This is a genomic window from Pseudomonas sp. 14A, assembly GCF_018132745.1.
In the GTDB taxonomy this organism is placed as follows: Bacteria; Pseudomonadota; Gammaproteobacteria; order Pseudomonadales; family Pseudomonadaceae; genus Aquipseudomonas; species Aquipseudomonas mercuritolerans.
In genome coordinates, this window is sequence record NZ_JAGRQJ010000017.1 from 1 (window position 1) to 57,019 (window position 57,019).

At 60.3% G+C, this 57,019-nt stretch carries 52 protein-coding genes and 4 tRNA genes (1 of these 56 cut by a window edge); 29 read left to right on the top strand and 27 right to left on the bottom strand.

The window, feature by feature from the left end; translation table 11 throughout:
• Positions 1–78: 78 nt before the first annotated feature.
• The 6 genes from msrQ to PS14A_RS21040 form a co-directional block, all read right to left on the bottom strand.
• The gene (gene msrQ / locus PS14A_RS21015) at positions 79–702 is read right to left on the bottom strand and encodes a protein-methionine-sulfoxide reductase heme-binding subunit MsrQ (protein ID WP_137215579.1); all 624 of its coding nucleotides are present in this window, start codon (positions 700–702) and stop codon (positions 79–81) included.
• Positions 702–1,715 carry a protein-methionine-sulfoxide reductase catalytic subunit MsrP gene (gene msrP, locus PS14A_RS21020; RefSeq protein ID WP_212617143.1) on the bottom strand — a complete coding sequence of 338 codons (1,014 nt, stop codon included), beginning with the start codon at positions 1,713–1,715 and terminating at the stop codon, positions 702–704. The genes msrQ and msrP overlap by 1 nt, the downstream gene beginning before the upstream one ends.
• A gap of 63 nt (positions 1,716–1,778) precedes the next feature.
• Positions 1,779–2,636: a CDP-diacylglycerol--serine O-phosphatidyltransferase gene (gene pssA / locus PS14A_RS21025; RefSeq protein WP_016773182.1), complete on the bottom strand. Its 858-nt coding sequence runs from the start codon at positions 2,634–2,636 to the stop codon at positions 1,779–1,781.
• A gap of 148 nt (positions 2,637–2,784) precedes the next feature.
• Positions 2,785–3,801, bottom strand: coding sequence for a ketol-acid reductoisomerase (ilvC, locus tag PS14A_RS21030; RefSeq protein WP_003228216.1), 1,017 nt, complete (start codon positions 3,799–3,801; stop codon positions 2,785–2,787).
• Between the two features lie 46 nt (positions 3,802–3,847).
• Complete coding sequence (gene ilvN, locus PS14A_RS21035; RefSeq protein WP_003176102.1) at positions 3,848–4,339, bottom strand: acetolactate synthase small subunit; 492 nt, start codon at positions 4,337–4,339, stop codon at positions 3,848–3,850.
• 2 nt (positions 4,340–4,341) lie between these two features.
• Positions 4,342–6,066, bottom strand: a complete 1,725-nt coding sequence (locus PS14A_RS21040; protein ID WP_065616944.1) for an acetolactate synthase 3 large subunit — start codon at positions 6,064–6,066, stop codon at positions 4,342–4,344.
• Between the two features lie 399 nt (positions 6,067–6,465).
• On the opposite strand from PS14A_RS21040, the gene PS14A_RS21045 reads away from it, so the two are divergent.
• Positions 6,466–6,882 carry a DUF4124 domain-containing protein gene (locus PS14A_RS21045; protein ID WP_212617144.1) on the top strand — a complete coding sequence of 139 codons (417 nt, stop codon included), beginning with the start codon at positions 6,466–6,468 and terminating at the stop codon, positions 6,880–6,882.
• A gap of 129 nt (positions 6,883–7,011) precedes the next feature.
• Here the strand turns inward: PS14A_RS21045 and PS14A_RS21050 are convergent, their stop codons facing one another.
• From PS14A_RS21050 to mrcB, 3 genes are read right to left on the bottom strand one after another with little or no spacing between them, the layout of a single operon-like run.
• Positions 7,012–7,347, bottom strand: a complete 336-nt coding sequence (locus tag PS14A_RS21050) for a YqcC family protein (RefSeq protein WP_016773180.1) — start codon at positions 7,345–7,347, stop codon at positions 7,012–7,014.
• On the bottom strand, positions 7,347–8,096 hold the full coding sequence (locus tag PS14A_RS21055) for a hypothetical protein (RefSeq protein WP_212617145.1): 750 nt from the start codon (positions 8,094–8,096) through the stop codon (positions 7,347–7,349). The genes PS14A_RS21050 and PS14A_RS21055 overlap by 1 nt, the downstream gene beginning before the upstream one ends.
• Positions 8,097–8,112: 16 nt before the next feature.
• Positions 8,113–10,437 (bottom strand): penicillin-binding protein 1B, encoded by a 2,325-nt coding sequence (gene mrcB / locus PS14A_RS21060; protein ID WP_130900979.1) that lies wholly within the window; start codon positions 10,435–10,437, stop codon positions 8,113–8,115.
• A gap of 116 nt (positions 10,438–10,553) precedes the next feature.
• Between mrcB and PS14A_RS21065 the strand changes: the two genes are divergently transcribed.
• The 4 genes from PS14A_RS21065 (at position 10,554) to PS14A_RS21080 (ending at position 13,917) form a co-directional block, all read left to right on the top strand.
• Complete coding sequence (locus PS14A_RS21065; RefSeq protein ID WP_212617146.1) at positions 10,554–12,110, top strand: bifunctional aminoglycoside phosphotransferase/ATP-binding protein; 1,557 nt, start codon at positions 10,554–10,556, stop codon at positions 12,108–12,110.
• A 91-nt stretch (positions 12,111–12,201) separates the two neighbouring features.
• Entirely contained in the window at positions 12,202–12,546 is a 345-nt protein-coding gene (locus PS14A_RS21070) for a pentapeptide repeat-containing protein (RefSeq protein WP_137215585.1), read from the top strand.
• A gap of 288 nt (positions 12,547–12,834) precedes the next feature.
• A complete protein-coding gene (locus PS14A_RS21075) occupies positions 12,835–13,107 on the top strand; it encodes a TfoX/Sxy family protein (protein WP_016773175.1) in 273 nt (90 codons plus the stop codon).
• A 15-nt stretch (positions 13,108–13,122) separates the two neighbouring features.
• Positions 13,123–13,917, top strand: coding sequence for a Crp/Fnr family transcriptional regulator (locus PS14A_RS21080; RefSeq protein ID WP_212617147.1), 795 nt, complete (start codon positions 13,123–13,125; stop codon positions 13,915–13,917).
• Between the two features lie 233 nt (positions 13,918–14,150).
• Here PS14A_RS21080 and PS14A_RS21085 read toward each other — a convergent pair whose 3' ends face one another.
• Genes PS14A_RS21085 through PS14A_RS21100 form a run of 4 tightly spaced genes read right to left on the bottom strand, consistent with a single transcriptional unit; the run spans position 14,151 to position 17,692 of the window.
• Positions 14,151–14,999 (bottom strand): ChaN family lipoprotein, encoded by an 849-nt coding sequence (locus PS14A_RS21085; RefSeq protein ID WP_212617148.1) that lies wholly within the window; start codon positions 14,997–14,999, stop codon positions 14,151–14,153.
• Positions 15,000–15,018: 19 nt separating this feature from the next.
• Positions 15,019–15,786, bottom strand: coding sequence for a heme ABC transporter ATP-binding protein (locus PS14A_RS21090; RefSeq protein ID WP_130909924.1), 768 nt, complete (start codon positions 15,784–15,786; stop codon positions 15,019–15,021).
• Positions 15,786–16,769, bottom strand: coding sequence for an iron ABC transporter permease (locus tag PS14A_RS21095; RefSeq protein ID WP_212617258.1), 984 nt, complete (start codon positions 16,767–16,769; stop codon positions 15,786–15,788). Before PS14A_RS21095 ends, PS14A_RS21090 begins: the two co-directional genes overlap by 1 nt.
• 50 nt (positions 16,770–16,819) lie before the next feature.
• Positions 16,820–17,692 carry an ABC transporter substrate-binding protein gene (locus PS14A_RS21100; protein WP_212617149.1) on the bottom strand — a complete coding sequence of 291 codons (873 nt, stop codon included), beginning with the start codon at positions 17,690–17,692 and terminating at the stop codon, positions 16,820–16,822.
• 163 nt (positions 17,693–17,855) lie between these two features.
• Between PS14A_RS21100 and PS14A_RS21105 the strand changes: the two genes are divergently transcribed.
• Complete coding sequence (locus PS14A_RS21105; RefSeq protein WP_122506697.1) at positions 17,856–18,173, top strand: Rieske (2Fe-2S) protein; 318 nt, start codon at positions 17,856–17,858, stop codon at positions 18,171–18,173.
• Here the strand turns inward: PS14A_RS21105 and sfsA are convergent.
• Together sfsA and PS14A_RS21115 are read right to left on the bottom strand one after the other, a co-directional pair.
• The gene (sfsA, locus tag PS14A_RS21110; protein ID WP_212617150.1) at positions 18,170–18,883 is read right to left on the bottom strand and encodes a DNA/RNA nuclease SfsA; all 714 of its coding nucleotides are present in this window, start codon (positions 18,881–18,883) and stop codon (positions 18,170–18,172) included. The two genes, PS14A_RS21105 and sfsA, sit on opposite strands and share 4 nt — an antisense overlap.
• The gene (locus PS14A_RS21115; protein WP_212617151.1) at positions 18,883–20,052 is read right to left on the bottom strand and encodes a pyridoxal phosphate-dependent aminotransferase; all 1,170 of its coding nucleotides are present in this window, start codon (positions 20,050–20,052) and stop codon (positions 18,883–18,885) included. Before PS14A_RS21115 ends, sfsA begins: the two co-directional genes overlap by 1 nt.
• Before the next feature lie 332 nt (positions 20,053–20,384).
• Here PS14A_RS21115 and dksA point away from each other — a divergent pair, with 332 nt between their 5' ends.
• The 14 genes from dksA to PS14A_RS21185 all read left to right on the top strand — a co-directional run bounded on the left by dksA (position 20,385) and on the right by PS14A_RS21185 (position 40,050).
• Complete coding sequence (gene dksA, locus PS14A_RS21120) at positions 20,385–20,828, top strand: RNA polymerase-binding protein DksA (protein WP_101157646.1); 444 nt, start codon at positions 20,385–20,387, stop codon at positions 20,826–20,828.
• Between the two features lie 211 nt (positions 20,829–21,039).
• Positions 21,040–21,933: a tRNA glutamyl-Q(34) synthetase GluQRS gene (gene gluQRS, locus PS14A_RS21125; protein WP_212617152.1), complete on the top strand. Its 894-nt coding sequence runs from the start codon at positions 21,040–21,042 to the stop codon at positions 21,931–21,933.
• Positions 21,934–22,010: 77 nt separating this feature from the next.
• Entirely contained in the window at positions 22,011–22,187 is a 177-nt protein-coding gene (locus PS14A_RS21130) for a hypothetical protein (RefSeq protein WP_003176118.1), read from the top strand.
• Complete coding sequence (locus tag PS14A_RS21135) at positions 22,171–25,125, top strand: sensor histidine kinase (RefSeq protein WP_161984088.1); 2,955 nt, start codon at positions 22,171–22,173, stop codon at positions 25,123–25,125. The genes PS14A_RS21130 and PS14A_RS21135 overlap by 17 nt, the downstream gene beginning before the upstream one ends.
• A 22-nt stretch (positions 25,126–25,147) precedes the next feature.
• Entirely contained in the window at positions 25,148–26,584 is a 1,437-nt protein-coding gene (locus tag PS14A_RS21140) for a sigma-54 dependent transcriptional regulator (RefSeq protein WP_039761623.1), read from the top strand.
• Positions 26,585–27,320: 736 nt separating this feature from the next.
• Positions 27,321–28,721: a polynucleotide adenylyltransferase PcnB gene (locus tag PS14A_RS21145; protein ID WP_178083632.1), complete on the top strand. Its 1,401-nt coding sequence runs from the start codon at positions 27,321–27,323 to the stop codon at positions 28,719–28,721.
• A gap of 3 nt (positions 28,722–28,724) precedes the next feature.
• On the top strand, positions 28,725–29,210 hold the full coding sequence (gene folK, locus PS14A_RS21150; RefSeq protein ID WP_130909973.1) for a 2-amino-4-hydroxy-6-hydroxymethyldihydropteridine diphosphokinase: 486 nt from the start codon (positions 28,725–28,727) through the stop codon (positions 29,208–29,210).
• Between the two features lie 399 nt (positions 29,211–29,609).
• Positions 29,610–30,410, top strand: a complete 801-nt coding sequence (gene panB / locus PS14A_RS21155; protein WP_122750964.1) for a 3-methyl-2-oxobutanoate hydroxymethyltransferase — start codon at positions 29,610–29,612, stop codon at positions 30,408–30,410.
• Positions 30,407–31,267 (top strand): pantoate--beta-alanine ligase, encoded by an 861-nt coding sequence (gene panC / locus PS14A_RS21160; protein WP_212617153.1) that lies wholly within the window; start codon positions 30,407–30,409, stop codon positions 31,265–31,267. The genes panB and panC overlap by 4 nt, the downstream gene beginning before the upstream one ends.
• Positions 31,268–31,625: 358 nt before the next feature.
• Positions 31,626–33,290: a glucose-6-phosphate isomerase gene (gene pgi / locus PS14A_RS21165; protein ID WP_130909975.1), complete on the top strand. Its 1,665-nt coding sequence runs from the start codon at positions 31,626–31,628 to the stop codon at positions 33,288–33,290.
• Positions 33,291–33,490: 200 nt separating this feature from the next.
• Positions 33,491–35,428, top strand: coding sequence for an acetate--CoA ligase (gene acs / locus PS14A_RS21170; protein WP_212617154.1), 1,938 nt, complete (start codon positions 33,491–33,493; stop codon positions 35,426–35,428).
• A gap of 135 nt (positions 35,429–35,563) precedes the next feature.
• Positions 35,564–36,580, top strand: coding sequence for a class I SAM-dependent methyltransferase (locus PS14A_RS21175; RefSeq protein ID WP_212617155.1), 1,017 nt, complete (start codon positions 35,564–35,566; stop codon positions 36,578–36,580).
• 222 nt (positions 36,581–36,802) lie between these two features.
• Positions 36,803–39,754, top strand: coding sequence for a DUF748 domain-containing protein (locus PS14A_RS21180; protein ID WP_212617156.1), 2,952 nt, complete (start codon positions 36,803–36,805; stop codon positions 39,752–39,754).
• Positions 39,751–40,050, top strand: a complete 300-nt coding sequence (locus tag PS14A_RS21185; protein ID WP_039761633.1) for a DUF2845 domain-containing protein — start codon at positions 39,751–39,753, stop codon at positions 40,048–40,050. Before PS14A_RS21180 ends, PS14A_RS21185 begins: the two co-directional genes overlap by 4 nt.
• A 271-nt stretch (positions 40,051–40,321) precedes the next feature.
• On the opposite strand, the gene PS14A_RS21190 is transcribed toward PS14A_RS21185, so the two are convergent.
• Positions 40,322–40,675, bottom strand: coding sequence for a BON domain-containing protein (locus PS14A_RS21190; RefSeq protein WP_016773155.1), 354 nt, complete (start codon positions 40,673–40,675; stop codon positions 40,322–40,324).
• Positions 40,676–40,970: 295 nt separating this feature from the next.
• The gene (locus tag PS14A_RS21195; protein ID WP_137215598.1) at positions 40,971–41,393 is read right to left on the bottom strand and encodes a pilin; all 423 of its coding nucleotides are present in this window, start codon (positions 41,391–41,393) and stop codon (positions 40,971–40,973) included.
• Positions 41,394–41,619: 226 nt separating this feature from the next.
• Between PS14A_RS21195 and pilB the strand changes: the two genes are divergently transcribed.
• Genes pilB through yacG form a run of 5 tightly spaced genes read left to right on the top strand, consistent with a single transcriptional unit; the run spans position 41,620 to position 46,231 of the window.
• The gene (pilB, locus tag PS14A_RS21200) at positions 41,620–43,320 is read left to right on the top strand and encodes a type IV-A pilus assembly ATPase PilB (RefSeq protein WP_212617157.1); all 1,701 of its coding nucleotides are present in this window, start codon (positions 41,620–41,622) and stop codon (positions 43,318–43,320) included.
• 2 nt (positions 43,321–43,322) lie between these two features.
• Positions 43,323–44,540 carry a type II secretion system F family protein gene (locus PS14A_RS21205; protein ID WP_212617158.1) on the top strand — a complete coding sequence of 406 codons (1,218 nt, stop codon included), beginning with the start codon at positions 43,323–43,325 and terminating at the stop codon, positions 44,538–44,540.
• Position 44,541: 1 nt separating this feature from the next.
• Positions 44,542–45,414, top strand: coding sequence for an A24 family peptidase (locus PS14A_RS21210; RefSeq protein WP_212617159.1), 873 nt, complete (start codon positions 44,542–44,544; stop codon positions 45,412–45,414).
• Positions 45,411–46,034, top strand: a complete 624-nt coding sequence (gene coaE, locus PS14A_RS21215; protein WP_212617160.1) for a dephospho-CoA kinase — start codon at positions 45,411–45,413, stop codon at positions 46,032–46,034. Before PS14A_RS21210 ends, coaE begins: the two co-directional genes overlap by 4 nt.
• Positions 46,031–46,231 (top strand): DNA gyrase inhibitor YacG, encoded by a 201-nt coding sequence (gene yacG / locus PS14A_RS21220; protein ID WP_016773149.1) that lies wholly within the window; start codon positions 46,031–46,033, stop codon positions 46,229–46,231. The genes coaE and yacG overlap by 4 nt, the downstream gene beginning before the upstream one ends.
• Positions 46,232–46,238: 7 nt before the next feature.
• Here the strand turns inward: yacG and PS14A_RS21225 are convergent, their stop codons facing one another.
• Together PS14A_RS21225 and PS14A_RS21230 are read right to left on the bottom strand one after the other, a co-directional pair.
• Positions 46,239–46,454, bottom strand: a complete 216-nt coding sequence (locus PS14A_RS21225) for a hypothetical protein (protein WP_016773148.1) — start codon at positions 46,452–46,454, stop codon at positions 46,239–46,241.
• A gap of 65 nt (positions 46,455–46,519) precedes the next feature.
• On the bottom strand, positions 46,520–47,209 hold the full coding sequence (locus PS14A_RS21230; RefSeq protein ID WP_130911375.1) for an energy-coupling factor ABC transporter permease: 690 nt from the start codon (positions 47,207–47,209) through the stop codon (positions 46,520–46,522).
• A 190-nt stretch (positions 47,210–47,399) separates the two neighbouring features.
• Between PS14A_RS21230 and PS14A_RS21235 the strand changes: the two genes are divergently transcribed.
• The 4 genes from PS14A_RS21235 to PS14A_RS21250 all read left to right on the top strand — a co-directional run bounded on the left by PS14A_RS21235 (position 47,400) and on the right by PS14A_RS21250 (position 50,137).
• Positions 47,400–48,026 (top strand): DUF1780 domain-containing protein, encoded by a 627-nt coding sequence (locus PS14A_RS21235; RefSeq protein ID WP_007909887.1) that lies wholly within the window; start codon positions 47,400–47,402, stop codon positions 48,024–48,026.
• Positions 48,023–48,550, top strand: coding sequence for an MOSC domain-containing protein (locus PS14A_RS21240; RefSeq protein WP_160768590.1), 528 nt, complete (start codon positions 48,023–48,025; stop codon positions 48,548–48,550). The genes PS14A_RS21235 and PS14A_RS21240 overlap by 4 nt, the downstream gene beginning before the upstream one ends.
• Before the next feature lie 51 nt (positions 48,551–48,601).
• Entirely contained in the window at positions 48,602–48,775 is a 174-nt protein-coding gene (locus PS14A_RS21245) for a DUF3094 domain-containing protein (RefSeq protein ID WP_007909875.1), read from the top strand.
• A gap of 63 nt (positions 48,776–48,838) precedes the next feature.
• Positions 48,839–50,137: an NAD(P)/FAD-dependent oxidoreductase gene (locus tag PS14A_RS21250; protein ID WP_016773144.1), complete on the top strand. Its 1,299-nt coding sequence runs from the start codon at positions 48,839–48,841 to the stop codon at positions 50,135–50,137.
• Positions 50,138–50,293: 156 nt separating this feature from the next.
• Here the strand turns inward: PS14A_RS21250 and PS14A_RS21255 are convergent, their stop codons facing one another.
• The 8 genes from PS14A_RS21255 to rluD all read right to left on the bottom strand — a co-directional run.
• Positions 50,294–51,919, bottom strand: coding sequence for a methyl-accepting chemotaxis protein (locus PS14A_RS21255; protein ID WP_137215604.1), 1,626 nt, complete (start codon positions 51,917–51,919; stop codon positions 50,294–50,296).
• 161 nt (positions 51,920–52,080) lie between these two features.
• Positions 52,081–52,157, bottom strand: a tRNA-Pro gene (locus PS14A_RS21260).
• Positions 52,158–52,254: 97 nt separating this feature from the next.
• Positions 52,255–52,330 (bottom strand) — tRNA-Lys (locus PS14A_RS21265).
• Between the two features lie 5 nt (positions 52,331–52,335).
• A tRNA-Pro gene (locus PS14A_RS21270) sits at positions 52,336–52,412 on the bottom strand.
• A 9-nt stretch (positions 52,413–52,421) separates the two neighbouring features.
• A tRNA-Asn gene (locus tag PS14A_RS21275) sits at positions 52,422–52,497 on the bottom strand.
• Positions 52,498–52,794: 297 nt separating this feature from the next.
• The gene (gene clpB / locus PS14A_RS21280; RefSeq protein ID WP_212617161.1) at positions 52,795–55,359 is read right to left on the bottom strand and encodes an ATP-dependent chaperone ClpB; all 2,565 of its coding nucleotides are present in this window, start codon (positions 55,357–55,359) and stop codon (positions 52,795–52,797) included.
• Between the two features lie 131 nt (positions 55,360–55,490).
• Entirely contained in the window at positions 55,491–56,213 is a 723-nt protein-coding gene (gene pgeF / locus PS14A_RS21285; protein WP_212617162.1) for a peptidoglycan editing factor PgeF, read from the bottom strand.
• Positions 56,210–57,019 carry the 3' portion of a 23S rRNA pseudouridine(1911/1915/1917) synthase RluD gene (gene rluD, locus PS14A_RS21290; RefSeq protein WP_042610487.1) on the bottom strand. The gene runs 153 nt beyond the window's last position, so the window shows 810 of its 963 coding nt (coding positions 154–963); the start codon falls outside the window, past its right edge — the gene reads right to left on this strand; its stop codon occupies positions 56,210–56,212. Before rluD ends, pgeF begins: the two co-directional genes overlap by 4 nt.

A 57,019-nucleotide genomic window follows, 5' to 3' on the forward strand; every position in this document is an offset into this window, starting at 1 on the left:
TGAATCTCAAGGAGTTTTCCGTTTCGACTGCGCCGGAAGTGGGGCGAATTATAGACCTCTGGAATCTGCCGTCAACCGTTAATTTCGCTTTTCTTGCAGATTCTGCTTTTTACCCAGCAAACGCGGGATTCGCCTCGTCACCGGCGGTAGACGAAGCAACAAAAGCACGCCACCTATAAAGGCATAAATCGTCCACTCCTCCAGATCGGCTCGCACAATCCACAGCATATGCAGCAACCCCAGTCCCAGGATCACGTACACCAGCCGATGCAGCTTCTTCCAGCGAGTACCCAAACGACGCTGACTATAACGATTGGACGTTAACGCCAATATCAGCAATCCGAGGAAGCCCAGCGCACCGACAATAATGTACGGCCGCTTGCGCAGCTCAACGCCCAACTGTGACCAGTCGAACCCGAGGATAAACGCCATATAGCTGAACAGATGCAGCGTCACATAAGCAAAACACCAAAGCCCTAACTGCCGGCGCACTGCAATCCATCCCGCCCAGCCGCTCAGCTTTTGCAACGGCGTCATGCTCAGCGTAATCAAGAGCAACACCAGCGTGCCAAGCCCGAGACGATCAACCAGCACCTTGCCAGGATCAGGCCCGAGCAGATCGGCGAACGCTTGATAGAACCACAGCAATGGCCAGACCGCCGCAGCAATGAAAACGCCCACTCGCCAGAACGGATAACGCATCAGTAGTTCTTCCGCAGATCGAGCCCTGTATATAAAGAAGCGACTTCATCCGAGTAGCCGTTGAACATCTGCGTATCGCGCACATTCGGTTTGAACAGGCTGTTCGGCAAGCGCCGCTCGCGGGCCTGGGTCCAGCGCGGATGATCAACCGTCGGATTCACATTCGCATAGAAGCCATACTCATCGGCAGCAATGCTTTGCCAGGTGGTCTTCGGCTGCTCGCTGACCAGACTGATGCGCACAATGGATTTCACGCTTTTAAAGCCGTACTTCCACGGCACCACCAGACGCAGAGGCGCGCCGTTCTGGTTCGGCAGTTCGCGGCCATACATGCCCACCGCGAGGATCGCCAAAGGATTCATCGCCTCATCGAGACGCAGGCCTTCGACATACGGCCAGTCGATCAAGGCAAAACCGGAACGCTGGCCGGGCATGCTCTTGGGATCCTGCAGGGTTTCGAAGCGGATGTACTTGGCCTTGGAAGTCGGCTCGACCTGTTTGAGCAAGGCCGAGATGGGAAAGCCGATCCAGGGAATGACCATCGACCACGCCTCGACGCAGCGCAGTCGATAGATACGTTCCTCCAGTTGATACGGTTTCATGAAGTCTTCCAGCGCATAACGCCCCGGTTTACCCACCTCCCCGTCTATCACCACGCTCCAGGGTTCGGTTTTCAGGTCGCCAGCATTCGAAGCCGGATCGCCCTTGCCGGTACCGAACTCATAGAAGTTGTTGTAGTGCGTGGCGTCTTTATAAGGCGTGATTGCCTCGTCCTTGACGTTGACCGCACCCCATTGAGTAGAAGGAAGCTTTTCGGCAAACCAGGCCGGAGCCTTGCCGGATTCGACATCAGAGTAGCGAGGGGCATCAGTTGCACTGGCCCAGCGCGGCAGGCTGCTCACGGCAATACCGGCAGCAGTGGCGCCGAGCAACTGGCGGCGGGAGAGATAAATGGCTTCAGGCGTGACATCCGACTCATGGCAGTCGGATGCTTTGGGGATCTTGATCAACATGACAACTCCGCAGCTTTGGAGGACAGGTGCACCCATAGACTGCGGAGTATGCGGGAAATTACATCACTCGGCGTTTTTGTGACGACGAAGACGCAACAGATACTGCACCGGACCGGACGCCGCGTAAGCGAGGAATACCAGCAGCAGAATGCGCGGCGGATCACTGAACACGACAGCGAATACCAACACTACCGCGAGGATCGCCACGAACGGCACGCGACCTTTCAGATCCAACTCCTTGAAGCTGTTGTACTTGATATTGCTGACCATCAGCATGCCGGCCGCCGCCACCATCAGCGCCACGAGGAACGACATCTTCGAACCCTGGATGCCGTAATCGCTGAACGCCCAGACGATACCGGCCACCACACCTGCCGCCGCCGGGCTGGCCAGACCGATGAAGTAACGTTTGTCCGCCGTGCCGACCTGGGTGTTGAAACGCGCCAGACGCAACGCCGCACCCGCGACATAAATGAAGGCGACCATCCAGCCGACCTTGCCCATGTCGCCCAATGCCCAACCGAAGGCCAACAACGCCGGCGCGACACCGAACGCGACCATGTCCGACAGCGAGTCGTACTCGGCGCCGAAGGCACTTTGCGTATTGGTCATGCGCGCCACGCGACCATCGAGGCCGTCGAGCACCATCGCGACGAAGATCGCGATCGCGGCGAAGGCGAAGTACTTGCTCGCATTCACCGAGTCGCCGGCGCTCAATGCGGCCTGGGCGCTCATCGAGTTGATGATGGAATAAAAGCCTGCGAACAGGTTGGCAGTGGTGAACAGGTTCGGCAGCAGATAGATACCACGATGCCGGACTTTACGACCTTCAGCGTCGTGCCCTTCTTCGATATGTTCATCGATGGGCAGCAGGCTTTCGGCGTCGGAAGCCTTGTTCGGCTCTTCGGGACGTTCGCTCATGGACATTACCTTGCAACGGTTTGGAAAAAATTCGACAGAGGCTTGAGGACGACAGTTCGGCCACAAACGATGCAGCTTTATACCAGAAGCACCGGCCCAAACGAAAAAACGCGGCCGAGGCCGCGTTTTTCGTTCAAGGGACGACGACTCAGTTCTTGGCTTTGTCGACGATCTTGTTGGCACCGATCCACGGCATCATGGAGCGCAGTTGCTCGCCGATGATTTCGATACCGTGAGCGGCGTTGTTACGACGCTTGGCGGTCATCGAAGGGTAGCCGGTTGCGCCTTCGCTGATGAACATTTTGGCGTATTCGCCGTCCTGAATACGTTTCAGGGCGTTGCGCATGGCCTGACGGGATTCGGCGTTGATCACTTCCGGGCCAGTCACGTACTCGCCGTACTCGGCGTTGTTGGAGATCGAGTAGTTCATGTTGGCGATACCGCCTTCGTACATGAGGTCAACGATCAGCTTCAGTTCGTGCAGGCACTCGAAGTAGGCCATTTCCGGCGCGTAGCCAGCTTCAACCAGAGTTTCGAAACCGGCTTTTACCAGTTCAACGGTACCGCCGCACAGAACGGCTTGTTCGCCGAACAGGTCGGTTTCGGTCTCGTCCTTGAAGGTGGTTTCGATGATGCCGGTACGACCGCCACCGACGCCAGCAGCGTAGGACAGTGCAACGTTCTTGGCGTTGCCCGAAGCGTCCTGGTAGATCGCGATCAGGTCAGGGATACCGCCGCCTTTGACGAACTCGGAACGTACGGTGTGGCCCGGGGCTTTCGGCGCGATCATGATCACGTCGAGGTCGGCACGCGGAACAACCTGGTTGTAGTGAATCGCGAAGCCGTGGGAGAAGGCCAGAGTGGCGCCTTTCTTGATGTTCGGCTCGATTTCGTTCTTGTACAGCGAGGACTGGAACTCGTCCGGGGTCAGGATCATGACCAGGTCGGCAGCGGCAACAGCGGAAGCAACGTCGGTCACTTTCAGGCCGTGAGCTTCGGCTTTGGCAACGGTGGCCGAACCTTTACGCAGACCGACGGTAACGTCGACACCGGAGTCTTTCAGGTTGCACGCTTGAGCGTGGCCCTGGGAGCCGTAACCGATGATGGCAACTTTCTTGCCCTGGATGATCGACAGGTCGCAGTCTTTATCGTAGAAAACTTTCATGAATTTCCCCTTATATCCGGCCGTTCAGGCCATGCGCTAATTTGGTTTAGATGCTGAGTACTTTGTCGCCGCGAGCAATACCGGTCACGCCGCTGCGGACGGTTTCCAGAATCGATGCGGTGCCGATGGACTGAATGAAGCTGTCGAGCTTGTCGCTGGTACCGGTCAACTGAACGGTATACACGCTGGCGCTGACGTCGACGATCTGCCCACGGTAGATATCGGTGGTGCGTTTGATCTCGGCGCGCTGGGCGCCAGTGGCCTTGACCTTGACCAGCATCAGTTCACGCTCGATGTGAGCGCTTTCCGACAGGTCCACCAGCTTGACCACTTCGATCAGCTTGTTCAGGTTTTTGGTGATCTGCTCGATCACTTCGTCGTGGCCCACGGTGGTCAGCGTCAGACGCGACAGGGTCGGGTCTTCGGTCGGGGCCACGGTCAGGCTTTCGATGTTGTAGTTGCGCTGCGAGAACAGGCCGACTACGCGAGACAGAGCGCCGGGTTCGTTTTCCAGAAGCAGGGAAATAATGTGCCGCATGATTAAGTACGCTCCGTCTTGCTCAGCCACATATCGCGCATGGAGCCGTCTTTGATCTGCATCGGGTAGACGTGCTCGCTGGTGTCGACCGCAACATCGATGATCACCAGGCGATCCTTCATGGCAAACGCTTCGGCCATCTTCGACTTCAAATCTTTCGATTCGGTGATGCGTACGCCAACGTGGCCGTAGGCTTCAGCCAGCTTGATGAAGTCGGGCAGCGATTCCATGTAGGAGTGCGAGTGACGGCTGCCGTAGCTCATGTCCTGCCACTGGCGAACCATGCCCAGCACACCGTTGTTGAGGATGACGATCTTCACCGGCAAGCCGTATTGCAGGCAGGTCGACAGCTCCTGGATGTTCATCTGGATACTGCCTTCGCCGGTGACGCAGGCAACGTCGTCGTCCGGGAAGCTCAGTTTGATGCCCATCGCGGCTGGCAGACCGAAGCCCATCGTGCCCAGGCCACCGGAGTTGATCCAGCGGTTCGGCTTGTTGAACGTATAGTACTGCGCGGCAAACATCTGGTGCTGACCCACGTCGGAGGTCACAAAGGCGTCGCCCTTGGTCACTTCGCAGAGGGTTTCGATCACGGTCTGCGGCTTGATCTGGCTGCCGTCGCCCTTTTCATAAGGGAACAGGCCGCGATCACCGCGCCATTCATCCACCTGCTTCCACCAGCTGGCTACGGACTCCTTGTTCGGGGTCTCGCCGATTTCCTTGAGAATCGCGACCATTTCGGTCAGGACGCTCTCGACCGGACCCACGATCGGCACGTCGGCCTTGATGGTCTTGGAAATCGACGCCGGGTCGATGTCGATATGGATGATCTTGGCGTTCGGGCAGAATTTCGCCGGGCCGTTGATCACGCGATCGTCGAAGCGTGCGCCCACTGCGAGGATCACGTCGGCATGGTGCATCGCCAGGTTGGCGGTGTAGCTGCCGTGCATACCCAGCATGCCGATGAACTGACGGTCAGTGCCAGGGAATGCGCCCAGACCCATCAAGGTGTTGGTCACCGGCAGGTTGAGCATTTTTGCCAGTTCGGTCAGTTGCGCGGAGCCATTGCCGAGAATCACGCCGCCGCCGGAGTACAGCACCGGGCGCTTGGCCGCCAACAACATTTCGGCTGCTTTGCGGATCTGCCCGGAGTGACCGCGAACGGCCGGACTGTAGGAGCGCAGCTTGGCTTTTTTCGGAAAAACGTATTCGAACTTTTCGGCCGGGTTGGTCATGTCTTTCGGGATGTCGACCACGACCGGGCCCGGACGACCGGATTGCGCCAGGTAGAAGGCCTTCTTCATGACTTCCGGGATTTCCGAAGCGTGCTTGATCATGAAGCTGTGCTTCACGATCGGCCGGGAGATACCGATCATGTCGGTTTCCTGGAACGCGTCGGTGCCGACCATGGTGCTTGGCACCTGACCGGAAATGATCACCATCGGAATCGAGTCCATATAGGCGGTGGCGATACCGGTGATGGCGTTTGTGGCGCCTGGACCGGAAGTCACCAATACCACGCCGGCTTTACCGGTGGCACGGGCGTAGCCGTCAGCCATATGGGTCGCCGCTTGCTCGTGACGAACCAGGATGTGGGTCACTTCCGGTTCTTTGAACAGGGCATCGTAAACATGCAGGAGAGCACCACCCGGGTACCCGTAGATATATTTGACGCCTTCGTCACGCAAAAAGCGGACGAGCATCTCACCGCCAGATAAAAGCTCCACGTTGTTCACCTCTAAAACGCCAGAATACCGTCCACAAAAAAGGGGCGGGTCTTAATAGGTTTACTTCTCGGCAGAGCATGAGCGACGGTGGTCGCCGACTACGTCAGCACTGACTGAGCAAGTATTGGGATCGTCCCAAGTGTTGCGGGCCTTTCCCACCCAGCGCGAGGTAACGCGTTGCGGGTGTAACAGGTCGGCGCGGATGTGCGCCTCATGATCTACCGAGTGGGTCTGCTTCTGGCAGTCCCTCTACAGCGGACTTTGGATTCTTCTGTTTCGCCCTCTGCAAGTCAAGTCGTCTGTGGGGTTAATTGTGGGTAAGCACATGAGAACGCAAGAAAAAACCTGAAAAGCGCTACTCTGTTAGCGTCAATTGCGCATTTTTGCCAAGGAATCAGCATGCGAACGCTCCTCCTCACTCTACTGATCGGCCTCAGCCCATGGTGCTCGGCCGCTCAAATCTACAAATGGGTCGATGCCCAAGGTGTCACGCATTTCGATGCACAGCCGCCGCAGGGCCAACCGTCCACGACCCTGCAGACGCCCTCCTCGCCCACTCCGAAAGCGGCGCCGATGCCGGGCGGCGGCGTACTTGGCGATCAGAAAGCCATTGATGCCAAGGTGAAGAAACAGGTCGTCGAGCAGCAGGCGCAGCTCAAGGCGTTTTGCGAGCAGGCGCGCACAAACCTGGCGCAACTGCAGAACAATCCGCGTTTGCGTGAGGAGGTCGAGGGGGATGTGCGCAGGCTCGACGATACACAGCGTCAGGAACGCATCGTCGAAGCGCAGAAGCAGATTGCCGAGAACTGCTCGTAGGCACGCTGCCGGATCTGTGTGAGAGCTGTTTAGGAGCTGACGAGTGCAACGAGGCTGCGACTTTTGATCTTGCTCTTCAACAGCAAAATCAAAAGATCGCAGCCTTCGGCAGCTCCTACACAACCGCGTTCAGCGGGATGCAGTGATCAGCAGGTCGAACTCTTTGAGCAATACCTGCAACTGACGATCCTTGCCACCGAGATTGCGCTGGGCAAAGACCATCTCTGCCATTTCCTGAATGCCCGAGGCGTTCGGCAAGGGCAGATCCTGTTCGAGGATCATCTTCATGCGCGGCAGGAAGATCCATTGCAGCCATTGCTCGAAGTCCAGCGTGTCGACCGAAAACGGCTCAACACTGCTTAGCGCTTCGGCGGACGGCTCAACCTCATCCCACCAGCCCTGAGTGCGCAGCTCGCGTTCGATCAACAACAGCTGATCGGCGATTTTCGGGAAGCGCACATCCATCACAGGGAAACCTTGGCCTTCTGACGGGCCAGTGCGGCGCCGGCGGAATCGCCTTGTTTCTCACGGGACTGAGCGATGATTTCCCACAGGCTGGCTTGCAGGTCCGGACGACCGTTGGCCATGGTCAGCGCACGACGGGCAAATTGCTCGGCTTGCGGCGCATCGCCCTGGGCCATGCGCACCTGCGCCAGACGGTAAAGCACTTGTGGCTCACGGGGGGCGACACGTTGCGCCCGCTCCAGGCTGGAAGAGGCACCGTTGAGGTCGCCGCCGGCCTGCTGCTGTTGCGCGGTGGTCAGCAAGGCGAGTACCGGGCCGTCCAGTTGCTCATCCGCCGACAGGCCACCGCCACTGCTGGCCGAAGGAATGCCACTCGGCGTCGATGGCATGCTGTAGCTGCCGGAGTTGATCGGTGCCGACTCAACCGACGATGGGTTGTAAGGCCCCGACGTGATGCCGCCGGATGCCGGGCCCGGAACGATTGGCGAAGAGCTGATCGGTGTCGACACCGCCGCACCGCCGCCCGGCACCATCACCACTACGCCGGTATCGCCTTGCGGAATCGCCGGAGTCTGGCCCTGCGCCGGGCGCTTGACCGTGGTCTGGCGGAAACCGCCATTGGCGCCGATGCGTTCGCTGTTGGACACGGCCGTGCCCGAATCCACCACGGGAATCGAACCACGCTGTACGGTGGAGCAGCCGCTGAGCAAAGCCACGGCGGTCACCGCTGGAATCAACCACTTGTTCACTTGAAACCCTCTTTGCTTAATTCATCCAGCCCTTGACCCAGTCCATCACCGATTCCGGCGAGGCAGGTGTTTCGCTTGCACACGCGGCGCCGGGTGGCGGTTCGCTGCCGCGAATATACGGCATCTGTACCGCGCCGGGGCAGTTGGCATCCGAACCCTGGCCGGTGCGCGAATCGACCCAGGCCTGCACGACGTTGTCCGGCTGCGGCATATCCAGCGGCAGCGGATCGGCCTTGCGCATGAAACTGGTCCAGACCTGCAGCGCACCGGTGGCGCCGGTGAACGGCGTCTTGCCGTTGTCGTCGCGGCCGAGCCAGACCACCGCCAGCAGATCCTGACTGAAACCGGCAAACCAGCTGTCGCGCGAATCGTTACTGGTACCGGTCTTGCCCGCCAGTGTCAGGGTCTTGGGCAGCACGTTATAAACCGAACTGCCGGTACCTTCACGCATCACCCGCTGCATGGCGTTCTGGATCAGGTAGATCGAGGCCGGGTCGAAACGCTGTTCGATCTGGAACGGATAGCGCTTGAGCGGCTCGCCCTCGGCGGTCAATACGCTGCGAATGCCGCGCATCGGCGTATTGAAGCCGCCGTTGGCCAGCGTCTGGTACATGGTCGCCACTTCGATCGGCGTCATGCCGCCAGCGCCCAGCAGCATCGACGGGAACGCCGGGAATTCGCGGGTAACGCCCAGGCGCCCCACGGTCTTGAGCACATTCGGCACACCGACTTCCAGGCCCAGACGCGAGGTCGACAGGTTGTAGGAATGCGCCAGGCCCTGATAGAGGAACACCGTACCGTGGGAGCGGCGATCGTAGTTCTGCGGCTTCCACACCTGACCGTTGGCGCCCTTGACCGACAGCGGATCGTCCGACAGCCAACTGGTCAGCGTGTACTGGCTCGGCTTCTCGAGCGCGGTCAGGTACACCGCCGGTTTGATCAAAGAACCAATCGGGCGCACCGCATCCAGGGCACGGTTGAACCCGGCGTAGCTGGCCTGACGACTGCCAATCATCGCCTGGACTTCGCCGGTTTCCGGGTTGGTCACGACCATCGCCGCTTCGACGTCATCCGAGCCCTTGCGCCCGGCCAGACGCTTGAACGTGTCGTTGACCGAGGCTTCGGCTTTCATCTGCAGAATCGGGTCGAAACTGGTGAAGATGCGCAGGCCTTCTTCGGTCAAGTCTTCGTCGCGGTAATCTTCGCGCAACTGACGTTTGACCAGGTCGATAAAGCCCGGGAACGAGCTGTCGGCGAGCTTGCCGCGAGTCGTCACACCGAGCGGCATTTTCTTCGCTGCTTCGACCTGTTCGGCGGTGGCCACGCCTTGCTGCTCAAGCACATCGAGCACCAGGTTGCGCCGCTCCAGCGCGCGCTCGGGGTTGCGGCGCGGGTTGTAGTAGGACGGCCCCTTGACCATACCGACCAGCATCGCCACCTGATGCAGTTTCAGTTCGGACAATGGCTGGCCGAAGAAGAACTGGCTGGCCAGACCGAAACCGTGCACCGCACGCTGACCGTCCTGGCCGACAAAGACTTCGTTGAGGTAGGCCTCAAGGATTTCCTTCTTGTCGTAATGCAGTTCGAGCAGCAACGCCATCATCGCTTCGGTGAGCTTGCGGGTCAGGCTGCGTTCGCTGGTCAGGTAGAAATTCTTTACCAACTGCTGGGTCAGCGTACTGCCGCCCTGGGTCATCTTGCCACCGGAGGTGTTGATCCACACGGCGCGGGCGATCGATTTCGGCGACACGCCCCAGTGGCTGTAGAAGTCGCGGTCTTCCACGGCGATCAGGGTTTCGAGCAGGTACGGCGGCACCTGATCGAGCTTGATCAGGATGCGGTCTTCGAGATTTTTCGGGTAAATGCCGCCGATCATCAGCGGCTCGAGGCGCACCACCGATAGTTTCGAGCCGTTGGTCGCGGAGAGTTCGGCGACGTAATCGCCGGAGAAGCGCACACGCACTGGCTGCGGTTTTTCCAGGCCTTCATAGAACTGGAAGCCACGGGTGTTCAGGTCAACCGTATTGCCGCTGACGGCGGCGGCGCCCGGGCCGTTGCTCACGGCTTCGCGACGATAGCCGAGGGCATCGAGTTCGGTGAGGAAATCGTCCTTGCTGAGCTTCTGTCCGACGAACAGCTCGAGCGGGCGCGCGTACACCTTGGCCGGAATGGTCCAGCGCTTGCCGGAGAACTTCTCCTGCACCACGGCATCGAGGTAAACGGCGAAGCCGGCCAGCACTACAAGGCCGACCAGGCTGAGTTTAATGGCCCAGCTCAACCATGGGCTGAGGCCCTTGGCTGGTGGTTTTTTCTTGGTACGGGGGGATCGGGATCGAGTCATGGCGGCGGATTATACGCACTTTATCGATCGTCAACAGGCACGCGCGGAGGTTTGCGTCAGGCGGGCAAGCAGCCATAATGGCCGCCTCGAATTCCCCCGTCTCTGAAGGATCGCCCGTGAGCCAGTCCCTGATCGCTGCCCTGCAAAACCCGGCCCTCTACCCGCATCCCGTCGAAGGGTTTCAGGTCATCGAAACCCATATCTCGTGGGTGATTCTCACCGGCCCCTTTGCCTATAAAGTGAAGAAGCCGGTGAATTTCGGCTTCCTCGACTTCACCAGCCTCGACGCACGTGCGCATTTCTGCGCTGAAGAGCTGCGTCTGAACCAGCGTCTGACCGCTGATTTGTATCTGGACGTGTTGCCAATCACCGGCAGCGTCGAGGCACCGCAATTGGGCGGCGACGGCCCGGCTATCGAATACGTGCTGAAAATGCGCCAGTTCCCCCAGAGCGGCTTGCTCAGCACGCTGCAAGCCAATGGCGAGCTGACCACTCAGCACATCGATGCGCTGGCCGAGCAGATCGCGCATTTCCATATCAATGCACCGAAAGTCCCGGCCGAACACGACGCCGGCACGCCGGACAGCGTGATGGCGCCGGTCGCGCAAAACTTCGAGCAGATCCTGCCGTTCCTCAGCGACAAAAACGACCTGCTGCAACTCGATGCCCTGAAAGCCTGGGCCGAAAGCAGCTTCGAACGCCTCAAACCGTTGTTCGCCGAGCGCAAGGCCCAAGGCTTCACCCGCGAGTGCCACGGCGACATCCACTTGGGCAACGCTACGGTCATCGACGGCAACGTGGTGATCTTCGACTGCATCGAGTTCAACGAGCCGTTCCGCTTCACTGACGTCTGGGCCGACACCGGCTTCCTCGCCATGGACCTGGAAGACCGTGGCCTGAAGTCACTGGCACGTCGGCTGATCAGCCAATATCTGGAACTGACCGGCGACTATCAGGGCCTGGAAGTGCTGAACTTCTATAAAGCCTACCGCGCGCTGGTGCGGGCCAAGGTGGCATTGTTCAGCATGCCGGCCGACGCGACTGCGGTACAGCGCGCCACCACCCTGCGCCAGTACCGCAACTACGCCAACCTGGCGGAAAGCTACAGCACCATTCCTTCGCGCTTCATGGCCATTACCCACGGTGTTTCCGCAGTCGGCAAGAGCCATGTGGCCATGCGCCTGGTCGAAGCGCTGGGCGCGATTCGCCTGCGTTCCGATGTCGAGCGCAAGCGCCTGTTTGGCGAGCAGACCGTTGCCAACGATGTGCAGGCCGGCATTTACAGCGCCGATGCCAGCACCGCGACCTACGCGCGCCTACATGAAATCGCCGAGGTGATTTTGCACGCCGGCTTCCCGGTGGTGATCGACGCGACCTATCTCAAACGCGAGCAGCGCGACAACGCGGCGAAGATTGCCGAAGCCACCGGCACGCCGTTTTTGATTCTCGACTGCAACGCCCCGCAAGCCGTGATCGGGAGCTGGCTGGCGATGCGTCAGGCCGACCAGAAGGATCCGTCCGACGCCACCCTCGCCGTGATCGAAGCGCAACAGGCCAATCGCGAAGCGTTGACGCCGGAAGAAATCCTCCGTAGCAAACGCGTGCAGACCAATGAATCCGGCACGCTGGACACCGTGGTCGCGCAGATCCGTCAGCGCCTGCCGGGTCTGTAAAAAACTATTTCGGCCGTGAAGCCCTCGCTCGCTTCACGGCCGGCAAATAGTGGCACTATACTGGCGTCATAAAACCAACAGGTGATCTGACATGAGCCAGCCAAAACTGCTCGACACTCCGCTTTACGCCCTGCTGCACAAAGATGACATCGCAGGCTTCAACAAGGAACGCCCACAGGATGGCCCGATCGACATGGTCGGCGGCGATTTCCGTGGTCTCGATCTGCGTGAACTGAATGCCGATAACGTGGATTTCCGCGATGCGTACTTCCGCTCCGCCGATCTGCGCGGCATCGACTTCCGCAAGGCATCGCTCGAAGGCGCCAGCCTGGCCCATGCGCAGATTTCCGGGGCGTACTTTCCGCCGGAGCTGAGTGCTGACGAGATTCTGATGTCGATGAATTTCGGCACGCGGCTGCGCTATCGCACCCGCTGAAACCTGGAGATCTTCCTGACACCACGCCTTTCCCCTGTGGGAGCGAGCCTGCTCGCGAAGGCGTAGTGTCAGTGGGTATCGATTGTGTCTGATACGCCCTCTTCGCGAGCAGGCTCGCTCCCACATTGTTAACCGCCTAACTCGCTTCCTTCTGCGTTCGCAGGCCTTTTACCCCCTTTCTTAGAAGCTTTTGCGTCGAATCCGACCAAACAATCACGCTTTTCCTACTGATGGCTACACTGCTGAGAAGCTCGCCCACGCACCATTCGGCCGTCGCAAGGAGGCTTGATGAATGATGAACTGCAACACCTGAAAAATCTTGGCAAGACATCGGCGCAATGGCTGCATGCCGTGGGCATCCACAGCGCCTCGGACTTGCGTCGCCTCGGTGCGGTGGATGCCTACCGGGCCGTGCGTACTCGGGGGTTTCGCGCATCGAAGGTGTTGTTGTATGCGATCGAGGGGGCGTTGATGGACGTGCATTGGAACGACATCCCCGCCGAGCGCAAGGATGCTTTGAACAAACAGCTCGAGGCCATTTCCGCGCGTCACAAGAACTGAACAGGCGCTGACGCCATGTATTTACTGGGGGAACAATCGGCCCACGCCGACGCATTGATCAATCGCTTGCAGAATCTTCCCGGGCAATGGCTGCAGGATTTGTCGCCATGCGCGCCGGTCATCGAGCTGGAGGCAACGGACGATCTGTTTGCACGGGTGCCGAGCGATCAGTTGTTTCTGCTGACCGAGGGCGTGGTGCATGGCTGCATTGCAGGCCGAGCGCTGTTCTATTGGCAGGAAGGTGATCTGCTCGGTCTGCAACGCGGCGAGCAATGGAGCGACTGCCGCTTGTGCAGCGACGGATCTTTGCGCCTGCTACCGTACCGGCGCGCTGAGGTTTTGCAGCATTTGTATGCCGATCCTGATCGATCGGAGCAGTTGCTGAGCTATCTGCTCGGGCAAATGGCGCTGCTCGCCCATGCCGTGGCCGAGTTGAAACCCCGGGAGTTTCGCAGCACCAACGGCTTCAAACGCGTTGAGGCGGGCGCCGTGCTGATTCAACAGGGCGATGCAGCGGATCATGTCTTCGTGATTATCGACGGGCACGCCGAGGCATTTGTGGACGGGTACAAGGTCGGTGACGTGGCCAAGGACGAGATTTTCGGCGCCATGGCGTTGTTTACCGGCGAGCCGCGCAACGCTTCGGTGGTGACGTCCGAGCCGAGCACGTTGATGTTGATTCCCGGTGATCAATTTTTGAGCATGACCCGCAGCAATCCGAAGATCGCCCATAGCCTGATTGAGGGCATGGCTCGACGCATCGGCCAGTTGAATCGGCAGATTACGCATTTGACGACGCATCGTATCTAGCGCAAACCCCTTAGTTTGCGTGGCCTCGAGATCATTCGAAAAACTAAATTACAGATTTGCAAAAACAGCGGTTGACGCGGTAATGAGAATCGCTATGATTATCACAACTGGTCGCGAGATCAGTCGATATTCTGAAAAGCCCTTGGTTCGGACTCTCAGATTATCTCCTCATCAGGCTAATCACGGTTATTTGACCCGGTATTTTACCGGGTCTTTTTTTGCCTGTGGAAAAGTCATTTAGCGAATTGCTGGCGCATCTGCTCGCAGTAATCCGGCTTCGGCGTGGCCGGCGTGTACCAGACGTAATCGGCCATCGCCGCCGTTACCACATCGCCCTGCTCGGCCAGCATCAATACGATCGGCGCCTTGCCAGCGCCGAGATCCGACAGATGCAGCGGCACGCCGACATCCTTTCGCGCATGCCAGGCACCGGCCAGCAGAATCGAAGGCATCGGCGCCGCCAGCATGCGTTCGGCCATTCGCCGATCACGCTGTTGCTGAATCGCCAGCATTGCCGGCATCTGTGATTCGGGCAGCAGGCCGCAGTGGGATTCACTGACTTGCCCAAGCAAAGTTTTTTTAACCGAAAGCGCATTGCTGCGCGCACCGTTCAGAGCCGGTGGATTGCGGTAAAACGCGCGGATTTCGCTGTCATCGAGATTGGCCGCCAGCAACGGATACGGTTGCGTCAGGGCGAAGCGCACGATCGGCCCGTAAAGATTCCAGTCCCAGCCCTCTTGCCAGGCCAATGCCGCGGGCAGGTCTGCCGGAACGGATTTCGACTGGCGCGCCGCATCGACTTTCGCTTGTTGATCCGGCGTGAGCATTTCCAGCAGCAGACTGCCTTGGGCCCGTTGCTTGCCGAGCGCCTGCAACAGCCACAACTGTGCGGCATGGTGATCGGCATTGTCGTGCTGCTCACCGATGATCAAACGCTCAGGCTCAGCCAGACGCGTCAGCAATTGCTGCGCCGTAAGTACCTCGCCGCTGCGCAGATCGCGGATATCAGCGCCCACCGGCGGAACCGCCACGTGCTGACACCCCGCGAGCAACACCAGCGCCAACAACCACAATCCACGCATGCGACACCTCGATGATTGATCAGCGGGCGATGATCAGCGGATGCCCACGCTCCGGGTGCGGCTGCACCAATACCTCCAGGCCGAACACTGCTTTGAGCGTATCCGGGCGCAGCACCTGCTGCGGAGTATCCAGCGCAACCGGGCGCCCCTCCTCCAGCAACAGCACGCGATCACAATAACGCGCCGCCAGATTCAGATCATGCAGGATCACCAGTACCGCCGCGCCGCGATCGGCGAACTCGCGCACCGCCTGCAAGGTGGTGTGCTGATGCAGCGGATCGAGCATCGATGTCGGTTCGTCGAGCAACAAGGTTTGCCCGGCCTGACCCGGCCAGAGTTGCGCCAGCACCCGCGCCAGATGCACGCGCTGACGCTCGCCACCTGACAACGCCAGATAGCTGCGCCCACTCAGGTGCCCGGCATCGGCGGCGGCCAGCGCTGCCGCGACGATTTCGTCATCACGTACGCGCCCGGTCTGGTACGGCAAACGGCCCATGCCGACGACCTCTTCCACGGCGAAGGCAAAGTCCAGCGTCGAAACCTGCGGCAACACCGCCAGTCGTTGTGCCCGCTGCGTTCCGCTCCAGTGGCTCAACGCCTGACCTTCGAGCGAGACATTGCCGTCACTGGCGGGCAACTCACCACACAATGCGCCAAGCAACGTGCTTTTGCCGGCGCCGTTTGGTCCCAGCACGCCAAGCACTTGACCGGGTTCGAGCCTGAGCGTGACTCCACTGAGTACAGCTTTGCGGCCACGGCGGACATGCAGATTGTGCGCAGACAGCATCAGGCACGCCCTCGCAGCAGCAGATAAAGAAAGAACGGCGCGCCGATAAACGCAGTAACAATGCCGATCGGCAACTCCGCCGGCACCAGCGCCAGACGCGCCACCAGATCGGCGAGCAATAACAGGCTCGCACCGGCCAGCACCGAGGCTGGCAACAGAACTTTGTGATCCGGGCCGGCCAGCAGGCGCACCAGATGCGGCACCACCAGCCCGACAAAACCGATCATGCCCGCCGCCGCAACCGCCGCGCCAACGCCCAGCGCGGTGCAGAACACCAGTTCGCGCTTGAGCCGTTCGACATCGATGCCCAGATGACCGGCCTCGGATTCACCGAGCAACAAGGCATTCAATGCCTTGGCCCGACGCGGCAGCCACAGCGCCACGCCGATGGTGATGATCAGTAAGGGCCACAGTCGCGCGTAACTGGCGCCGTTGAGGCTGCCCAGATTCCAGAACGTCAGGGTGCGCAGCGCGGCGTCATCGGCCAGGTAAGTGAACAGACCGACCGCCGAACTGGCCAGCGCCGTCAGCGCGATACCGGCCAGCAACATGGTCGCCACATGCGTCTGACCGTTGCGCCGGCCCAGCCGGTAGACCAGCGCCGTCACCCCGAGCCCGCCAAGAAACGCACACACCGACAACAGATACGGCCCGAACCACTCCGGCAGGCCGCCGAATAACGAACCGCCGACAATCGCAATCGCCGCGCCAAGCGCCGCGCCACTGGACACCCCGACCAGCCCCGGATCGGCCAGCGGATTACGAAACAGGCCCTGCATTGCCACCCCCGACAGCGCCAGCACGCCGCCGACCGCCAAGCCGAGCAAGGTTCGCGGCAGGCGGATCTGGCCGAGAATCAGCTCAGCCTGCTCCAGACCTTGCGGCGCCAGCGGCACGCCGATCAGACGCAGCGCCGCGCGCAGGGTATCGAACAACGGCAGGCTCACCGGCCCCAATGCCAGCGACAGCCAGATCGCCAGCAGACACAGCAATGTCAGGCCGATAAACAAGCCACGGGGTTTGACCAGTGTGGTCATTGGCCGCCCTTGGCCGGGTAGAAGCCGTCCGTCAGGGTTTGCAAAGCAGCCGGCAGACGCGGCCCGAGGCCGCCCACCAGCAGAGTCGGATCCAGCTCCATCACCCGTCCGCTCTTGGCAGCACGGCTGGAATTGAGGATCGGGTTTTCCTTGAACAACGCGGCTTTTGCCGCCTCTCCCGTCAACGCTCGGTCAGCGAACACCAGCACTTCGGGATCGAGGCTGGCGAGGGATTCGACAGAAAACGGTTTGTAGCCGCTATGCGTCGCGAGGTTGTGCCCGCCAGCCTGTTGCAGCAACCAGTCCGCGGCGGTGTCTTTGCCGGCAATCAACGGCTTGCCGCCCGCATGCCCGAGCAACAGCAACACGCCGGGGGCTTTCTGTGTGGCCTGCACTTGGGCAACGCGCGCTTTCTGCGCCTGGAGTTGCTGTTGATAACTCTGCAGCAGCTGCGCCGCTTGGCTTTGTGCGCCGAGCAATTGGCCCAGATGGGTGACATTCTTTTCCAGCGTCGGCAGATCCGGCTGCGCCGAGAACAACTCGACCTTGACCTTGGCCGCTTTGACTTGCGCCAGAACCGGCGGCGGTCCCATTTCTTCAGTACCTATCAGAATGTCCGGGCGCAGGCTCAAGATGCCTTCGGCCGACAGGCTGCGCTGATAACCGATACTCGGCAGCGCCTGCAACGATTCGGGATGTTGGCTGGTGGTGTCGACCCCGACCAGCTTCGACTCGCCGCCCAACGCGCTGACCCATTCCGACAGCGCACCGCCGGCGCTGACCCAGCGTTGCGGTAAATCCGCCGCGATCGTCTGATGGCTGAGAAAAAGACCGACGCACAGCACGACAACGCGGGTTTTCAGACGCATACAAAGCTTCCTTGAACAAGGTTTCCCGGGCATCGGCGCAGCGAGCCAAGTATCCTCGGCAACGGCCAGACTTCAGTGGGAGAAGGTCGCCATTTGATAATTGTTTGCATTTGAACGTCAAGCTCGGACATATCCAGACACGAGCGGACATTAGAGGATAGCCATGAAGTTTCTCTGCGCCGGCAGCGATCTGGCCGAAGCCGGCAGTCGCGGTTTCGAAATCGAAGGCAAAAAGCTGTTTGCCGTGCGTCGAGGTGGCCAAGTCTTTGTCTATTTCAACCGCTGCCCACACCGGGGTGTCGGGCTGGAATGGCAGCCCGACCAGTTTCTCGACCCGAGCAACAGCCTGATCCAGTGCGCCACCCATGGCGCACTGTTTCTGATCGAGAACGGCGAATGCGTCGCCGGCCCCTGCGCCGGGCAGTCGCTCACGGCAATTGAATGCCGGGAAGATACACAAGGCGTTTGGATCGACGTTTAACCGTTTAGCCGCACATCAAGTCGGCGATCGATGACCATTTCTTCGTGGTCCAGGCGCACTCCGTAGGCCAACACCTCAACACCACAGGCGACCGCTTCACGCAGCGCCTCGGCGTAAGCCCAATCGATTTCCTCGGCCGGGCGCACGGCATCGATGCCGGTAAGGTTCACGCAGTACAACTGCACCGCCCGAATGCCGTCGCGCGCCAGATGCGCAAGCTCACGCAGGTGTTTGGCGCCACGCTGGGTCACCGCATCGGGAAACGCCGCCACCGCCGTGCCGTCGAAGCCCAAGGTGACGCTTTTGACTTCGACATACGCCGGGCCGCTGGGGTATTCGAGGCGGAAGTCGATGCGGCTTTTTTCCTGTCCGTAGGCAACCTCACGCTTCAACGCGGTAAAGCCGTTCAACTCGGTGATCACGCCGGCCTGCAAGGCTTCTTCGACCAATCCGTTGGCGCGTGCGGTGTTGACGCAAAATAGCCGGCCCTGCGGGGTTTCGCCAATTTCCCAAGTGCCGGGCAATTTGCGTTTCGGATCATTGGAGCGACTGAACCAGACCTGCCCGCCCTCGACCTGGCAGTTGAGCATCGAGCCGGTGTTCGGGCAGTGAATGGTCAGCAACTCGCCGTTAACAGTTTCGATATCGGCGAGAAAACGCTTGTAACGACGAATCAGCCGCGCTTCTTCCAGAGCAGGATAAAAACGCATCAGCCTTGCCAGCTCTTCAAACCAAGGGCAATTCGCTCAACCGCTTGCTGCAAACGTGCAAGGCTTTGTGTGTAAGCGAAACGCACGTGATGGCTGGCCTGATAACGACCGAAATCCAGTCCCGGCGTAAAGGCAACGTGCTCGGTTTCGAGGAAATGTCGGCAGAATGCGAAGGCATCACCGCCGAAACGGCTGATATCGGCGTACAGATAAAACGCGCCTTCCGGCTCGACGGCGATGTTGAAACCGAGTTCACGCAGCGCCGGCAGGAGGAAGTCGCGACGGCGCGCAAACTCGGCGCGGCGCTCTTCAAGAATCGCGATGGTGGCCGGCTCGAAACAGGCCAGTGCCGCGTATTGCGCCATGCTCGGCGCGCTGATGTAGAGATTCTGCGCGAGTTTTTCCAGTTCGCTGACCGCCGCTTCGGGCGCGACCAGCCAGCCCAGGCGCCAACCGGTCATGCCGAAATACTTGGAGAAACTGTTGAGGACAAAAGCGCTGTCATCAACCTCCAGCACACTGGCGGCATCGGTGCCGTAAGTCAGGCCGTGGTAGATCTCATCCACCACCAGATGCCCGTGTCTGGCTTTGATCGCTGTGGATAACCCGGCCAGCTCATCGCGCGTCAGCAGGGTCCCGGTCGGGTTGGCCGGTGACGCGACAAGGGCGCCGACGCTGTCGTGGTCCCAGTGCCGATCAATGAGATCCGGGGTCAGTTGATAACGCACATCCGGCCCCACCGGCACCAGTTGTGCCGCGCCTTCGACCAGACGCAAAAAGTGTCGGTTGCACGGGTATCCCGGGTCGGCGAGCAGCCAGTGTTTACCCGGATCGACCAACAGGGCACTGGCCAGCAACAGCGCGCCGGAGCCGCCCGGTGTGATCAGAATCCGCCGTGGGTCGATGTTCAGGCCGTATCGCGACTGGTAGAACCCGGCGATCGCCTCGCGCAGTTCGGGAATGCCGCGGGCGGCGGTGTAACGGGTCTTGCCGGCAGTCAACGCGGCCTGGCCGGCGCGAATGATCGGCTCGGCAGTGGTGAAGTCCGGCTCGCCGATTTCCAGATGAATCACATCGTGGCCTTCAGCCTGCAATTCATTGGCCCGCGCCAGCAGCGCCATCACATGGAACGGTTCGATCGCACGACTGCGCGCACTGTAGGGGCCCATTGGAATGCCTTCGACGGAAAAAAGAGACGATTCTACCTGTCTGCCGGAACGAGCGAGAACCCGTGAAGGTCACAGCCTCAAGAACGCTGGACTGTAACGATCTGAACGTACGCTCCAGGATTGACTAAAATCAGTGATTGAACAGGTCTCCCTTCCCACAGACACGGCTTGTCAGACATCTGCAAGCGCCACCCGCCGGGGGCTCGACATCCGGGAGTAGCGCAGGCTGATTTGATCTGGTAAGTTCGCCCGCTTGCAGCCGCAGGGCCGGCAGGTGTCGGTGATGGAGCAATCCTGCGCAATGGATTACAAGAGTAGAGGCGGTCTATTTCATGTCCACCCAAGCAAAGCAACAGCAGCAAGCGACGATCAGCGGCTTCGAACCTTATGTTCCGAAGGCGGGTGAAGAGTACATGGGCGCTCCGATGCGCGCGCACTTCACCAAGATCCTGAACAAGTGGAAACTGGACTTGATGCAGGAAGTCGACCGTACGGTTGATCACATGAAAGACGAAGCGGCCAACTTCCCTGACCCGGCCGACCGTGCCAGCCAGGAAGAAGAGTTCGCCCTCGAACTGCGCGCCCGCGACCGCGAGCGCAAGCTGATCAAGAAAATCGACAAAACCCTGCAACTGATCGAAGACGAAGAGTACGGCTGGTGCGAGTCCTGCGGCATCGAGATCGGCGTCAAGCGCCTCGAAGCCCGTCCGACGGCGGATCTGTGCATCGACTGCAAGACCCTGGCGGAAATCAAGGAAAAGCAGGTCGGCAAGTAATCTCGACCTGAACGAAAGACGGAGCGTGCGAACGCTCCGTTTTTGTTTCTGTGTTTTGCCCGCGGAACCTGCTTCTGCCTTTGTGGGAGCGAGCCTGCTCGCGAAAGCATCCCTTCAGACAGCTCATTATTGACTGACACAGCGCTTTCGCGAGCAGGCTCGCTCCCACAGAGGTAACCTGCTCAAATTCTGAATAGCCTTTATCGCCTCCATGACTGCCAAATCCCCCGCCTACATCGGCCGCTTCGCCCCCACCCCCAGTGGCCACCTGCACTTCGGTTCGCTGGTCGCTGCGTTGGCGTCCTATCTCGACGCCCGCTCCGTCGGTGGGCGCTGGCTGGTGCGCATGGAAGATCTCGATCCGCCGCGCGAAGAGCCCGGTGCGCAAGCGGCGATTCTGAAGGCGCTGGAAAGTTACGGCTTCGAATGGGACGGCGAAATGGTCCGCCAGAGCGATCGACACGCGGCTTATGCCGAAGTGCTCGATAGCCTGTTCAATCATGGCCTGGCCTACGCCTGCACCTGCTCGCGCAAACAACTGGAGCCCTATCACGGGATTTATCCGGGGTTTTGCCGTAATGCCGGGCATGAACAGCACGACGCCGCGATCCGCCTGCGCGTGCCGGAGCTGGAATACCACTTCATCGATCGCGTGCAGGGCGAATACCGCCAGCACCTGGGCCGCGACGTCGGCGATTTCGTGATTCGGCGGCGCGATGGTCTCTACGCTTATCAACTGGCCGTGGTGCTGGATGACGCCTGGCAAGGCATCACCGACATCGTGCGGGGCGCCGATCTGCTCGATTCGACGCCGCGTCAGCTTTATCTGCAAGAACTGCTCGGCCTGAAACAGCCGCGCTATCTGCATCTGCCGCTGATCACCCAGCCGGACGGCAACAAACTCGGCAAGTCCTACCGCTCGCCGCCGCTTGAAGCCGATCAAGCCACGCCGTTGCTGCTGCGGGCGTTGCGCGCGCTCGGGCAGAATCCCGGCGCTGAATTGGCGCACGCCTCGCCGCGCGAACTGCTGGCCTGGGGCAGCGTGCACTGGGATGCCGAGAAGATCCCGCGCACACTGACCCTGCCCGAAGCGCAACTGCAATGACGACACTTGCAGTCGCGCGCCCATCCGTTACCATCGCCGCACGTTTTCGGGCACGCGCATAAAAAAGAGAGGCCGGGATGTACATCTATCGCTTGGTCCTGCTTCTGGTCGTCGGGATCTACCTGTTCTCCCCCGCCATCATGGATTGGTGGATCGACGCAACGGGCGCCTGGTATCGCCCTTATCTGCTCTGGCTGATCCTGATTGTCGTGACCTTCATCCTGCAGAGCCAAAAAGATGCCGATGAGCTTTAGCCTGACCCAGATGATCCTGGTCAGCGCCGCCTACCTGGCGGCGCTGTTCGGCGTGGCCTGGGTCAGCGAACGGGGCATGATCCCGCGCGCGATCATTCGCCACCCATTGACCTACACCCTGTCGCTGGGGGTTTACGCCAGTGCCTGGGCGTTCTACGGCACGGTGGGCCTGGCCTATCAGTACGGTTACGGCTTTCTGTCCAGCTATCTCGGCGTGTCCGGTGCGTTTCTGCTGGCGCCGGTGCTGCTTTATCCGATCCTGAAAATCACCCGCACCTATCAACTGTCGTCGCTGGCCGACCTGTTTGCCTTCCGCTTTCGCAGCACCTGGGCCGGTGCGCTGACCACGATTTTCATGCTGATTGGCGTCTTGCCATTGCTTGCCTTGCAGATTCAGGCCGTGGCCGACTCGATCGGCATTCTCACCGGCGAACGTGTGCAGAGCCGCGTGGCGCTGGCGTTCTGTGCGCTGATCATTCTGTTCACGATTTTCTTCGGTTCCCGGCACATCGCCACGCGCGAGAAACATGAAGGGCTGGTGTTCGCGATTGCCTTTGAGTCGATCATCAAACTGGTCGCTCTGGGCGGCGTTGGCCTGTATGCACTGTATGGGGTGTTCGACGGCCCGCAACAGCTCGAGCTGTGGCTGCTGCAAAACCAGACCGCCCTCGCCGCCCTGCATACGCCGTTGCAGGAAGGCCCGTGGCGCACGTTGCTGCTGGTGTTCTTCGCCTCGGCGATCGTCATGCCGCACATGTATCACATGACCTTTACGGAAAACCTCAACCCGCGCTCGCTGGTCAGCGCCAGTTGGGGCCTGCCGCTGTTTCTGCTGCTGATGAGTCTCGCCGTACCGCTGATTCTCTGGGCCGGTCTGAAACTCGGCGCCACCACCGATCCGGAATATTTCACCCTCGGCATCGGCATTGCCGCCAACAGCAAACCGCTGGCCTTGCTCGCCTACGTCGGTGGCCTGTCCGCCGCCAGTGGCCTGATCATCGTCACCACCCTGGCCTTGTCGGGCATGGCGCTGAACCATCTGGTGCTGCCGCTCTATCAGCCGCCGGCCGAGGGCAACATCTACCGCTGGCTGAAATGGACCCGCCGGGCGCTGATCGTGGCGATCATCATGGCCGGTTTCGGTTTCTACCTGATGCTCGGCGTCGAGCAGGATCTGGCCAATCTCGGCATCGTCGCGTTCGTGGCGACCCTGCAATTTCTGCCCGGGGTGCTCTCGGTGCTGTACTGGCCGACCGCCAACCGCCGTGGCTTCATTGCCGGTCTGCTGGCGGGGATCACGGTCTGGGTGGTGACCATGCTGCTGCCGCTGGTCGGCAATCTGCAAGGTTTCTATATTCCGCTGCTGAACATGATCTACGTGCTCGACGACACCAGTTGGCACATGGCGGCCATCGCCTCGCTGGCCGCCAACGTGCTGATGTTCACCCTGATCTCACTGTTCACCAACGCCAGCCCGGAAGAAGCCAGCGCCGCCGAGGCCTGTGCGGTGGATAACGTGCGCCGCCCGCAACGCCGCGAACTGCACGCCGCCTCGCCGCAGGAGTTCGCCACGCAACTGGCCAAGCCGCTGGGTGCCAAGGCTGCGCAGAAAGAGGTCGAGCAAGCGCTGCGAGACTTGTATCTGCCCTTCGATGAACGCCGGCCGTATGCCTTGCGCCGGTTGCGCGACCGCATCGAGGCCAACCTGTCCGGCCTGATGGGGCCTAGCGTCGCGCAGGACATGGTGGAAACCTTCCTGCCCTATAAGGCTGGCGGCGAAAACTACGTCACCGAAGACATTCATTTCATTGAAAGCCGTCTCGAGGATTACCACTCGCGCCTCACCGGCCTGGCCGCCGAGCTCGATGCCCTGCGCCGCTACCACCGCCAGACCTTGCAGGAACTGCCGATGGGCGTCTGCTCGCTGGCCAAGGATCAGGAGATCCTGATGTGGAACAAGGCCATGGAAGAGCTGACCGGCATCGCCGCACAGCGAGTGGTCGGTTCGCGCCTGAGCACCATCGCCAACCCGTGGAAAGAATTGCTGCAAGGCTTCATCAACCTGCCCGACGAGCATTTGCACAAACAGCATCTGGCCCTCGATGGTCAGACCCGCTGGCTGAATCTGCACAAAGCGGCAATCGACGAGCCGTTGGCCCCGGGTAACAGTGGCCTGGTGTTACTGGTCGAGGATCTGACCGAAACGCAGATGCTCGAAGACAAACTGGTGCATTCCGAACGGCTGGCCAGCATCGGTCGACTCGCAGCGGGTGTGGCCCACGAAATCGGTAATCCGATCACCGGCATCGCCTGCCTCGCGCAGAACCTGCGCGAAGAGCGTGAAGATGACGGCGAGCTGACGGAAATCAGCGGGCAGATTCTCGAGCAGACCAAACGCGTCTCGCGCATCGTCCAGTCGCTGATGAGCTTCGCCCATGCCGGCAGTCACCAGCACAACGACGAACCAGTGTGTCTGGCCGAAGTCGCGCAGGACGCCATTGGCCTGCTGGCGCTGAACCGGCGCAATTTCGAAGTACAGTTCTACAACCTGTGCGATCCCGATCATTGGGTCGAAGGCGACCCGCAACGGCTCGCCCAGGTGCTGATCAATCTGCTCTCCAACGCCCGCGACGCCTCGCCGCCGCACAGTGCGGTACGGGTCAAGAGCGAAGCCGGCGAACACACGGTCGATCTGATCGTCGAAGACGAAGGCAGTGGCATTCCGTCGAGCATCATGGACCGATTGTTCGAACCTTTCTTCACCACCAAGGATCCGGGTGAAGGCACCGGTCTGGGCCTTGCACTGGTCTATTCCATCGTTGAAGAGCATTATGGACAAATCACCATCGACAGCCCGGCTGATGTACAAAGCCAACGCGGCACCCGTATCCGGGTGACCTTACCGCGTCATGTCGAAGCGACGTCCGCTGTGAACTGAGACCGTCGAGAGTATCGAATCAATGCCGCACATTTTGATCGTCGAAGACGAAACCATTATCCGCTCCGCCTTGCGCCGCCTGCTGGAACGCAACCAGTACCAGGTCAGCGAAGCCGGATCAGTGCAGGAAGCACAAGAACGCTTCACCATTCCTACGTTCGATCTGATCGTCAGCGACCTGCGCCTGCCGGGCGCTCCGGGCACCGAGCTGATCAAGCTCGGCCAGGGCACACCGGTGCTGATCATGACCAGTTACGCCAGCCTGCGCTCGGCGGTCGACTCGATGAAAATGGGCGCGGTCGATTACATCGCCAAGCCGTTCGACCACGATGAAATGCTCCAGGCGGTTGCGCGGATCCTGCGCGATCGCCAGTCGGCGCCGGCTGCCGGCGAAGCTACGGCGAGCAAGCCTGCCGCTGGCAATGGCAAAGCCGCTGTGGATAACAGCAATGGTGAAATTGGCATCATCGGCTCCTGCCCACCGATGCAGGACCTGTACAGCAAGATCCGCAAAGTCGCGCCAACCGATTCCAACGTGTTGATTCAGGGTGAGTCCGGTACCGGTAAAGAACTGGTGGCCCGCGCTCTGCACAATCTGTCGAAACGCGCCAAGGCGCCGATGATTTCGGTGAACTGCGCGGCGATTCCGGAAAGCCTGATCGAATCCGAACTGTTCGGCCACGAGAAAGGCGCGTTCACCGGGGCCAGTGCCGGTCGCGCCGGTCTGGTCGAAGCGGCGGACGGCGGCACCTTGTTTCTCGATGAGATCGGCGAACTGCCCCTCGAAGCTCAGGCGCGCTTGCTGCGGGTTCTGCAGGAGGGCGAAATTCGCCGCGTAGGTTCGGTGCAGTCACAGAAAGTCGATGTGCGCCTGATCGCTGCAACTCACCGCGATCTGAAGAGCCTGGCGAAAATCGGTCAGTTCCGTGAAGACCTTTATTACCGTCTGCACGTGATTGCCCTGAAGCTGCCGCCGCTGCGCGAGCGCGGCGCCGACGTCAACGAAATCGCCAATGCCTTCCTCGCTCGCCAGAGCGCGCGGATCAATCGCACCGACCTGAAATTCGCTGCCGATGCCGAACAGGCGATCCGGCACTATTCCTGGCCGGGTAACGTCCGTGAGCTGGAAAACGCTGTCGAGCGCGCGGTGATTCTCAGCGAAAGCCCGGAGATTTCGGCCGACCTGCTGGGCATCGACATCGAGCTGAGCGATCTGGAGGACGATGAGTTCATCGGTCTGCCGCCGCAAACCGGCGGTAACGCCAGCAACAGCAGCCATGAGCCGACCGAGGATCTGTCGCTGGAAGACTATTTCCAGCACTTCGTCCTCGAGCATCAGGACCACATGACCGAGACCGAACTGGCACGCAAACTGGGCGTCAGCCGCAAATGCCTGTGGGAACGCCGCCAGCGTCTGGGCATTCCACGGCGCAAGACCGGGGTTGCCAGCGAGAGCTGAGCGTTACCCACCGCGTGCGCGGGTAACGCATGACAATGTGAAAAAACTGTTACCGCAGTCGATTCACGTAACAGAAGCCGGGGTTATCGGTAACGAAACCCCGGCTTTTTTTCGCCCCTGCAAAACGGTTATATCGACCTAACCCCTTGTTTTACTGGGCTTGGCAAAAGTTGGCACGCACCCTGCTATATGTTTGGTACAAGAACAATAACAAGCAATGCACAAGACAATAAAAATAAGACGAATCGACTCACGCACAATAAAAACAAGACGGCGAGAGGCGCAGCTAACTGATTCTTTTGGAGAGGCGTTGTATTTGGGGCTTGCCCCACGACCAGGCCGAGAACAACAAAAACTGTCCTAAGACAGAGCCTGTACTGGTTGGATCGAGAGATCACTGCAATTCAGCGACCAAAGCAATCCGTTTGCTCTTGGCTCCCGATTGGGAGGGTCACGAGGGAAACACTTCGTGGCGAGGGCACTCAACAAAAACAAGAAGCCCGAATCAATAATAAAAAGAGCACGCAACTACTTCTTGGGGAGCTTCGGCTCCCCTTGTAGTTTCTCCCTTCTGCAAAAAATCCTCCGCTCTACCCCCGCTTCACCCTTGTAGCTTGCGGCTTTCAGCTCGAATCTGCTGTCTCCTACACCATCCCCCGACTAAATGCTAGAATCTGCGCCCATCATGCGGTCATTCTTTTGGTATGGCCGAACATTCCTTCAAACAGTGCATCCCATGCTGAAGAAGCTGTTCCAGTCATTCCGAACTCCCGTGCGTCGTACGCAACACATCCGCAGCACCCCTGAAGTGCTCAACAGCGGCCAACATTCGCTGCAGAAAACGCAGTTCAGCCGCTATGCGGTGAATATCGTCGAACGCCTGCAAGGTGCCGGTTACCAGGCTTATCTGGTCGGTGGTTGCGTGCGTGACATGCTGCTGGGCATCACGCCCAAGGACTTCGACGTCGCCACCAGTGCCACCCCCGAGCAGGTGCGTGCCGAATTCCGCAATGCGCGAATCATCGGCCGCCGGTTCAAGCTGGTGCACATCCATTTCGGTCGCGAAATCATTGAAGTCGCGACCTTCCGCGCCAACCACCCGGTCAACGAAGACGACGAAGACAGCAACCAGTCTTCGCGCAACGAGAGCGGGCGGATTCTGCGCGACAACGTCTACGGCACCCTGGAAGAAGACGCGCAACGCCGCGACTTCACCATCAACGCCCTGTATTACGATCCGGTCAGTGAGCGCATTCTCGATTACGCCAATGGCGTGCACGACATCCGCAATCACCTGATCCGTCTGATCGGCGACCCGAAGCAGCGCTATCAGGAAGACCCGGTGCGCATGCTGCGGGCCGTGCGTTTCGCCGCCAAGCTCAACTTCGGCATCGAGAAGCACACCGTGCAGCCGATCCGTGAATTGGCGCCGATGCTGCGCGAGATTCCGTCGGCGCGGCTGTTCGAAGAAGTGCTCAAGCTGTTCCTCTCCGGGCACGGCGCAATCACCTTTGAAATGCTGGTTGATCTGCAACTGTTCTCGCCGCTGTTCCCGGCCAGTGCCGAGGCGCTGGAATACAATCCGGAATATACCCACACGCTGATCAGCGAAGCACTGACCAACACCGACCTGCGCATCAAGCAGAACAAACCGGTGACCCCGGCGTTCCTCTTCGCCGCCCTGCTCTGGCCTGCGCTGCCGGCGCGCGTATTGCGTCTGCAGGAACGTGGCATGCCGCCGATTCCGGCGATGCAGGAAGCCGCTCACGAGCTGATTGCCGAGCAGTGCCAGCGCATCGCAATTCCGAAGCGCTTTACCATGCCGATCCGCGAAATCTGGGACATGCAGGAACGCCTGCCACGGCGCAGCGGCAAACGCGCCGATCTGTTGCTGGACAACCCGCGCTTCCGTGCCGGTTACGATTTCCTGCTGCTGCGTGAAAGCGCCGGCGAGGAGACCGATGGCCTCGGCGAGTGGTGGACCGATTATCAGGACGCCAACGACAGCGAGCGTCGCGACATGATCCGCGACCTCAGCGGCAAGGGCGACGATGCCAGCGGCGCGCCACGCAAACGGCGCCGCAGCGGCGGTTCCAAGCGCAAGCGCGCCGGTGCTTCGAGCGCGACGGGCGAGTAAGCGATGGAACGCATCTACATCGGCCTGGGCAGCAACCTCGCTGACCCGGCCGACCAGTTGCGCAGCGCCATCGCGGCGCTGGGGCAATTGCCGCAGACGAGCCTTGCCGGCGTCTCAGCCTTTTATCAAAGCGATTCGCTGTTGCCGGGCCAGCCTCGTTACACCAATGCCGTCGCAGCCCTCGACAGTTCGCTCGCACCGATCGAGCTGCTCGACGCCTTGCAAGCGATCGAAAACGCTCAGGGCCGCGAGCGTCTTGAGCGCTGGGGGCCACGCACGCTGGATCTGGATATTCTGCTGTTTGGCGATCGCCTGATCGATGAGCCACGGCTGAAGGTCCCGCATTACCAGATTCAGGAGCGCGCTTTCGTTCTCTATCCCCTGGCTGAACTGGCACCGCAGGATCTGCGCTTGCCCGATGGCCGCGCCCTTCCCGATCTGCTGGCCGCCTGCGCGTTCGTCGGCCTTGAACGCCTCTCCCACGCCTGACACGAATCCGTCGTGTAGGAGCTGCGGAACGCTGCGATCTTTTGGTCTTGATGCTAAAAATCAAAAGATCGCAGCCTCGTTTCACTCGACAGCTCCTACAGTTGATCGGGTGAGATTCACTATTATTGTCAGACAAAAATCCCCCGAATCAGGCCCGCCGCGCCGCTGAATCGCATCAGTAACGCCGGTAACACCTCCCGCGTAACAATGCGGTAACACACGCAATTGACTTCCTGTTGGCTCATCACGACTATAGGCGTCCCGCTGCCGCCAACCCGGTATGAACGGGCGCAATCCAGGCCTTTCAAAGCACGACACAAGACCGTGCGCCTGAGTAGATGAAGAATCACGCGCGTGACTCGCAGCAGTTTCCAGAGCGCCTGAACGAGGATTTTTTACATGCCAGCCATCACCCTGACCACGCTCCAGAGCCTCAAGCAGAAAGGTGAAAAAATCACCATGCTGACCTGCTATGACGCGACCTTCGCCCATGCCTGCAACGAGGCCGGTGTCGAAGTGCTGCTGGTCGGCGACTCCCTCGGCATGGTCCTGCAGGGGCACGACAGCACCCTGCCGGTGACCACGGCGGAAATGGCCTACCACGTCGCCAGCGTCAAGCGTGGCAATGGCGATGCCCTGATCCTCGCCGACCTGCCGTTCATGGCCAACGCTACCCTCGAACAGACCATGAACAACAGCGCCATGCTGATGCAGGCCGGTGCGCACATGGTCAAGGTTGAAGGTCAACTGTGGCTGGCGGAGTCGATCCGCCTGCTTGCCGAGCGCGGTGTGCCGGTGTGTGCGCACATGGGCCTGACCCCGCAAGCAGTGAACATCCTCGGTGGCTATAAAGTGCAGGGCCGCAACGAGAACCAGGCGCGGCAGATGCGTGCCGATGCGATCGCGCTGGAGCAGGCCGGTGCGGCCATGCTGTTGCTTGAGTGCGTGCCGAGCGAACTGGCGGCAGAAATCAGCCAGGCCGTGAGCATTCCGGTGATCGGTATCGGTGCCGGCAACGCCACCGACGGCCAGGTGCTGGTATTGCACGACATGCTCGGCCTGTCGATCACCGGCCGCGTACCCAAATTCGTCAAAAACTTCATGCAAGGTCAGGACAGCATCCAGTCCGCGCTGAAGGCTTACGTCAGCGAAGTAAAAGCCACCACGTTCCCCGGCATCGAACACGGATTCTCTGCATGAACACCGTCAAAACCGTACGCGAACTGCGTGCCGCCGTCGCCCGCGCGCGCAGTGAAGGCAAGCGCATCGGCTTCGTGCCGACCATGGGCAACCTGCACAGCGGCCACGTAGCACTGATCACCAAAGCTACCCAGCGAGTGGATTTCGTCGTCGCGAGTATTTTCGTCAACCCGTTGCAGTTCGGCGCCGGCGAAGACCTCGACAAATACCCGCGCACCCTCGCCGCCGATCAGGAAAAGCTCCTCGAAGCCGGTTGCGACCTGCTGTTTGCGCCGACGGTTGAAGAGATGTACCCGGACGGCATGGCCGGACAAACCCGGGTCAGTGTGCCGCAATTGTCCGAAGGCCTGTGTGGCGCCAGCCGTCCGGGGCACTTCGAAGGTGTGGCGACCGTAGTCAGCAAGCTGTTCAACATGGTCCAGCCGGATCTGGCGATCTTCGGCCAGAAGGATTACCAGCAACTGGCGGTGATCCGTGCGCTGGTGCATGACCTGAACATGCCGATCCAGATCATCGGCGAGCCGACCGTGCGTGCAGCGGACGGTCTGGCGCTGTCGTCGCGCAACGGCTTCCTCAATGAAGACCAGCGCGCCGTGGCGCCGGTGGTGTATCGCGTGCTGAGCAGCATTGCCGAAGCGATCAAGCAAGGTGAGCGTGATTACCCGGCGCTGATCGCTGCGCAGTTGCAGGTGCTGGAAACGGCGGGGCTGCGTCCGGATTATCTGGAAATCCGCCATGGCCTGACGTTGCGTCCGGCGACGGTGGAAGATCGCGATCTGGTGATTCTCGCGGCGGCGTTCCTCGGCACTACGCGGCTGATCGACAACCTGCACCTGAACCTCGATAGCCCGATTTAAGCAGCAACGAATTTCCCTGTGGGAGCGAGCCTGCTCGCGAAGGCGGTGTATCAGCGACTTATAAGTTGCCTGACACGCCGCCTTCGCGGGCAGGCTCGCTCCCACAGGTGTTTTCGGTCCATGCCGGTTGGGCGAAAGTCTTCCGGCCCCTCCGTTTGTCGGCCAGATTCCTCTGCGGATGTTAAAAAAGTACAGGGATCTGGTCAGACAAAGTCAAGACAGAACGCAGCGCGAGGTTTACTGTATTCGCCCTGTGTCCAGATCTCGTGTCGACGCAGTTGATCCCATGCGCTAAAAACCCGTGGTTGATCTGTTCCGTGTTCAAAAGGCCGTTCAAGTAAAAAGGAAAACCGCAGCGATGGCGTACTACCGCACTCCTCACGACGTTACCGCTCTGCCCGCCTGGCAAGCGTTGAAAGATCACCGCCAAGCCATGCAGGATTTCAGCATGCGCGAGGCCTTCAACGCCGATCCGCAGCGTTTCAATCAGTTCACCCTCAGCAGCTGCGGTCTGTTTCTCGATTATTCGAAGAATTTGATCAACGCCGAGACCCGCGACCTGCTCGTGGGCCTGGCCAATGAAGTCGATCTGAAGGGCGCGATCAAAGCGCTGTTCGACGGCGAAATCGTCAACGCCTCCGAAGGCCGCCCGGCACTGCACACCGCCCTGCGCCGCCCGGTCGGCGACAAGTTGTCGGTCAACGGCGTCAACGTGATGCCGGAAGTGCACAAGGTGCTGAACCAGATCACCGATCTGGTCGGCCGTATTCACGACGGCCTGTGGCGCGGTTACACCGAGAAGCCGATCACTGACGTGGTCAACATCGGCATCGGTGGCTCGTTCCTCGGTCCTGAGCTGGTGTCCGAAGCGCTGCTGTCCTACGCGCAGAAAGGCGTGCGTTGCCATTATCTGGCGAACATCGACGGCAGCGAATTCCACGAGCTGACGCAGAAACTGCGCGCCGAGACCACGCTGTTTATCGTTTCGTCGAAGTCGTTCAACACCCTCGAAACCCTGAAGAACGCGCAGGCCGCCCGCGCCTGGTACCTGGCGCAGGGCGGCTCGGAAGCCGAGCTGTATCGTCACTTCATCGCGGTGTCGAGCAACAACGCCGCAGCGGTGGCTTTCGGGATTCGCGAAGAAAACATCTTCCCGATGTGGGACTGGGTCGGCGGGCGCTACTCGCTGTGGTCGGCGATCGGTTTGCCGATTGCGCTGGCCATCGGCATGTCCAACTTCAAGGAACTGCTGTCCGGTGCCTACACCATGGACCAGCATTTCCAGACCGCGCCGTTCGAACAGAACATGCCGGTGCTGCTGGCCCTGCTCGGCGTCTGGTATGGCAACTTCTGGGGTGCGCAAAGCCACGCGATCCTGCCGTACGACCACTACCTGCGCAACATCACCAAGCACTTGCAACAGCTCGACATGGAGTCCAACGGCAAGAGCGTGCGTCAGGACGGCACCTCGGTGTCGACCGATACCGGCCCGGTGATCTGGGGCGGCGTCGGCTGCAACGGTCAGCACGCTTATCACCAGTTGCTGCACCAGGGCACCCAACTGATCCCGGCCGACTTCATCGTGCCGATCGTCAGCTTCAACCCGGTTTCCGACCATCACCAGTGGCTGTACGCCAACTGCCTGTCGCAGAGCCAGGCGCTGATGCTCGGCAAGACCCTGCCGGAAGCTGAAGCCGAACTGCGCGACAAAGGCATGGGCGAAGACGACGTGCGCAAACTTGCGCCGCACAAGGTGATCCCGGGCAATCGTCCGAGCAACACCCTGGTGGTCGAACGCATCAGCCCGCGTCGCCTCGGCGCCCTGGTTGCGATGTATGAGCACAAAGTGTTCGTGCAAAGCGTGGTCTGGGGCATCAACGCCTTCGACCAGTGGGGTGTGGAACTGGGCAAGGAATTGGGCAAAGGCGTCTACAACCGCCTGGTCGGCAGCGACGAGACCGTGGCTGACGATGCCTCGACTCAAGGCCTGATCAACTACTTCCGCGGGCGTCATCGCGGCTGATAAAAGCCTTCGGGCCCAACGCTGTTCCCCTGTGGGAGCGAGCCTGCTCGCGAAATCGGTGCGTCATTCAACACTGTGTTGACTGATCCGCCGCCTTCGCGAGCAAGCTCGCTCCCACAGTTGTTTTGGCGCATGACTTGAACCTGTGCAGCGCTCGGCGCATCTTTATTCGTGTCGCACCACAAGAATAAGGAACCGTCATGTTCGATATCAGCACGTTCCCCAAAGCCGATGCCGTGCGCCAGGCCGCTCAGTTGAGCCAGGACGAGTATCGGCGCCTGTACCGCGAATCGATTGAACACCCCAGTGCCTTCTGGGCCGAGCAGGCCACGCGCTTCCTCGACTGGAGCACGCCATGGCAGACCGTGCAGCGCTATGACCTGAAAACCGGTGAAGCGGCCTGGTTTGCCGGCGGCAAGCTCAACGTCAGTTACAACTGCATCGACCGTCACCTCAAGCAACGCGGCGAGCAGACCGCCCTGCTCTGGGAAGGCGACGATCCTGCCGAATCGGCGCAGATCACTTACAACAAACTCCATCGCCACGTCTGCCGTCTGGCCAACGTGCTGAAAAGCCGTGGCGTGAAGAAAGGCGATCGGGTGTGCATCTACATGCCGATGATCCCCGAAGCCACCTACGCCATGCTCGCCTGCGCGCGAATCGGCGCGATTCATTCGGTGGTGTTCGGCGGATTTTCCCCGGATTCCCTGCGTGATCGAATTCTCGACGCCGACTGCCGCACCGTGATCACCGCCGATGAGGGCGTGCGCGGCGGCCGCTTCGTGCCGCTGAAAAACAACGTCGACAAAGCCCTGCAAAGCTGCCCGAACGTCAGCACCGTGGTGGTGGTCGAGCGCACTCAGGGCCAGGTCGATTGGGTCGAAGGCCGTGACCTTTGGTATCACCAGGCCGTGCGCGAGGTCAGCGACGACTGCCCGCCGGAACCGATGGACGCTGAAGACCCGCTGTTCATCCTCTACACCTCCGGCAGCACCGGCAAACCCAAAGGCGTGCTGCACACCACCGGCGGCTACCTGCTGCAAGCGGCAATGACCTTCAAGTACGTACTCGACTACCGCGACGGCGAAGTGTTCTGGTGCACCGCCGACGTCGGCTGGGTCACCGGCCACAGTTACATCGTCTACGGGCCGCTGGCCAACGGTGCGACCACACTGATGTTCGAAGGCGTGCCGAGCTACCCGAGCAGTTCGCGCTTCTGGCAGGTCATCGACAAGCACAAGGTCAACATCTTTTACACCGCGCCCACCGCCCTGCGCGCGCTGATGCGCGAAGGTGCCGGACCATTGAAGGAAACCTCGCGCGCCAGCCTCAGATTGCTCGGCAGCGTCGGTGAGCCGATCAACCCGGAAGCGTGGGAATGGTATTTCAATGCTGTCGGTGAACAGCGCTGCCCGATCGTCGACACCTGGTGGCAGACCGAAACCGGCGGCATCATGCTCAGCCCGCTGGTCAGCGCGCAACGGATCAAACCGGGCTGCGCGACGCAACCGATGTTCGGCGTGCAACCCGTACTGCTCGACGAAGTCGGCAAGGAAATCCACGGCGCCGGCAGTGGCGTGCTTGCGATCAAATCGAGCTGGCCGGCGCAGATTCGCAGCGTCTACGGCGATCCGCAGCGGATGATCGACACCTACTTCAAACCCTACCCCGGCTATTACTTCACCGGCGACGGCGCCCGCCGCGACGAGGACGGCGATTACTGGATCACCGGACGCATCGACGACGTGATCAACGTCTCCGGCCACCGCATTGGCACCGCCGAAGTGGAAAGCGCCCTGGTGCTGCACGACAGCATCGCCGAGGCCGCCGTGGTCGGTTATCCCCACGACGTCAAAGGCCAGGGCATCTACGCGTTCGTCACGCCAATGAACGGCACCGAGGCCAACGAAGAGCTGAAGAAAGACCTGCTGGCGCATGTCAGCAAGGAGATCGGCAGCTTCGCCAAACCGGACCTGATCCAGTGGGCGCCGGCGCTGCCAAAGACCCGTTCGGGCAAGATCATGCGGCGGATTCTGCGCAAGATTGCCTGCAATGAGCTCGACAGTCTGGGCGATACTTCGACGCTGGCTGATCCGAGTGTGGTGCAGGACCTCGTCGACAAGCGGCTCAATACTTGAGAGCTGCAAGTTTCTAGCTACAAGCTGCAAGCTAAAGCGGTCCGCGCAGCTTTTCGCTTTTAGCTTGCAGCTAGAAACTTGCCGCTTGTAGCTCCCCGACTGCTAAGCTTCGCGTTTTTTCAGCAAGGCGCCCGCATGTCTTCCTTGAATCAGGCGCTGCGCGCCGCCCTCGATCAACGCCAGGACCTGCTCGCTGCGCTGCACAGCCAGGGCACCGATTGCTATCGGCTGTTCCATGGCAGCCAGGAAGGTGCCGGCGGCCTGACCATCGACCGCTACGGCCCGCAACTGCTGGTGCAGAGTTTTCACCAGGCGCTCGAACGTGATGATCTGCTGCAACTGCACGCCATGGTCAACCAGACCCTGAGCTTCGACAGCCTGCTGGTCTACAACGACCGCTCCCGTGGCAACTCGCGGATCGATCGCGAGGACAGCGTCTATAAAGCCGATGACGCCGCACTGGCGGATCTGGTCGGGCATGAATGGGGCCTGAACTACCGCGTACGCGGGCGTCATGCCGGGCAGGATCCGCTGCTGTTCCTCGACCTGCGCAACACCCGTGGCTGGGTCAAGGATCACGCGCAAGGCAAAAGCGTGCTCAACCTGTTCGCTTACACCTGTGGCGTTGGCCTCAGTGCGGCGGCGGGCGGTGCGCGCGAGGTGTGCAACCTCGATTTCGCCGAGGGCAATCTGGCGGTCGGTCGGGAGAATGGTTTGCTCAACCCGCAACTGCCGGAGATGCAATTCATTCAGTCCGATTACTTCCCGGCAATCCGCCAGCTCACCGGCCTGCCGATCAGCGCGCGGCGCGGGCAGAAGTTGCCGAGCTATCAGCGCCTCGAACAGCGCCAATACGATCTGGTCCTGCTCGATCCGCCGGCGTGGGCCAAAAGCGCATTCGGCACCGTCGATCTGCTGCGCGATTATCAGAGCCTGCTCAAACCGGCCCTGCTGACCACCGCTGACAACGGCGTACTGATCTGCTGCAACAACCTGGCGAAAGTCAGCATGGACGACTGGCGCGAACAAGTGCTGCGCTGCGCCGAAAAAGCCGGCCGCCCGGTGCGCGAATGGAGCGTGATGACCCCGGGCGCCGATTTCCCCTCGCAGGACCAGCAGCCGCCGTTGAAGACGCTGATCTTGCAGTTGTGATCCCTCCGGCATGAGCGATTACATTTCCCTGTGGGAGCGAGCCTGCTCGCGAAAGCGCAGTGTCAGTCGACTTGTTTTTCACTGAACCAGCGCATTCGCGAGCAGGCTCGCTCCCACAAGGGAGATCTATTCCTGCAGAAATTTCTGAACAATCCTGTCCCACATCAAGCACTTCGGAACCAGAATCGCGTGCCATACTCCAAGGCACTCCGATTCAGACAGATGAAGCCGCACATGCCCAAAGGATTGATTCGCGCGATTGGCGCACTGCTGACAGCCCTGGCCCTCTACAGCCTGCTGGGGTTTCTGATCCTGCCGGGCATTGCCTTGCGCGTGGCCAACCAGCAACTGGCCAACTACGCCACGGTGCCGGCGCATCTGCAGCGTATCGAACTCAACCCCTTCAGCCTTGAGGTCACCCTGTGGGGCCTGGTCATCGGCGAGCCGGGCAAGGAGCAGGTCGGCTTCGATCGCCTCTATGCCAACCTGCAAATCGACAGCCTGTGGACCAAGGCCCTGCACCTGTCCGACATCGAACTGGACAAACCCAAAAGCGAAATCAGCTTCGCCAAGGACGGCAAGCTCAACCTGCTGGGCCTGTTCAACCTGCCGCCGAGCGAGCCGACACCCGCCGATCCCGACGCCAAGCCATTCCCGCTGCGCATCGACAACATCAAACTGGCCGGCGGCGTGGTGCATTTCGAGGATATGCGGCCCAGCGAACCGATCGAATTTCTTTACGACGACCTCAGTTTCGAGCTGAAAAACCTCAGCACCCTGCCCGAGGACAGCGCCGACATGACCCTCGTCGCCATCGGCCCCGCTGGCGGGCGGATCGACTGGACCGGCAATTTCAGCCTGATCCCGTTCACCTCCGAAGGCACCCTGAAAGTCACCGATGGCCAGATGAAATCCTTCTGGCCCTACGTGCGCGACGCCGTGCCGCTGGTGCTGGAAAACGGCGTGGTCAGCCTCAGCACCGAGTACAAACTCAACCTGTCGAAACAGACCGAACTGCTGCTGAACAACGTCGCGGTGAGCATTGCGCCATTCGCCATCAAGGCTCCGGACGGACGTCCGCTGGCCAGGCTCGAACGCCTCGACGTCAGCGACACCTCGCTGGACCTGGCCAAGCAGCAAGTAATGGTCGGCAAGATCCGCAGCAACAAACTGGAAACCTGGGCGGCGCTGGAAGCCGATGGCCAACTGGACTGGCAGAAACTGTTCGCCAGCCAACCGTCGAAACCGGCGGCCAAAGCCGCTGCCGAACCTACGGATACACCGGCCGCCGCCGACTCGCCAAAACCTGAGCCAAGCGCCCCGAGCAAGCCATGGCAGGTGCTGGTCAAGGATGTGCAACTGCGCAACTACACGGTCCATCTCGCTGACCGCTCGGCGCAACCGGCGGTGGCGCTGGACATCACCCCGCTGAACGTCGACCTGCAGGACTTCGACAGCCTCAACGGCTCGCCTTTCAAGCTCAAGCTCGACAGCGGCCTGGGCAAGCAAGGCAAGATCAGCGCCGACGGCACGGTCAATCTGGCTCCGGTCAACGCACAGCTCAACGTGAAAACCGAGGACGTCGACCTGCGTGTCGCGCAGTCCTACATCAACCCGTTCATTCGCCTGGAACTGCGCAGCGGCATGCTCGGCAGCGATCTCAAGGTCAATCTGAAGAGCACCGAGCCACTGGCCCTCAGCATCACCGGCCGCGCGCAGATTGATCAACTGCACACCCTCGATACGCTGAAGACCCGCGACTTCCTCAAATGGCAGCAAGTGGTGGTCGACGGCATCAACTATCAGCACGGCGACAGTCTGTCGATCGACAAGGTCAACCTGTTGCAGCCGTATGTGCGCTTCATGATCAACGACGATCGCACCACCAACGTCGACGACCTGTTGATCCCGCAACCGGCCGACAGCGGCACCAAACCTGCCGGAGCCAAACCGGCCAGCAAGGACAAACCACTGGGCATTCACATCGGTGCGATTGCGATCAACGACGGCTCGGCGAACTTTGCCGACTTCAGCCTGACGCCGAATTTCGCCACCGCCGTGCAGCAGCTCAACGGTCAGATCGGCACCATCGACAGCCGTCAGGCAAAACCGGCCAGCGTCGACATCAAAGGCAAGGTCGACCGCTATGCGCCGGTGACCATCAAGGGTGCGGTCAATCCGTTCGACCCGATGGCCAGCCTCGACATCGCCACCAGTTTCAAGCGCGTCGAACTGACGACCCTGACGCCCTACTCCGGCAAATTCGCCGGCTACCGCATCCGCAAGGGCCGGCTCAACCTTGATCTGCACTATCTGATCACCAAAGGCCAACTGAAAGCCGAGAACAAAGTCGTCGTCGAGCAGTTGCAGCTGGGCGAGAAGGTCGACAGCCCTGATGCAGTGAGTCTGCCGCTGAAACTGGCGATCGCCCTGCTCAAGGACGTCGACGGCAAGATCTCCATCGAATTGCCGGTGACCGGCGACCTGAATAATCCACAGTTCAGCGTCATGCCGATCGTCTGGCAGACCCTGCGCAATTTGATCGTCAAAGCTGCCGCCGCGCCGTTCAAGATGATCGGCGGACTGGTCAGTGGCGGCGGCTCCGAAGACCTCGGCACGGTGTCCTTCGCGCCGGGCTCCAGCGATCTGAGCAAAGACGCCGAAGCGGCGCTGGTGAAACTGTCGCAGGCGCTCAAGGAACGTCCGGCGCTGCGCCTGGAGATCGAAGGCACTGCCGCGAAGAGCAGCGATGGGCCACTGCTGGCCGAGCAACGTCTGGAACGCGAATATCAGTACAACTACTACAAGATGCTCCAGCGCCGTGGCGACAAAGTCCCGGCCCAGGCCTCGCTGCTGCAAGTGCCCGAAGGCGAGAAAGGCGCATTGCTCGAAGGCATCTACCGCACCCGCCTGAAAACCCAGCCACCGGTTGAATGGAAAGATCTCGGCAAAGAAGAACGCACGGCGAAAATGCGTCAGGGCGTGATCGCGTTCTGGAGTGGCAGCGATGTGCTGCTGCGGCAGTTGGGCCAGGATCGCGCCAGCACCATCAAGGATTATCTGGTCGACAAGGGCAAGCTCGAGGATGACCGCGTGTACTTCATCGACGCCAACCTCGGCGAGGCCGAAAGCGATGGCCGCGTGGTGACGCAAATGCACCTGGATGCCGAATGACCGTGCGTAACTGGCTGGCTGTGCTCGCTTTGACGTGCGCTGCCGGCCACGCGTCGGCTTCGGATACCTTGCGCTGCGGCAGCCAGTTGATCAGCCTCGGCGACCGCGCAAGCGAAGTGCTGCAAAAATGCGGCGAGCCGGTCAGTCGCGACGTGCTCGGCTACAAGCGCAGTGCCAATCGCCGCGAAGAGTTTCAGGTCGAGGAATGGACCTACGGCCCGAACAACGGCATGTATCAATACCTGCGCTTCGAAGGCAACCGCTTGCGGCAGATCAACAGCAAACGCGGCAATTAAGCCGAACGAAATTTACCCTGTGGGAGCGAGCCTGCTCGCGAATACGGTCTGTCTACTGACGAACTTGTCGGCTGACACTACGCATTCGCGAGCAGGCTCGCTCCCACATTGGTTTTCGATGGATGCCCAAATAGAACAGGCCCCGACACAAGTGCCGGGGCCTGTAATGGTCACATCCGTGTGACCGTTCGCATGAACTCTAAAGTTGCGGCAGACGTATTGCTCGGCCCGTCTGTCGCGTCTTCTCCCGGTTCAGGCGAGAAGTCTTGCCTTACTCGGCTTTCAGGCCGTCAGCGGAGACCGCTTTAACGCCTTTGATTTTCTTGGCAATGCCTACGGCGACTTCTTTCTGCGACTCGGTTACCGCAGTGGTCGACGACAGGGAAACTACACCCTTGTTGGTTTCGACTTTGATGTCGGTGCCTGGAATGCCTTTTTCGGTAACCAGGTCAGCTTTGACCTTGGTGGTGATCCAGGTGTCGCTGGTATCTTGTTTCATTTCGGTAACTTCACCGGCAGCCAGAACCATTGGCGCTTGGGTAGCCTGAGCGGACTGGGCGAAAGCACCACCAGCCATGGTCAGGGTCAGAGCGGTAGCAGCGGCAGTGATAGCGAACTTCTTCATACGAGTAACTCCTGTTTTTTCTGGAAGTCTGCTGTAACGCTTGTCAGCAGGGTTACCGGAGATATTGCGAACGCTGTGCCAACTTTTTCGGTCGTATAAAATCGTTTAAAAACAAACAGTTATGAAAAACGCTCATTTTCATTTTCATGCAAAATGCATGACTCAACGCAATTTCGCATGCAAGTTGCGGTTTTTAAGAAAGTTCATAAGCTGCTGAAATTATTAGAGCTTTTGTGAAGCGGTCGCGATACGAGAATGCCCCGCGGTGCGGGGCATTCTGAAGATTACATATCGATCAAGTACCAGTAGCGTTACAGCCTTTTGGCGAATAGTCAGGAGCGACCGTAGTGCCACAAGTCCAACCACCCGCCGCTGTACGTGTCAGCGTGATGGTTTTGCCTAATACAGGCGCTGGCGCATTGGCCAGCGTACATACAATCGTTCCAGCTCCATCAGCAGCAGTGCCTGACGCGGTGAGAGCGCAATTGGAGGTCGTGGTTACGTTATCGCCCTTTACCGCCGCCAGCGTCGGGTTTGTCCCCTGATTAATCAGGTCTTCAAAGGGCACTTTCATCGCGCTGATCTCCGCCAGCCCCGCCGTAACCTTCGACCGCGCCTGATATTTCGAATACTGAGGCAGGGCGATAGTCGCCAGAATGCCGATGATCGCCACAACGATCAGCAGCTCGATCAATGTGAAACCTTGTTGTTTTTTCATAGACACGCTCCATGCATGAGTCGAAATCTCATGATCTGAACAAGGCTCAGCACAGCCCATGCCAACGCCTTCCAGTCCCCGCCTGCTGGGCGCGCGCAATCCCCTGCGCCGTTTCCTACAACCCGCAACCGCACTATCTGACACTTTTTGTCACCTGCACCGGCCATGTTTGGCGCTGTCACTTGACTAGGCTATAAGTCATGAACGGCAAGCGTGCGGAATCCCCATGAATGACATCACTCTGAGCGGTCTGGCCAAGCAATTGGTCCAGGCCGAACTGCTCACGGAAACAAGCGCCCGGCAATCCTGGGCGCAGGCCCAGCACAACCGCGTCTCGCTGGTGAACTACCTGGTGCACAACAAACTGGTCAATAGCCGGCAGATAGCCGAGATCGCTTCGGAACACTTCGGCATGGCCCTGCTCGATCTGCATTGCGTCGACAAAGAGAGTCAGCCCAAGGGATTGGTCAGTGAGAAACTGGTTCGCCAGCACTGCGCACTGCCCCTCTGGCGGCGCGGCAACAAACTGTTCGTAGGCCTTTCCGACCCGAGCAATCAGCAGGCGATCAGCGACATCCAGTTCAGCACCGGCCTGAGCACCGAAGCGATTCTGGTCGAGGACGACAAGCTCAGCGACGCCATCGACAAGTTCTTCGAGAGCCATGCCTCGGGCCTCGAGGAAATGGCCGATGTCGATCTCGACGGCCTCGACGTCGAGGCCATCGATGACAACAAACAGGACGTAATCGGCGGCCTCGATGCTGACGACGCCCCGGTCGTGCGCTTCGTGCACAAGATGCTGCTCGATGCGATCAAGAGCGGCTCGTCCGACCTGCATTTCGAACCCTACGAAAAAAACTATCGCGTACGCATGCGCACCGACGGCATGCTGCGCGAGGTGGCCAAGCCACCGATCCAGTTGGCCGGGCGTATCGCCGCTCGCCTGAAGGTAATGGCCAGTCTGGATATTTCCGAACGGCGCAAACCCCAGGACGGGCGGATCAAGATGCGCCTGTCGAAAAGCAAATCCATCGATTTTCGCGTCAACACCCTGCCGACCCTATGGGGCGAAAAAGTGGTGATCCGGATCCTCGACCCGTCCAGTGCGCAAATGGGCATCGACGCGCTGGGTTACGAGGCCGAGCAAAAGGCCTTGTACCTCGCCGCGCTGAAACAGCCACAAGGAATGATTCTGGTCACCGGCCCCACCGGCTCCGGTAAAACCGTGTCGCTGTATACCGGGCTGAACATCCTCAATACCGTCGACATCAACATTTCCACCGCCGAAGACCCGGTGGAAATCAACATGGCAGGCATCAATCAGGTCAACGTCAATCCTCGGCAAGGGCTGGACTTCGCCCAGGCGCTGCGCTCGTTTCTGCGTCAGGACCCGGACGTGATCATGGTCGGCGAGATCCGCGACCTGGAAACCGCCGAGATCGCGATCAAGGCCGCGCAAACCGGCCACCTGGTGCTGTCGACCCTGCACACCAACAGCGCAGCGGAAACCCTCACGCGCCTGCACAACATGGGCATTCCCGGTTTCAACATCGCCACCTCGGTCAGCCTGATCATCGCCCAGCGTCTGGCGCGCAAGTTGTGCGCGCATTGCAAACGGCCGCTGGACATTCCTCACGAAACCTTGCTCAAGGAAGGCTTTCCCGAGGAACGCATAGGTCATTTCACGATCTACGAGCCGGTCGGTTGCGATCACTGCAACGGCGGTTACAAAGGACGCGTGGGGATTTATGAAGTGGTAAAGAACACACCGGACCTGCAACGGCTGATCATGGCCGAAGGCAATTCGCTGGAAATCGACATCCAGATGCGTCGCGACGGTTTCGCCGATCTGCGCACTTCCGGGCTGCACAAGGCCATGCAAGGCATCACCAGCCTTGAGGAAATCAACCGGGTCACCAAGGATTGAACATGGCGGTCAAGGCAGCGAAAGTCAGCGTTTACGCCTGGGAAGGCACCGACCGCAAAGGCAGCAAGGTCACTGGCGAACTGAGCGGGCAGAACCCCGCGCTGATCAAGGCGCAGCTGCGCAAACAGGGGATCAACCCGGGCAAGGTGCGCAAGAAATCCGCGTCCCTGCTGAGCTTGGGCAAACGCATCAAGCCGCAGGACATCGCCCTGTTCACCCGGCAGATGGCAACCATGATGAAGGCCGGCGTGCCGCTGTTGCAGTCCTTCGACATTATCGGTGAAGGCTTCGAAAATCCGGCCATGCGCAAACTGGTCGACGAGGTCAAACAGGAGGTCGCGGCCGGTAACAGTTTCGCCACAGCCCTGCGCAAGAAGCCGCAATACTTCGACGAGTTGTACTGCAACCTGGTCGACGCCGGCGAACAGTCCGGTGCCCTCGACACCTTGCTCGAACGGGTGGCCACCTATAAGGAAAAAAGCGAAGCGCTCAAGGCCAAGATCAAGAAAGCCATGACCTACCCCACCGCCGTGGTGCTGGTGGCGGCTGTGGTGACCGGCATTCTGCTGGTCAAAGTGGTGCCGCAGTTCCAGTCGGTGTTTTCCGGGTTCGGCGCCGAACTGCCGGGCTTCACCCTGATGATCATCAGCCTGTCGGAGTTCATGCAGCAGTGGTGGTGGGCGATTCTTGTTGCGCTGGTGGCAGCGTTTTTCGGCACTCGCCACGCGTTGAAAACCTCGCAGGCCCTGCGTGACCGCCGCGATGCCTGGCTGCTGAAGCTGCCACTGGTGGGCACCTTGATGTACAAGTCCGCCGTCGCCCGTTTTGCCCGCACCCTGTCGACCACTTTCGCGGCGGGTGTGCCGTTGGTGGAAGCGCTGGATTCGGTCGCCGGCGCCACCGGCAATGTGGTATTCAAGCGCGCGGTGCTCCGAGTTCGGCAAGACGTTTCGACAGGCATGCAGCTGAACTTCTCCATGCGCAGCACCGGTGTGTTTCCCAATATGGCGGTGCAGATGACCGCCATTGGCGAGGAGTCCGGGGCACTGGATGACATGCTCGACAAGGTCGCCGGTTTTTATGAAGCCGAAGTCGATAACATGGTCGACAACCTCACCAGCCTGATGGAGCCGTTCATCATGGTGGTGCTGGGGGTCATCGTCGGCGGACTGGTGGTGGCCATGTACCTGCCGATCTTCCAACTCGGCTCAGCGATCTGACATGCCTATCGATGAACTGTTTGCCGTGTATCCGCTGGCCTTTGTGGTCAGCGCGCTGCTGCTCGGGCTGGTGGTCGGCAGCTTCCTCAATGTTGTGGTCTGGCGCCTGCCGAAAATGCTCGAGCGCGACTGGCGCCAGCAAGCCCATGATGTGCTCGGCCTGCCCACTGAAACGCCCGTGCCGACCTACAACCTGATGCTGCCGCACTCCGCGTGCACGCATTGCGGACACCGGATCCGTCCGTGGGAAAACATTCCGCTGCTCAGTTATCTGTGCCTGCGCGGGCGTTGCTCGGCCTGTTCGGCGCCAATCAGCAAACGTTACCCGCTGACTGAACTCGCCTGCGGTCTGCTTTCGGCATTCATCGCCTGGCATCTGGGCTTCGGCTGGCCGGCGGGCTGGCTGATCTTGCTGACGTGGGGCTTGCTGGCGATGAGTCTGATCGACTGCGAGCATCAGCTGCTGCCCGACGTGCTGGTGTTGCCGCTGCTGTGGCTGGGGCTGATCGTCAACAGCTTCGGCGTGTTCGTGGCGTTGCCAGATGCATTGTGGGGCGCAGTCGCGGGTTATCTGGCGCTGTGGTCGGTGTTCTGGCTGTTCAAACTGCTCACCGGCAAGGACGGTATCGGTCATGGCGATTTCAAGCTATTGGCCTTGCTTGGCGCTTGGGGTGGCTGGCAGATTCTGCCGCTGACGATTCTGTTGTCATCCTTGGTGGGAGCGATTTTGGGCGTCGTCATGCTGCGCCTGCGCGCCCAGGAAACCTCGACGCCGATCCCCTTCGGACCCTTTCTGGCAATTGCCGGCTGGATTGCCTTGCTCTGGGGTGGTCAAATAACCGACTTCTATTGGCAGTCTGTCGGTTTGAAATGAATACCCCTGTGGAAAAACCCTGGATTCTCGGCCTGACCGGCGGCATCGGCAGCGGCAAAAGCGCGGCGGCGCAGCACTTCATCGACCTGGGCGTGCATGTGGTGGATGCCGATCATGCGGCGCGCTGGGTAGTCGAGCCGGGGCGTCCGGCGCTGGCGAAAATCGCCGAGTATTTCGGTTCCGGCGTGTTGCAGGCCGATGGCACGCTGGACCGCGCCGCCCTGCGCAAACTGATTTTTGAAGACCCCGAACAGCGACGTTGGCTCGAAGCGCTGTTGCATCCGTTGATCGGCGAAGAAATCGCTCATCATCTGGCGCAGGCAAAATCGCCTTACGCGATTCTGGTGTCACCTTTGCTGATCGAGTCCGGGCAATACGCGATGACCCAGCGCATTCTGGTCATCGATGCGCCGCAACAACTGCAGATCGAACGCACCTTGCAGCGTGACCAGACCAGCGAAGCGCAGGTGCAGGCGATCCTCAAGGCGCAATCGAGCCGTGAAGACCGAGTGAGCCGTGCCGACGACGTGATCGTCAACGACCGCGACCTCGCCTGGCTGCACAGCGAGGTCGAGCGTCTGCATCACTTTTATCTGACTTTATCCGGAGGCCAAGCATGAGCCAGATTCCAACCGTTGAATGCCCAACCTGCGGCGCCCCCGTCGAATTCACCCCGGCGAACAAATTCCGTCCGTTCTGCTCCGACCGCTGCAAATTGATCGACCTCGGCGCCTGGGCCTCGGAAGAACACAAGATTCCGGTCGCACCGGATGCCGAGGACGAGTTGTTCTCCGGCGATTTCGATCCGCGTCACTGATCGCTGATCAGGGCCGCATAAAGCCGTAGTCCTGACTGTCGTCGAGGTTCTCAGCGAGAAAGCGCAACTCGTCGGCCAAGTCTTCGGCATTGCGCACTGCCTTGCTCTGCTGCACCACGGCGCTGAGCAGGGCGCGCAAACTCAGGCCCGGGTCAAAGCCCACTTCCTGCGCCAGCTCCAGACTCTGCCGGGTTTCCTGCCGCGCCCATTCGTAAACGCCCATGCCAATGCTCCTGAAGGGATTTGCGTGAGCATGAAATCTCAGCGGCATGGCCGGTTTGATGTGGATCAAGACTTCGGATCGTCGTCCTTCCACGGCGCCGAAAGGTAACGGGTGCGGTTGAAGGTCTCCAGCCACTCCGGGCAAAACACCACCAACGCACTGACAACCATGCCGTTGATAAAGGCCTCGGGGAACAGCAGCAACCACAGGTAGCCGACAAAATCCTCCAGCCACTCCGGCATGGCGAAGAGGCCGTCGTACCACAGCAGCGTCAGGCTCAGAATCAGGCACAACAGGCCTGACAACGCAGCGGCGAAGAAGCCGGAACAGAAGATGTAAACGAACGGATTTCGTGGCTGCGCGCGTTCGACCAGAATAGCCACGCACTCGGTGATCAGCACTGGCAGCAGAATCAGCAACGCGCCATTGACGCCCACCGCAGCCAGGTCCTGACGCCCCAAAAGCACCAGGCCAATCTGCGCCACCAGCCCGCCGACAATCGCCAGCGGCCAATCGAGCAGCAGCGTGACCGCGGTCATGCCGATGAAGTGATACGACACGCCGGTGTCGAAATCCCTGCGCACCAGCCACAGCAGAAACAGCGCGAACACCGTGCCGAACAGCAAGTGCTGCCGGCGACTGTCGCTGAACAGCTCAACCCATGGCGCACGCATGATCGCCCAGAGCAGCACCGGCAGATAAATCAGCCAGCCGAGCGTCAGGCTTGCCGTTGAAAGCAGTTCGGCACCGATCATGATTCCCTCACCTGCTACTCGACACGCTTTTTTGTAGGAGCTGCCGAAGGCTGCGATCTTTTGATCTTGTTTATAAAAGCAAAAGATCGCAGCCTTCGGCAGCTCCTACAAGGGCGCAATCGCGCGACGTTTATGTCTGAGCCGATGCAAAGCTATCTGCTTGTCGCATTTGGACGCTAAGCTTGGGCTTATGGATGATTCAGATTATTTACGCCTGCTGACCATCGCGGCCGAGCAGGCCAATGCGTTCCTGTCCAATGCCCGCAAATGGGAGCGTGAGCGTTGGGTCTGCCAGCGCCTGCTGCAAGGTCTGAACATCCCCTACCGCGCCGACGAATTCGCCCCGGCCGGTGAGCCGCCGGACGTGCTGTTCCGCGATGCCAATTTCGAAGTTTTTTTCGTCCTCGACGAAGGCCGCCGTCTCAATGACGAGTGGCGCGACGAATTGCAGCGTCGGCGCAGCGCGTTTTCCCTGAGCCAACTGGTGCGCCGCGAAGCCAAGCCCAAACGCATCCCGGCCAATGAATTTCTCCTGCGTCTGGCGCCGACCCTGCGCAAGAAGGCGCACAACTACAAGGAACGCGGCATGGATCTGGGTGAACTGGACATCATCGCCTTCGCCAGCCTCAAGCGCGAAGTGCTGGACCTCAACAGTCATTTCCCGCCACCGACCGAATACCTGCGTCAGGGCTGGCGCTCGCTGTCGCTGGTCGGCCCGACATTCGCCCGCGTGTTGTTCGCCCACCCCGACGCACCAGACTTTCTGCGCAGCAACCTCGGCCGCAGCATTGTGTTCGACGTGGGCATAAGCCTGTGACGCCGCTGCAGCAGTTGATCGCCGAGGTTCCGCAAACCGGTCGCGTGCGCTGGATCGGTGTGCGTCCAGAATCCCGTGGGCCGATGCTTGAGCTGGACGCGGTCGAGGCGCGGCTGGAGGCCGGGCTCACCGGCGACCACGCCCGCCCGGGCGTTCGCAATGCGCGACAGGTGACGCTGATTCAGTGGGAGCACTTGGCGGTGATCAATGCATTGATGGGCCGTCCCGATGACGAGCCGGTCCGGCCTGAAGATCTGCGGCGCAATCTCGTTATAAGCGGAATCAATTTGTTTAGCCTGAAGGGGCGGCGCTTTCGCATCGGGCAGGCGATACTCGAAACCACTGGCTGGTGTCAGCCCTGTGCACGTTTGCAGAACAATCTCGGCCCGGGCACTTTCCAGGCCGTGCGCGGGCATGGCGGGATCACCGCCCGGGTGTTGCAAAGCGGCATCATTCGCCTCGACGATAGCGTGTGCGTCGAACCGGTTCCGGACAGCGGTTACGCTGCGTTCAACCCGGGCTGAAAACCGCTGTAGCCTGTGCTCATTCAGTAACGTCTACCTGACGAGGCAAATATGACCAGCCGCCTGAACCCCGAAGACCAAAAGCATGTCGAAGAGTACCTGCAACTGTCCCAACACCGTGTCGAGCGCCGGCCTTTCCGGCCGTGGATGCTCCTGGTGCTGGTGCTGGCAGTGACCATTGGTCTGGGCCTGTTGAGCCGATTTATCAGTTACCTGACGTTATGAGCTGCCTTGCGCTCCCTCGGGTAACCGCACCGATTTCCTTTAAAAACCTTGCGAGTTATCCCTATGTCCCATCGTATTGTCATTGTCGGCGGCGGCGCCGGCGGTCTGGAGTTGGCTACCCGTCTGGGTAAGACTCTGGGCAAACGCGGCACGGCCAGCGTCATGCTGGTCGACGCGAACCTGACCCACATCTGGAAGCCGCTGCTGCACGAAGTGGCCGCCGGTTCCCTGAACTCCTCCGAAGACGAACTCAACTATGTCGCCCAGGCGAAATGGAACCACTTCGAGTTCCAGCTTGGGCGCATGAGCGGGCTCGATCGCGCGCAGAAGAAAATCCAGTTGGCCGCAACATACGACGAAAACGGCGTTGAGCTGGTGCCAGCGCGTGAAGTAGCTTATGACTCGCTGGTGATCAGCGTCGGCAGCACCACCAACGATTTCGGCACCCAGGGCGCGGCGCAGCATTGTCTGTTCCTCGATACGCGCAAACAGGCTGAGCGCTTCCACCAGCAATTGCTCAATCACTATCTGCGCGCCCACGCCGGGCAGACCGACGTGGTCGAGCAGATCAGCGTGGCCATCGTCGGTGCTGGCGCCACTGGCGTCGAACTGGCGGCCGAGCTGCACAACGCGGCGCATGAACTGGCGGCGTATGGCCTGGACCGGATCAAACCGGAAAACATGCACATCACGCTGATCGAAGCCGGCCCACGGGTGCTGCCTGCCCTGCCGGAGCGCATCAGCGGGCCGGTGCACAAGACCCTGGAGAAGCTCGGGGTCAATGTGATGACCAACGCAGCAGTCAGCGAAGTGACTGCCGACAGCCTGATCACCGCCGATGGCAACGAGATCAAGGCCAGCCTGAAAGTCTGGGCTGCCGGCATCCGCGCACCGGGTTTCCTCAAGGACATCGACGGTCTGGAAACCAACCGCATCAATCAGCTGCAAGTGTTGCCGACTCTGCAAACCACGCGCGACGAAAACATCTTTGCCTTCGGTGACTGCGCGGCGTGCCCGCAACCGGGCACTGATCGCAACGTCCCACCACGGGCACAAGCGGCGCATCAACAGGCGTCGCTGCTGGCCAAGTCGCTGAAGCTGCGCATCGAAGGCAAGACCCTGCCGGAGTACAAGTACACCGACTACGGCTCGCTGATTTCACTGTCGCGTTTTTCTGCTGTGGGTAACTTGATGGGCAACCTGACCGGTAGCGTCATGCTCGAAGGCTGGCTGGCGCGGATGTTCTATGTGTCGCTGTACCGTATGCACCAGATGGCACTGTACGGGCCGTTTCGCACGGCGATGCTGATGCTGGGGAGCAAGATTGGTCGTGGCACCGAGCCGCGTCTGAAACTGCACTAAAACGCCAACCTGTGGGAGCGAGCCTGCTCGCGAAAGCGGTGGGTCTGTCAACACTGTCGTTGAATGATCCGGCCCCTTCGCGAGCAGGCTCGCTCCCACATTGTTTCGTGCTGTTCTCAAATCAGTGGGCGAAGGCCTGCAATGAATCGCTGCTCATCACAGCTGGAAGCGCCGCACCATGCCCTGCAGCGCATTGGCCAGTTGCGACAGTTCGTGGCTCGATGCGCTGGTCTGATCAGCCCCCGCAGCCGAACGCACCGACAGGTCGCGAATATTCACCAGATTGCGATCCACTTCCCGCGCCACCTGCGCCTGCTCCTCGGCCGCGCTGGCGATCACCAGGTTGCGCTCGTGGATCTCGTGCACCGACGCTGTGATCGTCACCAACGCCTCACCCGCCCGCTCTGCCAGAACCAACGTGCTCGCCGCACGAGATGCGCTGGCCTGCATGGACTCCAGCGCCAGGCTCGAACCGCTGCGCATGCCTTGCACCATCTGCTCGATTTCCTGCGTCGATTGCTGGGTACGATACGCCAGCGCGCGCACCTCATCAGCCACCACCGCAAAGCCGCGACCGCTTTCGCCCGCTCGTGCTGCCTCGATGGCAGCGTTGAGCGCCAGCAGATTGGTCTGCTCGGCGATGGCGCGAATCACGTCCAGAACCTTGCCGATGTCCTGCGACTGATTGGCCAGCGACTGCACCAGTTCACCGGTGTTCTGCACATCGCTGGCCAGCGCATTGATCGCGCTGGCGGTTTCGCTGACGCGCTCCTGGCCCAATTGCGCCGATTGACTGGACTGGCGCGTGGCATCGGACGTCGACACCGCGTTGCGCGCGACCTCCTCCACCGCAGCGGTCATCTCGTTAACCGCAGTGGCGGCCTGTTCGATTTCGTTGTTCTGCTCTTGCAAGCCTTGGGTGCTGTCGACGGTAACGGCGCTCAGTTCGTCAGCGGCGGTGGCCAGTTGTGTGGCTGAGCCGCTGATACCCTGCAGCGTCTCGCGCAGGTTCTGTTGCATCGTCGCGAGGGCTTTGAGCAAGCGGCTGACTTCGTCGTTGCCATGGGTTTCGATCGGTCGGGTGAGATCGCCCTTGGCGACACTTTCGGCGGCATCCACCGCGCTGCTCAGCGGGCGCACGATACTGCGCGTGAGCAACATCGCCAGCGCCACCGTGGCCAGCGCTGCCAAGGCAATGAAAAGAGTAACGATGGTGCGCGAGGTTTCATAATGCGCGGCGGACTTCTCGCTTTCGGCAGCGACCTGGCGGGCGAACAGATCGGCGAGATCATTGAGCTGTTTGCCGGAGCCGTCGACCACGGTCTTCATGTCAACCAGGAGCAATTTGGTCAGCTCGTCACGCTTGCCTTGCTCAGCGAGGGTGAACGACTGGGCAATGCCGGTGCGATAGGCGGCGAAGGTTTTCTTGAACTGGTCATACAGCTGCTGGCCTTCGGCAGTGTCGACCAGTTTGTCGTAGGCTGCGATTTTTTCGCTCAGCTCCTTGTCGCGGGTGTCCATCTGGCCGCGATAGGTGGCGATATTGGCCGGATCCTGATCGAGCGCCATGCGCAGGGAGATAGTGCGGATGCGCAGCATCAGTTCACGGATCTCGTCGCCGCCACGGATGCTCGGCAACCAGCGGTTCTCCACCGCCACCTCACTGTCGCGGATGCTCGACATCTGCCCCAGCGCAAACACGCCGAGCAAGGCCACCAACACCGCGATCAGGGCAAAACCCAGGGCAGCCCGGGGAGCAATATTCAACTGACGAAGCAACATGACGAACGCCCTTATTCTTGTAATGGCCAGATCAAGGGGCGAAGCGTTGGCAGTCCCCTCTTGTTAGCGGGCTATCGGCAGGTTGTATGACGACTTGAAGGGATTCAGCTTTCAGCAGGCAAAAAAAATCCCCGTATCTTTCGATACGAGGATTTTCAATATGGTCGGGGTAAGGGGATTCGAACTCCTGACATCCTGCTCCCAAAGCAGGCGCGCTACCGGACTGCGCTATACCCCGGTAAAAAAAAGGCGACCTTTCAAAGATCGCCTTCTTCGATCAGCGCTTTTGGCCTCTGATCTTAAGATTCGATCCCAGCGCAAACTGGTTTCAAAAATGGTGGGTCGTGTGGGATTCGAACCTACGACCAATTGGTTAAAAGCCAACTGCTCTACCAACTGAGCTAACGACCCAAATATGGTCGGGGTAAGGGGATTCGAACTCCTGACATCCTGCTCCCAAAGCAGGCGCGCTACCGGACTGCGCTATACCCCGGTTTGAAATTGGCTCCGTGACCAGGACTCGAACCTGGGACCCAATGATTAACAGTCATTTGCTCTACCGACTGAGCTATCACGGAACTACATATTTCAATTTACAACGGTGAAGCTTTTTTGCATCTCGCCACCCGTTCGCATCGCTGCGTTCGTGTGTCTGAGGCGCGCTATTCTACAACCTAGAACACCTCTGTCAACCCCCTAAATTGCTTTCAAGTTAATGATTTGCAACTTATTTCAGATTCCAACCCGGTGGGTTGAAACGCTGCCGGTGACTGACTGCGGGGCGCACTTTACAAGCCTTTTCCTTTGAGTTCAACAGCCTGGCGAAAAAAAGGCCTCGCAATGCGAGGCCTTCCCGGTTTCATTGCCGCTGAGGCTTAGCCGAAAACGATTTCGTCGTTCTCGACCTTGCCGGTGGCGGTGTCGCCCGGCATGAAATGACCCGACAGGATCAACTGCGCCAGCGGGTTTTCGATCCAGCGCTGGATCGCCCGTTTCAAAGGACGTGCGCCATACACCGGGTCGTAACCGACGGCGATCAGCTTGTCCATCGCCTCAGGGCTCAGTTCCAGCTTCAGCTCGCGCTCGGCCAGACGGCTGCGCAGGCGACCCAACTGGATCTCGGTAATCCCGGCGATCTGCTCCCGCGCCAGCGGCTCGAAGATCACCACCTCGTCGACCCGGTTGATGAACTCCGGACGGAAGTGCGACGTCAGCGCGTCCATCACGGCGGCCCGCTGCGCTTCACGATCACCGACCAGTTCCTGGATCTGCATCGACCCGAGGTTGGACGTCATCACGATTACCGTGTTGCGGAAGTCCACCGTACGCCCGTGACTGTCGGTCAGCCGGCCATCCTCAAGCACTTGCAGAAGGATGTTGAACACATCCGGGTGCGCCTTCTCGACTTCGTCAATGAGGATCACCGAGTACGGCTTGCGACGCACCGCTTCGGTCAGGTAGCCGCCCTCTTCGTAGCCGACGTAGCCTGGTGGCGCACCGATCAGACGAGCCACGGAATGTTTCTCCATGAACTCGGACATGTCGATCCGCACCATCGCCTCTTCGGTATCGAAGAGGAACTCGGCCAAGGCCTTGCACAGCTCGGTTTTACCGACACCGGTCGGGCCGAGGAACATGAACGAGCCGCTCGGCCGATTCGGGTCGGACAGCCCGGCGCGGGAACGCCGCACGGCGTTGGCCACAGCCACGACCGCTTCTTCCTGACCGATCACCCGTTTGTGCAACAGGCTCTCCATCTTCATCAGCTTGTCGCGCTCGCCTTCGAGCATTTTCGACACCGGGATGCCGGTCCACTTCGACACGACTTCGGCAATCTCTTCCTCAGTTACCTTGCTGCGCAGCAACTGGTTTTCGCTCTTGCCGTGCTGGTCGACCATCTGCAGGCTGCGTTCCAGATCGGGGATCACCCCGTACTGCAACTCGGCCATGCGGTTCAGGTCGCCTTTGCGGCGTGCGGCTTCCAGTTCCTGGCGCGACTGTTCGATCTTCTGCTGGATCTGCGCAGAACCCTGCACCTCGGCTTTTTCCGAGTTCCAGATTTCTTCCAGATCCGAGTACTCACGCTCGTGACGCTCGATTTCTTCCTGGAGTTTTTCCAGGCGTTTCTTCGCTGCGTCGTCGCTTTCTTTCTTCAGCGCCTGGGATTCCACCTTCAGCTGAATCAGGCGCCGCTCCAGACGATCGAGTACTTCCGGTTTGGAGTCGATCTCCATGCGGATACGGCTGGCTGCCTCATCGATCAAGTCGATGGCCTTGTCCGGCAACTGCCGATCCGTGATGTAGCGATGGCTGAGTTTCGCCGCGGCAATGATCGCGCCGTCGGTGATCGCCACCTTGTGGTGAACCTCGTAACGCTCTTTAAGGCCACGCAGAATGGCGATGGTGTCTTCTTCGCTCGGCTCGTCCACCAGGACTTTCTGGAAACGCCGCTCGAGCGCCGCATCCTTCTCTATATATTGGCGATACTCGTTGAGCGTGGTCGCGCCGACGCAGTGCAACTCGCCGCGAGCCAGCGCAGGCTTGAGCATGTTGCCTGCATCCATCGAGCCTTCGCCTTTACCGGCGCCGACCATCGTGTGCAGCTCGTCGATGAACAGAATGATCTGCCCTTCCTGCTTCGACAACTCGTTGAGCAACGATTTCAGGCGCTCTTCGAACTCGCCGCGATACTTGGCGCCGGCGATCAACGCGCCCATGTCCAGCGACAGCAGACGCTTGCCTTTGAGGCCGTCCGGCACTTCGCCGTTGATGATGCGCTGGGCCAGACCTTCGGCGATCGCGGTTTTACCCACGCCAGGCTCACCGATCAGCACAGGGTTGTTCTTGGTACGGCGTTGCAGAACCTGAATGGTGCGGCGGATCTCGTCGTCACGGCCGATCACCGGATCAAGCTTGCCGTCTTCGGCGCGCTTGGTCAGGTCGACGGTGTATTTGTCCAAGGCCTGACGCGATTCTTCGTGGTTGGCGTCATTTACCGCTTCGCCCCCACGCAGGTTGTTGATCGCGTTTTCCAGGGCTTTTTTGCTCACGCCTTGGCCGAGCAGCAACTTGCCGAGCTTGCTGTTCTCGTCCATCGCGGCGAGCAGCACCAGTTCGCTGGAGATGAACTGGTCGCCCTTCTGCTGAGCCAGGCGATCGGCCTGATTGAGCAGGCGCGCCAGATCCTGCGACATGTTGACGTCGCCGGTCGGGTTCTGGATTTTCGGTAATTGGTCGAGCTCTTTGGTCAGCTCTTTACGCAAGCTGTTGACGTCGAAGCCTACCTGCATCAGCAGCGGCTTGATCGAACCGCCCTGCTGTTCAAGCATGGCCTGCATCAAGTGCGCCGGCTCGATGGCCGGATGATCGTGGCCAACCGCCAACGACTGGGCGTCGGACAGGGCCAACTGTAATTTACTGGTTAAACGGTCAATACGCATGGGTCACCTTCCTTTTGAGCAGGCCGGACCTAAGAAACCATCCTGAATAAAGAAACCTGCCAGATACCGCTATAGATGCGGTCGATTCTGCAAGATTCAAGCGTCGGAGAGTTGATACAGGTCAGGCAAGTCTAGCGGGTGAGCCAGATCAAGGAAGCGAACCGACCGGTGCGCGACGCACGGCGGTAGGAGAAGAAGCGCGGATCGGTCACGGTGCAGAAACCGCCACCATAAACAGCGGTAACACCGCGTTCAGCCAGACGCAGGCGCGCCAGGTGATAGATGTCGGCCATGAACTTGCCGGGATTGTGGCTCGGCACGAAGGCTGTCGCCGCTTCCGGCAACTGTTTGACGAAGACTTCGCGTACTTCCGCGCCGACTTCAAATGCTTGCGGGCCAATCGCCGGGCCGAGCCAGACCAGAACGTCTTCAGGCGCAACATCGAGGCTGTCGAGGGTGGCTTCAAGCACACCCGCCGCCAGACCACGCCAACCGGCATGGGCCGCCGCTACACGGGTGCCCGCACGATTGCAGAACAACGCCGGCAGGCAATCCGCCGTCATCGCCGCGCAGGCAATACCCGGCGTTGCGGTCCAACTGGCATCTGCAGTCGCAACGATGCCCGGATCAGCATGGGCAACGGTGATCCCGTGCACTTGCTGCAACCAGGCAGGCTGTATGGAGAAGTGATCGGTCAGACGCCGACGGTTCTCGGCGACGGCTTCAGGACGATCATCGACGTGATCACCCAGATTCAGGCTGTCGAACGGCGCCTCGCTGACACCACCCTCGCGGGTGGTGACACAGGCCCTGACGCTGGCCGGCGCAGGCCAGTCCGGCGTCAGCCAGTTCATCCGACGAAGGCCTCGCGATCCTGCTTGAGCAGGGTCAGCAGCCAGACGAAATCCTCCGGCAGCGGCGATTCCCAGCTCATGCGCTCACCGCTCGTCGGATGATCGAGTTCCAGGAAGCGCGCGTGCAGGGCCTGACGCGGGAAGTGCTTGAGCGATTCAACCATGGTCGGGTTGGCCGCTGGCGGAATGCGGAAGCGCCCGCCGTACGCCGGATCGCCGACCAACGGGAAGTTGATGTGCGCCATGTGCACGCGGATCTGGTGGGTCCGACCGGTTTCCAGCTTCACCCGCACATGAGTGTGGGAACGGAAACGCTCGAGCACGCGGTAATGGCTGACGGCAGGCTTGCCGCCTTCCATCACTGCCATGCGCTGGCGTTGCTGGCCGTGACGACCGATCGGCGCATTGATCTTGCCACCGGCGGTGACCACGCCAATGACGATGCACTCGTAGATACGGCTGACGCTGCGGCTCTGCAATTGTGCGACCAGCTTGGTCTGCGCCTGAATGGTCTTGGCCACCACCATCAGACCGGTGGTGTCCTTGTCCAGACGATGCACGATACCGGCGCGCGGGACATTGATGATGTCCGGCACATGGTGCAACAAAGCGTTGAGCAGGGTGCCATCGGCATGGCCGGCAGCCGGGTGCACCACCAGGCCCGCAGGCTTGTTGATCACCAGGATGTCGTCGTCTTCATAGACGATGTCGAGCTCGATGTCCTGGGCGATCCATTCGCCCTGAGCTTCCTGCTCGGCAGTCAGCTCAAGGATGGCACCGCCATGCACAATGTCGCGCGGGCGGAT

Bases quoted from the DNA above. Each gene is read 5' to 3' on its own strand.
- msrQ (WP_137215579.1), bottom strand. From the start codon at position 702: ATGCGTTATCCGTTCTGGCGAGTGGGCGTTTTCATTGCTGCGGCGGTC.
- msrP (WP_212617143.1), bottom strand. From the start codon at position 1,715: ATGTTGATCAAGATCCCCAAAGCATCCGACTGCCATGAGTCGGATGTC.
- pssA (WP_016773182.1), bottom strand. From the start codon at position 2,636: ATGAGCGAACGTCCCGAAGAGCCGAACAAGGCTTCCGACGCCGAAAGC.
- ilvC (WP_003228216.1), bottom strand. From the start codon at position 3,801: ATGAAAGTTTTCTACGATAAAGACTGCGACCTGTCGATCATCCAGGGC.
- ilvN (WP_003176102.1), bottom strand. From the start codon at position 4,339: ATGCGGCACATTATTTCCCTGCTTCTGGAAAACGAACCCGGCGCTCTG.
- PS14A_RS21045 (WP_212617144.1), top strand. From the start codon at position 6,466: ATGCGAACGCTCCTCCTCACTCTACTGATCGGCCTCAGCCCATGGTGC.
- PS14A_RS21050 (WP_016773180.1), bottom strand. From the start codon at position 7,347: ATGGATGTGCGCTTCCCGAAAATCGCCGATCAGCTGTTGTTGATCGAA.
- mrcB (WP_130900979.1), bottom strand. From the start codon at position 10,437: ATGACTCGATCCCGATCCCCCCGTACCAAGAAAAAACCACCAGCCAAG.
- PS14A_RS21070 (WP_137215585.1), top strand. From the start codon at position 12,202: ATGAGCCAGCCAAAACTGCTCGACACTCCGCTTTACGCCCTGCTGCAC.
- PS14A_RS21075 (WP_016773175.1), top strand. From the start codon at position 12,835: ATGAATGATGAACTGCAACACCTGAAAAATCTTGGCAAGACATCGGCG.
- PS14A_RS21080 (WP_212617147.1), top strand. From the start codon at position 13,123: ATGTATTTACTGGGGGAACAATCGGCCCACGCCGACGCATTGATCAAT.
- PS14A_RS21085 (WP_212617148.1), bottom strand. From the start codon at position 14,999: ATGCGTGGATTGTGGTTGTTGGCGCTGGTGTTGCTCGCGGGGTGTCAG.
- PS14A_RS21090 (WP_130909924.1), bottom strand. From the start codon at position 15,786: ATGCTGTCTGCGCACAATCTGCATGTCCGCCGTGGCCGCAAAGCTGTA.
- PS14A_RS21100 (WP_212617149.1), bottom strand. From the start codon at position 17,692: ATGCGTCTGAAAACCCGCGTTGTCGTGCTGTGCGTCGGTCTTTTTCTC.
- PS14A_RS21105 (WP_122506697.1), top strand. From the start codon at position 17,856: ATGAAGTTTCTCTGCGCCGGCAGCGATCTGGCCGAAGCCGGCAGTCGC.
- sfsA (WP_212617150.1), bottom strand. From the start codon at position 18,883: ATGCGTTTTTATCCTGCTCTGGAAGAAGCGCGGCTGATTCGTCGTTAC.
- PS14A_RS21115 (WP_212617151.1), bottom strand. From the start codon at position 20,052: ATGGGCCCCTACAGTGCGCGCAGTCGTGCGATCGAACCGTTCCATGTG.
- dksA (WP_101157646.1), top strand. From the start codon at position 20,385: ATGTCCACCCAAGCAAAGCAACAGCAGCAAGCGACGATCAGCGGCTTC.
- gluQRS (WP_212617152.1), top strand. From the start codon at position 21,040: ATGACTGCCAAATCCCCCGCCTACATCGGCCGCTTCGCCCCCACCCCC.
- PS14A_RS21130 (WP_003176118.1), top strand. From the start codon at position 22,011: ATGTACATCTATCGCTTGGTCCTGCTTCTGGTCGTCGGGATCTACCTG.
- PS14A_RS21135 (WP_161984088.1), top strand. From the start codon at position 22,171: ATGCCGATGAGCTTTAGCCTGACCCAGATGATCCTGGTCAGCGCCGCC.
- PS14A_RS21140 (WP_039761623.1), top strand. From the start codon at position 25,148: ATGCCGCACATTTTGATCGTCGAAGACGAAACCATTATCCGCTCCGCC.
- PS14A_RS21145 (WP_178083632.1), top strand. From the start codon at position 27,321: ATGCTGAAGAAGCTGTTCCAGTCATTCCGAACTCCCGTGCGTCGTACG.
- folK (WP_130909973.1), top strand. From the start codon at position 28,725: ATGGAACGCATCTACATCGGCCTGGGCAGCAACCTCGCTGACCCGGCC.
- panB (WP_122750964.1), top strand. From the start codon at position 29,610: ATGCCAGCCATCACCCTGACCACGCTCCAGAGCCTCAAGCAGAAAGGT.
- panC (WP_212617153.1), top strand. From the start codon at position 30,407: ATGAACACCGTCAAAACCGTACGCGAACTGCGTGCCGCCGTCGCCCGC.
- pgi (WP_130909975.1), top strand. From the start codon at position 31,626: ATGGCGTACTACCGCACTCCTCACGACGTTACCGCTCTGCCCGCCTGG.
- acs (WP_212617154.1), top strand. From the start codon at position 33,491: ATGTTCGATATCAGCACGTTCCCCAAAGCCGATGCCGTGCGCCAGGCC.
- PS14A_RS21175 (WP_212617155.1), top strand. From the start codon at position 35,564: ATGTCTTCCTTGAATCAGGCGCTGCGCGCCGCCCTCGATCAACGCCAG.
- PS14A_RS21180 (WP_212617156.1), top strand. From the start codon at position 36,803: ATGAAGCCGCACATGCCCAAAGGATTGATTCGCGCGATTGGCGCACTG.
- PS14A_RS21185 (WP_039761633.1), top strand. From the start codon at position 39,751: ATGACCGTGCGTAACTGGCTGGCTGTGCTCGCTTTGACGTGCGCTGCC.
- PS14A_RS21190 (WP_016773155.1), bottom strand. From the start codon at position 40,675: ATGAAGAAGTTCGCTATCACTGCCGCTGCTACCGCTCTGACCCTGACC.
- PS14A_RS21195 (WP_137215598.1), bottom strand. From the start codon at position 41,393: ATGAAAAAACAACAAGGTTTCACATTGATCGAGCTGCTGATCGTTGTG.
- pilB (WP_212617157.1), top strand. From the start codon at position 41,620: ATGAATGACATCACTCTGAGCGGTCTGGCCAAGCAATTGGTCCAGGCC.
- PS14A_RS21205 (WP_212617158.1), top strand. From the start codon at position 43,323: ATGGCGGTCAAGGCAGCGAAAGTCAGCGTTTACGCCTGGGAAGGCACC.
- PS14A_RS21210 (WP_212617159.1), top strand. From the start codon at position 44,542: ATGCCTATCGATGAACTGTTTGCCGTGTATCCGCTGGCCTTTGTGGTC.
- coaE (WP_212617160.1), top strand. From the start codon at position 45,411: ATGAATACCCCTGTGGAAAAACCCTGGATTCTCGGCCTGACCGGCGGC.
- yacG (WP_016773149.1), top strand. From the start codon at position 46,031: ATGAGCCAGATTCCAACCGTTGAATGCCCAACCTGCGGCGCCCCCGTC.
- PS14A_RS21225 (WP_016773148.1), bottom strand. From the start codon at position 46,454: ATGGGCGTTTACGAATGGGCGCGGCAGGAAACCCGGCAGAGTCTGGAG.
- PS14A_RS21230 (WP_130911375.1), bottom strand. From the start codon at position 47,209: ATGATCGGTGCCGAACTGCTTTCAACGGCAAGCCTGACGCTCGGCTGG.
- PS14A_RS21235 (WP_007909887.1), top strand. From the start codon at position 47,400: ATGGATGATTCAGATTATTTACGCCTGCTGACCATCGCGGCCGAGCAG.
- PS14A_RS21245 (WP_007909875.1), top strand. From the start codon at position 48,602: ATGACCAGCCGCCTGAACCCCGAAGACCAAAAGCATGTCGAAGAGTAC.
- PS14A_RS21250 (WP_016773144.1), top strand. From the start codon at position 48,839: ATGTCCCATCGTATTGTCATTGTCGGCGGCGGCGCCGGCGGTCTGGAG.
- PS14A_RS21255 (WP_137215604.1), bottom strand. From the start codon at position 51,919: ATGTTGCTTCGTCAGTTGAATATTGCTCCCCGGGCTGCCCTGGGTTTT.
- clpB (WP_212617161.1), bottom strand. From the start codon at position 55,359: ATGCGTATTGACCGTTTAACCAGTAAATTACAGTTGGCCCTGTCCGAC.
- pgeF (WP_212617162.1), bottom strand. From the start codon at position 56,213: ATGAACTGGCTGACGCCGGACTGGCCTGCGCCGGCCAGCGTCAGGGCC.